At 59.7% G+C, this 57,671-nt stretch carries 48 protein-coding genes (2 of these 48 only partly in view); 20 read left to right on the top strand and 28 right to left on the bottom strand.

The genetic code is table 11. The features are described 5' to 3' along the window. Nucleotides 1-147: the 3' end of an adenosine kinase gene (locus tag Mal15_RS22460; RefSeq protein ID WP_147869815.1), read on the top strand. 849 nt of this gene lie to the left of the window's left edge; only the last 147 of its 996 coding nucleotides appear in the window; its start codon lies off the left edge, out of view; the stop codon is at nucleotides 145-147. Between the two features lie 45 nt (nucleotides 148-192). Next, complete coding sequence (gene proS / locus Mal15_RS22455) at nucleotides 193-1,704, top strand: proline--tRNA ligase (protein ID WP_147869814.1); 1,512 nt, start codon at nucleotides 193-195, stop codon at nucleotides 1,702-1,704. A 458-nt stretch (nucleotides 1,705-2,162) separates the two neighbouring features. On the opposite strand, the gene Mal15_RS22450 is transcribed toward proS, so the two are convergent. Next, the gene (locus Mal15_RS22450) at nucleotides 2,163-3,539 is read right to left on the bottom strand and encodes a carboxypeptidase-like regulatory domain-containing protein (protein WP_147869813.1); all 1,377 of its coding nucleotides are present in this window, start codon (nucleotides 3,537-3,539) and stop codon (nucleotides 2,163-2,165) included. Nucleotides 3,540-3,814: 275 nt separating this feature from the next. Here Mal15_RS22450 and Mal15_RS22445 point away from each other — a divergent pair, with 275 nt between their 5' ends. Next, the gene (locus Mal15_RS22445) at nucleotides 3,815-4,768 is read left to right on the top strand and encodes a DUF6655 family protein (RefSeq protein WP_147869812.1); all 954 of its coding nucleotides are present in this window, start codon (nucleotides 3,815-3,817) and stop codon (nucleotides 4,766-4,768) included. Between the two features lie 109 nt (nucleotides 4,769-4,877). On the opposite strand, the gene Mal15_RS22440 is transcribed toward Mal15_RS22445, so the two are convergent. Continuing rightward, nucleotides 4,878-5,915, bottom strand: a complete 1,038-nt coding sequence (locus tag Mal15_RS22440; RefSeq protein ID WP_147869811.1) for a S26 family signal peptidase — start codon at nucleotides 5,913-5,915, stop codon at nucleotides 4,878-4,880. 156 nt (nucleotides 5,916-6,071) lie between these two features. Between Mal15_RS22440 and Mal15_RS22435 the strand changes: the two genes are divergently transcribed. After that, nucleotides 6,072-7,160, top strand: a complete 1,089-nt coding sequence (locus tag Mal15_RS22435; RefSeq protein WP_233902964.1) for a beta-ketoacyl-ACP synthase III — start codon at nucleotides 6,072-6,074, stop codon at nucleotides 7,158-7,160. A 230-nt stretch (nucleotides 7,161-7,390) separates the two neighbouring features. On the opposite strand, the gene rnc is transcribed toward Mal15_RS22435, so the two are convergent. After that, on the bottom strand, nucleotides 7,391-8,182 hold the full coding sequence (gene rnc / locus Mal15_RS22430) for a ribonuclease III (protein WP_147872355.1): 792 nt from the start codon (nucleotides 8,180-8,182) through the stop codon (nucleotides 7,391-7,393). Nucleotides 8,183-8,856: 674 nt separating this feature from the next. Here rnc and Mal15_RS22425 point away from each other — a divergent pair. Further along, the gene (locus tag Mal15_RS22425; protein ID WP_167546993.1) at nucleotides 8,857-10,965 is read left to right on the top strand and encodes an RNA polymerase sigma factor; all 2,109 of its coding nucleotides are present in this window, start codon (nucleotides 8,857-8,859) and stop codon (nucleotides 10,963-10,965) included. A gap of 130 nt (nucleotides 10,966-11,095) precedes the next feature. Here Mal15_RS22425 and Mal15_RS22420 read toward each other — a convergent pair whose 3' ends face one another. Together Mal15_RS22420 and Mal15_RS22415 are read right to left on the bottom strand one after the other, a co-directional pair. Next, nucleotides 11,096-12,007, bottom strand: a complete 912-nt coding sequence (locus Mal15_RS22420; protein WP_147869809.1) for a cysteine peptidase family C39 domain-containing protein — start codon at nucleotides 12,005-12,007, stop codon at nucleotides 11,096-11,098. 215 nt (nucleotides 12,008-12,222) lie between these two features. Further along, nucleotides 12,223-12,630 (bottom strand): hypothetical protein, encoded by a 408-nt coding sequence (locus Mal15_RS22415; protein ID WP_147869808.1) that lies wholly within the window; start codon nucleotides 12,628-12,630, stop codon nucleotides 12,223-12,225. A 281-nt stretch (nucleotides 12,631-12,911) separates the two neighbouring features. Between Mal15_RS22415 and Mal15_RS22410 the strand changes: the two genes are divergently transcribed. From Mal15_RS22410 to Mal15_RS22395, 4 genes are all read left to right on the top strand, one after another. Then, nucleotides 12,912-14,537, top strand: a complete 1,626-nt coding sequence (locus tag Mal15_RS22410) for a DUF1549 domain-containing protein (RefSeq protein ID WP_147872353.1) — start codon at nucleotides 12,912-12,914, stop codon at nucleotides 14,535-14,537. Between the two features lie 82 nt (nucleotides 14,538-14,619). Beyond that, a complete protein-coding gene (locus Mal15_RS22405; RefSeq protein ID WP_233902963.1) occupies nucleotides 14,620-15,894 on the top strand; it encodes a DUF1501 domain-containing protein in 1,275 nt (424 codons plus the stop codon). A gap of 145 nt (nucleotides 15,895-16,039) precedes the next feature. Next, on the top strand, nucleotides 16,040-16,582 hold the full coding sequence (locus tag Mal15_RS22400) for an RNA polymerase sigma factor (RefSeq protein WP_390623539.1): 543 nt from the start codon (nucleotides 16,040-16,042) through the stop codon (nucleotides 16,580-16,582). Continuing rightward, nucleotides 16,579-18,849 (top strand): hypothetical protein, encoded by a 2,271-nt coding sequence (locus Mal15_RS22395; protein WP_147869807.1) that lies wholly within the window; start codon nucleotides 16,579-16,581, stop codon nucleotides 18,847-18,849. Before Mal15_RS22400 ends, Mal15_RS22395 begins: the two co-directional genes overlap by 4 nt. On the opposite strand, the gene Mal15_RS22390 is transcribed toward Mal15_RS22395, so the two are convergent. Beyond that, complete coding sequence (locus Mal15_RS22390; RefSeq protein ID WP_147872346.1) at nucleotides 18,846-19,415, bottom strand: GNAT family N-acetyltransferase; 570 nt, start codon at nucleotides 19,413-19,415, stop codon at nucleotides 18,846-18,848. The genes Mal15_RS22395 and Mal15_RS22390 overlap by 4 nt on opposite strands. Nucleotides 19,416-19,521: 106 nt before the next feature. Between Mal15_RS22390 and miaA the strand changes: the two genes are divergently transcribed. After that, nucleotides 19,522-20,484: a tRNA (adenosine(37)-N6)-dimethylallyltransferase MiaA gene (gene miaA, locus Mal15_RS22385; protein ID WP_147869806.1), complete on the top strand. Its 963-nt coding sequence runs from the start codon at nucleotides 19,522-19,524 to the stop codon at nucleotides 20,482-20,484. 196 nt (nucleotides 20,485-20,680) lie between these two features. Here miaA and Mal15_RS22380 read toward each other — a convergent pair whose 3' ends face one another. From Mal15_RS22380 to Mal15_RS22340, 9 genes are all read right to left on the bottom strand, one after another. After that, nucleotides 20,681-22,765 carry a hypothetical protein gene (locus Mal15_RS22380; RefSeq protein WP_147869805.1) on the bottom strand — a complete coding sequence of 695 codons (2,085 nt, stop codon included), beginning with the start codon at nucleotides 22,763-22,765 and terminating at the stop codon, nucleotides 20,681-20,683. 317 nt (nucleotides 22,766-23,082) lie between these two features. After that, on the bottom strand, nucleotides 23,083-25,530 hold the full coding sequence (locus Mal15_RS22375) for a hybrid sensor histidine kinase/response regulator (protein ID WP_147869804.1): 2,448 nt from the start codon (nucleotides 25,528-25,530) through the stop codon (nucleotides 23,083-23,085). Between the two features lie 5 nt (nucleotides 25,531-25,535). After that, nucleotides 25,536-25,988, bottom strand: a complete 453-nt coding sequence (locus Mal15_RS22370) for a response regulator (protein ID WP_147869803.1) — start codon at nucleotides 25,986-25,988, stop codon at nucleotides 25,536-25,538. Between the two features lie 54 nt (nucleotides 25,989-26,042). Beyond that, entirely contained in the window at nucleotides 26,043-27,569 is a 1,527-nt protein-coding gene (locus tag Mal15_RS22365) for a sensor histidine kinase (protein WP_147869802.1), read from the bottom strand. A gap of 22 nt (nucleotides 27,570-27,591) precedes the next feature. Beyond that, entirely contained in the window at nucleotides 27,592-28,242 is a 651-nt protein-coding gene (locus tag Mal15_RS22360; protein WP_167546992.1) for a YfiR family protein, read from the bottom strand. Nucleotides 28,243-28,410: 168 nt separating this feature from the next. After that, complete coding sequence (locus tag Mal15_RS22355) at nucleotides 28,411-30,834, bottom strand: TonB-dependent receptor plug domain-containing protein (RefSeq protein WP_147869800.1); 2,424 nt, start codon at nucleotides 30,832-30,834, stop codon at nucleotides 28,411-28,413. Between the two features lie 210 nt (nucleotides 30,835-31,044). Next, nucleotides 31,045-32,406, bottom strand: coding sequence for a DUF1552 domain-containing protein (locus tag Mal15_RS22350; RefSeq protein ID WP_147869799.1), 1,362 nt, complete (start codon nucleotides 32,404-32,406; stop codon nucleotides 31,045-31,047). 26 nt (nucleotides 32,407-32,432) lie between these two features. Then, on the bottom strand, nucleotides 32,433-34,955 hold the full coding sequence (locus tag Mal15_RS22345) for a DUF1592 domain-containing protein (RefSeq protein ID WP_147869798.1): 2,523 nt from the start codon (nucleotides 34,953-34,955) through the stop codon (nucleotides 32,433-32,435). 374 nt (nucleotides 34,956-35,329) lie between these two features. Beyond that, on the bottom strand, nucleotides 35,330-35,746 hold the full coding sequence (locus Mal15_RS22340; protein ID WP_147869797.1) for an acyl-CoA thioesterase: 417 nt from the start codon (nucleotides 35,744-35,746) through the stop codon (nucleotides 35,330-35,332). Nucleotides 35,747-35,984: 238 nt separating this feature from the next. On the opposite strand from Mal15_RS22340, the gene Mal15_RS22335 reads away from it, so the two are divergent. Both Mal15_RS22335 and Mal15_RS22330 read left to right on the top strand, forming a co-directional pair. Next, on the top strand, nucleotides 35,985-36,983 hold the full coding sequence (locus Mal15_RS22335; RefSeq protein WP_199773712.1) for a 6-bladed beta-propeller: 999 nt from the start codon (nucleotides 35,985-35,987) through the stop codon (nucleotides 36,981-36,983). 295 nt (nucleotides 36,984-37,278) lie between these two features. Continuing rightward, nucleotides 37,279-37,788, top strand: coding sequence for an acetolactate synthase (locus Mal15_RS22330; RefSeq protein WP_095739476.1), 510 nt, complete (start codon nucleotides 37,279-37,281; stop codon nucleotides 37,786-37,788). 118 nt (nucleotides 37,789-37,906) lie between these two features. Here Mal15_RS22330 and csrA read toward each other — a convergent pair whose 3' ends face one another. Beyond that, nucleotides 37,907-38,131 carry a carbon storage regulator CsrA gene (gene csrA / locus Mal15_RS22325; RefSeq protein WP_095739475.1) on the bottom strand — a complete coding sequence of 75 codons (225 nt, stop codon included), beginning with the start codon at nucleotides 38,129-38,131 and terminating at the stop codon, nucleotides 37,907-37,909. Between the two features lie 324 nt (nucleotides 38,132-38,455). Then, entirely contained in the window at nucleotides 38,456-38,968 is a 513-nt protein-coding gene (gene fliW / locus Mal15_RS22320) for a flagellar assembly protein FliW (protein WP_147869795.1), read from the bottom strand. A gap of 164 nt (nucleotides 38,969-39,132) precedes the next feature. Between fliW and Mal15_RS22315 the strand changes: the two genes are divergently transcribed. The 3 genes from Mal15_RS22315 (at nucleotide 39,133) to Mal15_RS22305 (ending at nucleotide 41,097) form a co-directional block, all read left to right on the top strand. Further along, on the top strand, nucleotides 39,133-39,744 hold the full coding sequence (locus Mal15_RS22315; RefSeq protein WP_233902961.1) for a TerB family tellurite resistance protein: 612 nt from the start codon (nucleotides 39,133-39,135) through the stop codon (nucleotides 39,742-39,744). Further along, nucleotides 39,744-40,595 carry a 50S ribosomal protein L11 methyltransferase gene (locus Mal15_RS22310; protein WP_147869793.1) on the top strand — a complete coding sequence of 284 codons (852 nt, stop codon included), beginning with the start codon at nucleotides 39,744-39,746 and terminating at the stop codon, nucleotides 40,593-40,595. Before Mal15_RS22315 ends, Mal15_RS22310 begins: the two co-directional genes overlap by 1 nt. A 151-nt stretch (nucleotides 40,596-40,746) precedes the next feature. Further along, nucleotides 40,747-41,097, top strand: a complete 351-nt coding sequence (locus tag Mal15_RS22305; protein WP_147869792.1) for a hypothetical protein — start codon at nucleotides 40,747-40,749, stop codon at nucleotides 41,095-41,097. Nucleotides 41,098-41,103: 6 nt separating this feature from the next. Here the strand turns inward: Mal15_RS22305 and Mal15_RS22300 are convergent, their stop codons facing one another. After that, complete coding sequence (locus tag Mal15_RS22300) at nucleotides 41,104-42,513, bottom strand: ArsB/NhaD family transporter (protein ID WP_233902960.1); 1,410 nt, start codon at nucleotides 42,511-42,513, stop codon at nucleotides 41,104-41,106. A gap of 367 nt (nucleotides 42,514-42,880) precedes the next feature. Between Mal15_RS22300 and Mal15_RS22295 the strand changes: the two genes are divergently transcribed. Next, nucleotides 42,881-43,414 (top strand): Uma2 family endonuclease, encoded by a 534-nt coding sequence (locus Mal15_RS22295; RefSeq protein ID WP_147869791.1) that lies wholly within the window; start codon nucleotides 42,881-42,883, stop codon nucleotides 43,412-43,414. 317 nt (nucleotides 43,415-43,731) lie between these two features. Here the strand turns inward: Mal15_RS22295 and Mal15_RS22290 are convergent, their stop codons facing one another. Next, complete coding sequence (locus Mal15_RS22290; protein ID WP_147869790.1) at nucleotides 43,732-44,709, bottom strand: nucleoside hydrolase; 978 nt, start codon at nucleotides 44,707-44,709, stop codon at nucleotides 43,732-43,734. 374 nt (nucleotides 44,710-45,083) lie between these two features. On the opposite strand from Mal15_RS22290, the gene Mal15_RS22285 reads away from it, so the two are divergent. Then, nucleotides 45,084-45,491 (top strand): FHA domain-containing protein, encoded by a 408-nt coding sequence (locus Mal15_RS22285; RefSeq protein WP_147869789.1) that lies wholly within the window; start codon nucleotides 45,084-45,086, stop codon nucleotides 45,489-45,491. Nucleotides 45,492-45,555: 64 nt separating this feature from the next. Here the strand turns inward: Mal15_RS22285 and Mal15_RS22280 are convergent, their stop codons facing one another. From Mal15_RS22280 to Mal15_RS22255, 6 genes are all read right to left on the bottom strand, one after another. Beyond that, nucleotides 45,556-45,945, bottom strand: coding sequence for a translation initiation factor (locus Mal15_RS22280; RefSeq protein WP_147869788.1), 390 nt, complete (start codon nucleotides 45,943-45,945; stop codon nucleotides 45,556-45,558). A gap of 200 nt (nucleotides 45,946-46,145) precedes the next feature. Then, nucleotides 46,146-46,799: a hypothetical protein gene (locus Mal15_RS22275; protein ID WP_147869787.1), complete on the bottom strand. Its 654-nt coding sequence runs from the start codon at nucleotides 46,797-46,799 to the stop codon at nucleotides 46,146-46,148. A gap of 101 nt (nucleotides 46,800-46,900) precedes the next feature. Next, the gene (locus tag Mal15_RS22270) at nucleotides 46,901-48,382 is read right to left on the bottom strand and encodes a sulfatase (protein ID WP_147869786.1); all 1,482 of its coding nucleotides are present in this window, start codon (nucleotides 48,380-48,382) and stop codon (nucleotides 46,901-46,903) included. A 253-nt stretch (nucleotides 48,383-48,635) separates the two neighbouring features. Beyond that, the gene (locus Mal15_RS22265) at nucleotides 48,636-48,872 is read right to left on the bottom strand and encodes a hypothetical protein (protein ID WP_147869785.1); all 237 of its coding nucleotides are present in this window, start codon (nucleotides 48,870-48,872) and stop codon (nucleotides 48,636-48,638) included. Between the two features lie 53 nt (nucleotides 48,873-48,925). Next, complete coding sequence (locus tag Mal15_RS22260) at nucleotides 48,926-50,149, bottom strand: DUF1559 domain-containing protein (protein WP_147869784.1); 1,224 nt, start codon at nucleotides 50,147-50,149, stop codon at nucleotides 48,926-48,928. 145 nt (nucleotides 50,150-50,294) lie between these two features. Beyond that, on the bottom strand, nucleotides 50,295-50,492 hold the full coding sequence (locus Mal15_RS22255) for a hypothetical protein (RefSeq protein WP_147869783.1): 198 nt from the start codon (nucleotides 50,490-50,492) through the stop codon (nucleotides 50,295-50,297). A gap of 255 nt (nucleotides 50,493-50,747) precedes the next feature. On the opposite strand from Mal15_RS22255, the gene Mal15_RS22250 reads away from it, so the two are divergent. The 3 genes from Mal15_RS22250 (at nucleotide 50,748) to Mal15_RS22240 (ending at nucleotide 55,113) form a co-directional block, all read left to right on the top strand. Beyond that, entirely contained in the window at nucleotides 50,748-52,088 is a 1,341-nt protein-coding gene (locus Mal15_RS22250) for a tripartite tricarboxylate transporter substrate binding protein (protein ID WP_147869782.1), read from the top strand. 27 nt (nucleotides 52,089-52,115) lie between these two features. Continuing rightward, nucleotides 52,116-53,615 carry a tripartite tricarboxylate transporter permease gene (locus Mal15_RS22245; protein WP_199773711.1) on the top strand — a complete coding sequence of 500 codons (1,500 nt, stop codon included), beginning with the start codon at nucleotides 52,116-52,118 and terminating at the stop codon, nucleotides 53,613-53,615. A 100-nt stretch (nucleotides 53,616-53,715) separates the two neighbouring features. Beyond that, the gene (locus Mal15_RS22240; protein ID WP_147869781.1) at nucleotides 53,716-55,113 is read left to right on the top strand and encodes a sulfatase family protein; all 1,398 of its coding nucleotides are present in this window, start codon (nucleotides 53,716-53,718) and stop codon (nucleotides 55,111-55,113) included. A 1-nt stretch (nucleotide 55,114) separates the two neighbouring features. On the opposite strand, the gene Mal15_RS22235 is transcribed toward Mal15_RS22240, so the two are convergent. The 3 genes from Mal15_RS22235 to purL all read right to left on the bottom strand — a co-directional run. Next, nucleotides 55,115-55,492: a PH domain-containing protein gene (locus tag Mal15_RS22235; protein WP_147869780.1), complete on the bottom strand. Its 378-nt coding sequence runs from the start codon at nucleotides 55,490-55,492 to the stop codon at nucleotides 55,115-55,117. 158 nt (nucleotides 55,493-55,650) lie between these two features. Beyond that, nucleotides 55,651-56,685 carry a 4Fe-4S dicluster domain-containing protein gene (locus Mal15_RS22230; RefSeq protein ID WP_147869779.1) on the bottom strand — a complete coding sequence of 345 codons (1,035 nt, stop codon included), beginning with the start codon at nucleotides 56,683-56,685 and terminating at the stop codon, nucleotides 55,651-55,653. Between the two features lie 4 nt (nucleotides 56,686-56,689). Continuing rightward, nucleotides 56,690-57,671, bottom strand: partial view of a phosphoribosylformylglycinamidine synthase subunit PurL gene (purL, locus tag Mal15_RS22225; RefSeq protein WP_147869778.1) — the 3' end only. The gene runs 1,979 nt beyond the window's last position; 982 of the gene's 2,961 nt are visible here — the last part of the coding sequence; its start codon lies off the right edge, out of view; it ends in the stop codon at nucleotides 56,690-56,692.

Here is a 57,671-nt window from a genome sequence, read left to right as displayed (position 1 = left end):
TACGGGATCACCAACGGACTGGATTGGCGAACGTCCGGCCACTTGGCATCACACGCCGCCGCCCGCGTCGTCGCACAACTGGGTGCCCGCTTGGACCGCAAATTCACCAAGGAAGAAATCGAGGACCTCAGTCGATTGACCGATTAACTGTGTGAAGGGATTTTTCACGTTCTCTGACAATTCTGATTCGACATGGCCAAAGCACCCAAGACCGCGATCTCTCCCACCCGTGCGGACGACTACCCGGAGTGGTATCAGCAAGTCATCAAGGCGGCCGACTTGGCGGAAAACTCGCCGGTCCGCGGCTGCATGGTGATCAAGCCCTGGGGCTACCAGCTCTGGGAGAACATGCAGCGCGCGTTGGACGACATGTTCAAAGCGACCGGGCACCAAAACGCCTACTTCCCGCTGTTCATTCCGATGAGTTTTCTGGAGAAGGAAGCCGAACACGTCGAAGGGTTTGCCAAAGAGTGCGCCGTCGTCACCCACCATCGCTTGGAACCCGACCCCGACGGCGGACTGCGACCGGCCGGCCAATTGGAGGAACCACTGATCGTCCGGCCGACCAGCGAAACGATCATCGGCGCGACCTACGCCAAGTGGGTGCAAAGCTATCGTGACTTGCCGATCCTGATCAACCAATGGGCCAACGTCGTCCGCTGGGAAATGCGGACACGGATGTTCCTGCGAACGGCCGAGTTCCTGTGGCAAGAAGGCCACACCGTTCACGCCACCGACACCGAAGCGATCGAAGAAACCGAGCGGATGATCAACGTCTACGCCGACTTCGCCCGCAATTGGATGGCGATGCCGGTGACGATCGGCGCCAAAACCGCCGGCGAGCGGTTTCCCGGCGCTATCGAAACGCTGTCGATCGAGGCGATGATGCAAGACCGCAAGGCGCTGCAGGCCGGCACCAGCCACTTCCTCGGCCAAAATTTCTCAAAGGCGCAGGACATCGTCTTTCAAAGCGAATCGGGGTCACGCGAGTACGCCTGGACCACCTCCTGGGGTGTTTCGACGCGTCTGGTCGGTGCCCTGATCATGACCCACAGCGATGACGACGGATTCGTGCTGCCGCCCAAACTGGCCCCCACCCACGTCGTGATCCTGCCGATCTACAAAGACGACTCGCGAGCCGCCGTGATGGAATACATCCATGCCTTGCGAGACGAACTGCGCGATCAATCCTACGACGGCGCCCCGATTCGCGTCGAAATCGACGACCGCGACATGCGGGGTGGCGAAAAGAAGTGGCACCACGTCAAACGCGGCGTCCCGATCCGCCTGGAAGTCGGCCCCAAGGACATGGAAAAGAACTCGGTCTTTCTGGGACGACGCGATCAACCCAAAAGCGTCGGCATGGATCGCAACGAACTCGTTTCGACCATCGGCGCGCTGCTCGGCCAGATCCAGCAATCGCTCTACGATCGCGCCGATCAGTTGCGAAAGGACCACACGGTCACGATCACCAACGAAGCCGATTTCCGCGCCTTCTTCACCGCCAAGAATCCCGACAACCCGGAAATCCATGGCGGTTTCGCGCTCTGTCACTTCGCCGACGAAGCGAGCATCGATGCCTTGTTGAAAGAGCTGAAGGTGACAATCCGTTGTGTCCCGAGCGAGAACAACGACACGCCGGGGACCTGCTTTGCAACCGGAAAGCCGGCAGCCAAGCAAGCAATCTTTGCCAAGGCGTACTAGCGTGCGATCTGAAGAGGGACCGTGCAATCGAAACCGACAGGGGCCCCTTCAACCGGTTCGTGCTTGTGGTCCCGTTTCTTAACCGCCTGCGGAATGGGGTAAGAAAATTTCGTGGGTAAGAAAATGATTAATTGCACCCTCCATCGAGTTTCACCAATTTTCCTACCTCCAAAATCTTCCTACCACTCCACCCGACACTTCGAAGGGGAGCCGTGGAGCGAGGCAGAGAGGGGGAAGAGTGTAGACGCATCATCGACCGGGGCCTGAACACCGCACGACCTCATCGGCCAACGTCGCAACGATTGACGTAGGCTTTGTCCCTAAACCCGGCAAGGGTCGTACGCGGTAGCGGAATTCGCCAAGAATTTCGGCTTTTCCCGTGTGAACTGCTGCGAGCCGAAAGCCTTGGCGGCTTCCGCTACGGGTTTAGGGACAAAGCCTCGGTCCCACACGATGGTTCACTTCGCGGTCAGATTGACGTCGTGATGGTCTTTTCCTTTGATCTGGACCTTGGTCGGATCCGTTCGGTCGCTTTCTCGCCCGGGATTCGGTTTGCCGGTGACGACGTAATCGCCTGGTGGAATGTTCTTGAACGTATAACTGCCGTCGGCGGCGATGTTGGCCGACCCTCCCCAGCTGCCCACCTTGGATCCATCGCCCCGGTCGGCATCGGCCTGATCGATTTCGACGATGTACTTCGAAGTGACCGCCTGACCGCCGGCGGTGGCAACCGACACCGTGACCGTTCCGGTGGGCAGCAACTTGAGCACGATCGGTGATTCGCCGGTGTCGTGTTCGTTCAGGACTGAGTTGTAAAAGTAGTCCTGCGTTCGGCTGATGAACTTGAGCTTGCCGTGGGGCACGTCGGTCACGACAAACTCGCCGGCGGAATCGGTCTTGTATTCGTGTTCGCCCGCGACGCGGTAAAAGTTTCCCGAGCGGTCGATGCAGTTGCGGACGCGGACCACGACGTCGGGGATCGGTTTCCCTTGGCCGTCAACAGCGCGCACACGCACCTCGGCGGCTTTGGCCAGAGCGACATCCAGCTTCTTAAACGTCGTCTCTGTGAACGAGTGATAGTATTTGTCTTTGGATGCGAATCCTGGGGCGGAGACCACGACCCGATGCGTGCCCGCGGGGATTCGGGTGGCCAGGAAGGTTCCTTCGGCGTCACTCGTTGCCGTGATCCGGTCCGCGTCTTTGCCGATCGTGATCGTCGCAGCGGCGATCGGGCGTCCGTCCGGATCACGGACACGGCCCTGGAGAGCCGCACCTTGATCGGCCGTCAGCCCATTGGATTCCAGACGTTCATCGACGACCGACAACGCCGGTGGAATCATCAACGACTGCCACTCGATCCGATCGCTGACGTAAACGACCAGCTCTGTCTTGGGCGCCTCACCTTCTTCTCCAGGCGGCAACAGGCCCATTTTGGAATCGCGCAGGTGCTGCCAGTTTCTCGGCACCCAAACCATGAACTGCCAGTCGATCGGATGCGACTTGTTCTTGTCAGTGGCGTTCAACCAGAAACTATTCTGGACGCCGCTGCGAACGATCAGCTGCTTGCGAGGCGAATCGATATGAGCGAACAGGTCGATGGCGGCTTGCAGGTCAGCCGTCTTGCCGGAATATTCGAAGTGGTATTGCCCGCCACCAAAGGGTGGCCCTTCCCACCACGCGATTCGTGTTTTCAAGTTGGCCAGCGGCAATGCCCCCTCGGGCAGCCCCTGAACCTTAATCGGTTCGTCCCTACCGCCGGTGATCAGCGCACTCGCCGGGGAAGCCATCGCGGTGAAGAGACCGATCGCGATCAACACACATCGAATCATGACCATCTTTTTGAATCCTCCTCAGGGGTGTTCCAAGCCAATCAGCGAGTGCCAACATCCACTGTATCGTCTGACGAACGAGCAACGTGCCTCTTAGGGAGAAACTCGGTTTTTCGAGCGATTTTGACCCTCGCGACGCGTTCAGACTGCGACCGTGCAGCTTGCGGCGTGCGAACCGGACTTGTCAGCGACGGCCGGGACCCGTTAACAGTGACCGTTGACGCCGCCCCGCCGACTCCTGCCCAAATTCCCCTCCGTCTTGCCGCTGCTGCCTTCGCCAGATGTTTCACGCCGCTGGAATCCGAAACCTGCTAGCATTGCGGGTCGCGCGGGCGCTGGTTTTGAAAGCGCTCGTCGCGACGGCACTGCTGCAATCAGGCTGCGGGACGACGCGCAACTATGGGGCGACGGAACAATTGGTCGTCAGCGATGCCGTCGATCGCAGCGTCCAGCACATTGATTTCCGGCCACTATCGGGACGCAAGGTTTACCTGGATTCGAGTTACCTGCGACAAGTCAAATCGACGGGATTCGTCAACGCAGAGTATGTGATCAGCGCGTTGCGGCAACAAATCCTGGCCGCCGGCTGTTTGTTGCAGGATTCGGCCAACGAGTCGGAAGTGATCATCGAAGCCCGGATCGGTGCGTTGGGCTCGGACGAGCATCAGGTGACCTACGGGATTCCGGAAAACAATGCCTTGAACAGCGCGGCCAGCGCGATCCCCAACGCGCCGACGATCCCGACGCTGCCCGAATTGTCGTTGGCGCGGCGGGAGGCCCGTGAAGCGGCGGCCAAGATCGCGGCCTTTGCCTACGACCGTGAAACTCGCAAACCGATCTGGCAGTCGGGCGTGCGGCACTCGATCGCGACGGCCAAGAACACTTGGGTGATGGGCATCGGACCGTTTCAGGGAGGAACGATTCGCGAAAAAACCAAATTGGCCGCCAGCGGATTCCAGTTCGGTCGACGAAGCCGAAACGCCTCGGTTGCCGAACACCATGACCGCCCGCCGGTGGATTACAACGCCGAAACACGCTTCAACCAAGGGTACCCCGCCTTCGGCGACTCCGTCGATGGACACGAGATGCTCGCCTCCGACAACGACGCTGAAGACTCCGACATCCCGACACCCCCGGAACTGGAATCGTCCGACGGTGCAACAGAGACAGCCGACACGCCGGAGGATCCGGTGAAGGTGGCCAAGGGGCCCAAGCCGTCAAACCCCAAAAAATGACCGGCGGTGAGACGGGTTTCAGGTTTCAGCTTTTTCCCATCACCCATTTTTCGTCCACTTCCCCTCGTCCTCGCCTCATTTTTCTGCCCTTCATTTTTCTGTCCATCGTCTACCGCCCCTGGGCGAGTTCGGCAGGGCGAACGACCTTTCCGACAACCGCGGATTGTTTCAGGGGGCCGACGGTTCGGCTGTCGACCGAAACCGGAACGTTGTCTCCGACGACAAACACGTCGTCCGCGGCCAGCGTGATCGGATAGCTCACGGTGCCGCTGGGTCGATCGTCACGGTATTCGATCTCACGGTACACATGCAGCGTGTACCGATCGGCCTGATGCTGATTCAACTGCACCGCGACGGGGTGGGCCGCATCGAGTGCTGCAACGAGTTGCTCTCGATCGGCTGATGCTCCGGCCACCTCCGGGCGCGCATCGCGGTAACGCGCCTGGCCCGAGCGTGCCTGGGTTGCGACGATGGCGTGCGAGGGATCGAAAAACGTCACCGCCACAATGGGATTTGATTTAGGAGCCGTGCCACCCGCCCGTGGCCGGATCTGGATGACCAATCGATCGACGGGATTGAGGATGCGACGCACCGAGTGGTTTGTCGGGTAGTCGTCCATGACCGCCGTGATGCGTCCGGCTTGATAGGGGTTGCGATAGCCGTAGACCAGCCAGTTGGCCGCTGCATCGCTGCGATTCCAATGATCGGGTTGCGATTCCACCGCCACGAGCGCCGGCGGCAGAAACGCATCTCGGCCCTGGCCCGAATCAGCTCGTGTTGCGATCACGTCTTCCAGTCGTCGCCCGTCGATGGTCAATCTGCCGTCGACCAGATCGACACGGTTTCCGCCCAGGGCGGCGATGCGTTTGACATGTCGTTTGCCGTCCCACTCGATCGCGACCACGTCACCGATCCACAGCTCCTCGCGGACGTCGGAAATCTGATAAACCTGACCGTCCGTCAGGGTGGGGGCCATCGAGTCGCCGACGATCTGAAACATCGGCACCTTCGGACCGGCAAATGCCGGCCCATCGGTGGCAGTCACGCCGCGGGCCGACCGTCTACCCCACTGGTAGGCGCAGACGGAAACCGCGATAGCGATGATTGCGACGACGATCGGAGCCGCGCGGCTAACCAGTGATTTCATTGGCTGGTGATTTCATTGGCGGGTGGATTCACCGTGGACGGGGTTCACCTGACGAAAGAAACGAGCCCCCGTTATACTCCGTCGCGGCTGCCCGACGCAGACGCAACGTGTTGTCGTTGATTGATTCCTGCCCGCTCCCGTGACGAATGCTTCCTGATGCCCGACCCGACCACGATTGATCGCACCGAATCATCTGCCCTTCCCACGACACGCGGCCGAATGGGATCGGCACCGGGGGTACGCATCCTGGGATGCGGGTCCTATGTCCCGGACAAAGTGGTCACCAACGAGGACCTTGCGGCACTGGGATGTGACAGCGATTGGATCGTGCGACGAACCGGGATTCTCGAGCGGCGTCACGCAGCGGCCGACCAGGCCACGAGCGACCTGTGCTATGAAGCCGCCCTGCGTTGCCTGGCCGACGCCTCGGTCTCGGTCGACGAGATCGACTTGATCCTGGTTGCCACGATCACTCCGGATCACTTCACGCCCTCGACGGCCTGCCATCTGCAACGCCGCCTGGGCGCGTTTGCCGCCGCGATGGACCTGAGTGCCGCCTGTGCGGGATTCATGTACGCGCTGACGACGGCTGCCCAGTTCGTTTCCGCCGGCAATGCGAAACGCGTCTTGGTGGTCGGGGCGGACTTGATGAGCCGAACGATCGATCCCAACGATAAAAAAACGTACCCGCTGTTCGGAGACGCTGCCGGCGCCGTCTTGATCGGCCCCGACGAAACGGGTTGGGGAGCGGGCGTTGACGAACCGGCCGATGCCGAAGGCCCCTCGGGGCTCCTCTCGTACCAACTCGGCAGCGAAGGTTGCGGCGGGGAAATGCTTTGCATTCCCGGCGGCGGCACCCGTCTGCCGTTGACCGCTGAAGGCTTGCGTGACGGATTACAGTACATGAAGATGGACGGACGGAACGTCTTCAAATGGGCCGTTCGCGTGTTCGACGACAGTGCCAAAGAGGTCCTGGCCGCGGCACAGGTCGACGCGGACGAACTGGCACTGGTCATCATGCATCAGGCCAATCAGCGGATCATCGACGCCGCCGTTTCCGATCTGGGTGTTTCCAAGGACCGGGTGTTCGTGAATCTCGATCGCTATGGGAACACCTCCGGGGCCAGTATCCCGCTGGCGATGGACGAGGCATTCCGGCAAGGCAGACTGGTTCGCGGCGATTATGTGCTGCTGTGTGGATTCGGCAGCGGCTTGGCCTGGGGCACGGCGCTGCTGCGGTACTAGGGGTCGACCGCAGCTTGGCATTGGATTGGGCGGGACAGTCGCCGTCCTCTCCGAGGTCGGCGCGGGGCAAAGCTTCGCTTTTTCGCGCTCGCCGAGTTCGGAGAACACGGCGACTCTTGCGGCTCGCCGAGTTCGGAGAACACGGCGACTCTTGCGGCTCGCCGAGTTCGGAGAACACGGCGAAAAATCGGAACGCATCGTCATGATGAAAACCGAGCGACGGTAGACGACTAGTTGGGATCGTCCGGCAGCGGATAGGGGAGCGGGTCGCCGTTCATTTCCGCCAACGCATTGGCCGCCGCTTTCTGCTCCGCTTCCTTCTTGTTGGTGCCCCACGCGGCGGTGTATTCACTGCCGTTGATGACCGCGCTGATCAAGAATGACTTTCGGTGATCGGGCCCCATCTCGCGTTTCAATCGATACATCGGTGTGCAAGCGATGTCGCGCTGGGCGCGCTGCTGAAGCGTCGACTTGTAATTCGTTGCACCTTGGCTGGTCACGGCCATTTCAACCTCGCCCTTCAACCAGGTCTTCAACCGGTCGCGAACGACATCGTGGCCGCCATCGAGATACAACGCCGCCACGATCGATTCGAAGACGTCACTGACCAACGATCGCGGGTAACTGCGATTGCGGGTCACACCGCGGCCGACGATCAAACATTCGTCCAGTCCGATTTGACAGGCCACTTTACCGCACGTCCGCCGACTGACGACGGCCGACTTGATCTTCGTCAAATCGCCCTCGTTGTATTCGGGGTACTCTTCGTACAGCCATGAACAGATGACGAAGCCCAGGATGGAATCGCCCAGGAATTCCAATCGCTCGTTGCTCGCCAGGCGGTGCGACGCCCCGGATGCATGCGTCAACGCGTACCGCAGCAACTCCTGGTCTTTGAATTGATAATCGATCAGCTGCTGGCAACGAGAGAGTTTTTCGGAGTGGTCCAGGTCGCCCGATTCATCCCGCGGGGAAGCGACCAGCCGAACATCGTCGCCGGTCCCGGGCGGATCGAAGTGCAGTGGCGGCCCCTCCGGATCGCCATCGAGATCCGCTTGGCTCGCGTGTTCGTCGCGGCGCGCGTGCTTCTCGCGACGCGGTTTTTTCTCGCAGCTCGCGTGTTTCTCGCAGCTCGAGGTCGACTTGGCATCAATGTCGATGGAACGGGCCTGGACCAGTTCGACATCTTCTGATTCTGGATCAAACGGTACGGACAAGGAGCATTGCGTGTGAAAGAGTCATGCGTCGGTAAGCACGTGCCGAACTGCATCACCCGCTTGAGGCCTCGACCGGGAATCCCGGCAGAGACACAAACGCAGAGAGAGACCGTTGTGACACGTGAGGCAAGCGGGGGCACCACGGGTGGTGCCGGCACTGCCATCCATGTCACACGCCGGCGAACGGGTCTCGTCCGTTTCCTGTCGGAATCATCTCAGAGCGACCCGCCCGCCGGTGTGCGACGCGAAGTTCCTACGGTAACAACTGTTGGCCTTCATGGGTAGTCGAATCGATCTGAAAAGGGGGCTGTGTCAAGACGGCGGTGTGGAGAATCCGGGGCGAATTGTGCCTTCCCCCGTCGAATCCGCCGGGGCAAATCCGCGACCCGAGAAAAAACGAAGACAAATCCGGGGTCATCATGGATTTTCCGCGCGCCCTTGGCAGGCGAGGTCGCACTAACATGCAGATCGCCATGAACATGACAGCACCAACAGAACACGACGACGAATCGAAATCCGGCGAGACCTGCACCGGGGCGATCGAGCGGTTCAGCGACGCCGAGTTGCTGGACGCGTGGACACACGATCGGCTCGCGACGGCATTTGCGGTCCTGGTCGGACGTTACAGCAGAATGGTGTTGACCGTCTGTCAACGCAAATGCCGCAGCGCCACCGATGCCGATGATGCATACCAAACCACGTTTTTGTTGCTGGCCAAGAACAGCGCGAAAATCTCGCGCCCCGAGTGCCTGCCCGGCTGGCTGCATCGCGTCGCCCATCGCGCGTCGATCGCCACCCTCACCGGAAACCATCGAAACTCCGAACCGATGATTGAACCAGTGCTGATCGACGACCCACTGGACCGCATCACCCGGCAACACGATGCGATCGCGCTGGACGAGGAACTCGCCGGGCTGCCCGAACATTATCGCGCCGCGGTCGTGATGCAGATCTACGACGACTGTCCGATCGAGCGGATGGCCGAACACTTCCAAACATCGCTGGGATCGATCCGCGGACGACTGCAGCGGGGCAAGAAACTGCTCGCCGATCGGTTGCGACGGCGTGGGGTCGTCCCGCTGCTGGCCGTCGCCGCCGCCGGATCCTACACCGCCTCGGCCGATGAAGTCTCCGCCGCCAGCACGTCGCTGCTGTTGTCTCTGGCCGACGGGCCGCCGCCGGCGCCACCGATCGCGGAAAACCTTCTCCATCCCCTCGTCGCTTCAGGAAAACGAATCATGACTCCGTGGAACATCGTCGGCGGACTGACCGCCGCCGGAACCGTCGCCGCCATGTTGCTGTCGTCTTCAATCGCCAGCGATAGCGGTTCCCCCGCTTCGCCAACTGCATCGGCGCCGATCTCCATCGCTGCCGAACCCGATGCGATCGTCGCCCAGTTCGCCGCGTCTGCTGCCCCAGCCGATGCGACAGCCCAAACCTCCAGCGACCGAACTCCCGAACCCGGGGCAACCGCTCAGGGTGGTGCAATGCCCAGTGAATCCCTGCCCGCGGTCTCGGCCGGGATGATCATGCCTCCGCCGAGCCCCGCGTCTGAAACGCAAACCGTCTTGAAACGACGCTTTCGCGCCGCGACCCCCACTGGAAAACTCGCCGACGCACTGGCCGAAATGATGGACCAGCCCGTCGACCTGCAGATCAACGGAAACCTGGATTCCATGGTCGATCAACTGCAGGACCAACTGCAACAACCCGTCATCTTGAACCCACGCGTGATCGAGTATGCAAAACTCCAACCCGACGCGCCGCTGAACTACGCCGGACGTTCCGAACCGCTGCGAACCGCACTCCGCAAACTGCTGCAACCGCTGGGACTGAAAGCGACCATCGAAAGCGAAGGGTTGGTGGTCACCGCCGACCACAGCGAACTGGTTCATCGCGGGATCGGAACCGACAGGTGGCTCAGCGTGGATGATGCGATGATGCGCCAAGCCGACGAAAAACTTGCCAAGCCGATCAGCGAGACCTTTGTGGAAACGCCGCTTGTCCAAGCCGTCTCGCAATTGAGCCAAGCACTGGATCTGCCGATCGTGATCGACAAGCGTTCCTTGGAAGACATCGGTATCGATCCCGATTTGCCCGTCAACGCGGATCTCCATCATCTTTCCGGATACGATCTGATCGCATACCTGCTGCGAGAGCATGACCTGGCGCTAACGGTCAAAGGCAACCTGCACACGGTGGGATCCGACGAGTTTGCCGAATACCACATGCTCTCCCGAGTCTACTGGCTCGAAGGCATCGGACTCGGTGGGGACTTCGATAGCCTGACCGGCTTGATCGAATCCACCATCGATCCGGACAACTGGGAAGCCCTGGGCGGTAATTCAACCCTGTCGCCCGCGCCGGGCAACCGTCCGGGAATCGTGATCAGCACCACGTATGAAACCCATCGGCAGATCGAGCAATTGCTTGATGCCCTCCGTGAAAACTCCTTCGCCCCCGATGCGATCGCCGAAGAGGTCGAAGTCGCGATCCCCCAGCCGCCGGCGGGACTACGTGGTTTCGGCGGCGGGTTTGGTTTCGGCGGGGGTAGCGGCGGTATGGGCGGCGCCGGCGGATTCATGTAACTCGCCAGTACGATTGTCCCTTGTACGATGGCCCTTCCGGGCCGTCGACGGTCGGACTCTTCGCGACGCCCCGGAAGGGACTCGTACACAAGCAAGCGGCGCACCTAAAAAGGACGTCCCACAACGTGGGTCAGTTGCCCGCCGTCAAATAAATCGCATCGCCGGTGAACAGCTGGCGGAACTGTTCGTTGTCCCAGTATCGCCATCCGACCGCCGGATCGGCGATCTTCCAGCGTCCATCGGCGGTTCGGCTGTGCACCACCACCGCGTGACCTTCGCCGTCGGTCCCCAACAACTGTCGAACCGGCTGGCGATTGCGGCGATCGTTGAAACGCACCACCGCCACATTGGGCAATTGACCGCGGGCCACCCACATCCCCGGATCCTGGTCGGCGACCTCCACCGTGTGCGAGCTGCCGGCGACGGCCAGCCTTAATCCCCGCACCAATCCCAGTGACGAGGTGCCCTGGTTGCTGGTCAAACACGCGTCGGCCATCAAGCGTTCGGCCGATGGCAGGGGAGCCGTCGCCCGTTGTCCGCTGCCGTACGTCAACCGTGCCGGGGTCAGCAGCGCCGACTGATGCAACAGTGTCGCCGCCGCCGCGGGACCGCAACTGGCCTCGTGGCTTTGCATACACACTCCGTCCTTCCACTGTGCGATGTCGTCCAAATGAATTGGAAACAGCTGCGGACGGATGACCGGTAACACCAGAAAACCGATCGCGAGCAACCCCATCAGGCCGGCGACGCCTTGTCGCCAAGTCGCCCGCAATGCCGCGACCTCACTGGCCAAGCCGGCAGTGAAGGACAACAGAACCGGCACCCAGTTCGACCAACACAATGCCGCCGGAGTGGGGAACGCGTGTGCCCAAGACAACCGATCGGACAGCCCGAACGCGAAGACCAGCGAGAAGATCAGACATTCGGCGAACAACAGAGGCTGATTCTGATAGACCGAGAGCGACAATCGCCGCCCCGCGACAAACGCGAGTGCGGAGACCGCGGCGATGAATCCGATCGCGATCCCGAGGTCCATTCCCATTGCCCGACTCTTTGGGGGGACACCACAACCTTCCAGAGCATGTCGAGGCAACGGAAGATTGATGGCACACCAATCTCATCAGTGAAGATATGGTTAATTATCGGTGTGCGAAAAGTGTAGACGGGCCGTTTTCGCATTCCAAACCATCGTTTTTATTAAAAAAACGAAGGGTCAAAGCCGAACACCCCCATTGCACGCGCGCCCCGACCACCAATTTAGCGGTCGCGTCTCAGAAAGATGATCTCAACCGAATCCCCGACCTTGAAACCCAATTCCACGGCATAGCGAATTGCCGGGCCGGGGGCGGGAAACCAAGTAGCCCATCGTGCGGAACACCACTGACCGGTCCCAAGTTGCAAACAGCGGGGCGACCGCTGCCACGGTGACGGGTCGTCGGTACCCCTCGCATCAATCTCGACGGCCGACTTTTCAGCGATCAGCCAGCCGGCCGCCATTCCGACCGGCGCCGGCTCCGGCGAAGCATCGCCACATGCGGGGACCGTCACCACGCGATGATCGCAATCGAAGGCTTGATGAACTTGCTGCATTTCGAATTCCTTTGAAATGGCTGACTTGGCGGTTGATTCCTCCAATATCACCACCGACGTGACACGTTTGGTCATTGCGACTTGCCGCAAAAACGACGATTCGTGTGTCACCCAAACAGCCCAGGGGATACCATTTGTGCACGGGATCGCGTCCGCGGGAAGGTTTCGTTCATTGTGTGACAAATCTGTCAATTGGTGAGGTACCCTCGACCAGCGGTTTCGTTTGATAGATAGCAGAAATCACGTTTTTCCAGCCGATTTGGGGCATCCCGTCCAGTAACCAAAGCACCCCGGGTTTCGTATTCATGACGCCAGCATCAATCTTCCGTTCGCGTCTTGCGAGCTTATTGGGTGGGATGATCGCCATCATTGCGGGTGGTGCATGGACCTGCCCGGCGCAAAGCGTTGCCCCGCCGCAGATCGCGATGATCAATGATGCGATCGAGCAGGGGTGGGCGGACTATGAAATCACGCCCGCCAAAGAAGCGGACGATGCGATTTGGTGCCGGCGCGTTTTCTTGGACATCATCGGCCGGATTCCGAATCTGGAGGAGCAGCAGGAGTTTGCGTCTGACCGTGGCGGCAGCCGTCGCGCAAAACTGGTCGATCGGTTGCTGCACGACGATCGCTACACCGAAGAATATGCCAACCATTGGGCCACGGTTTGGACCAATTTGCTGATCGGTCGCGGCGGCGGAATGGACCGGCGTGACCTGACCAACCGTGACGGGATGATGAAGTACCTGCGAGATTCGTTCGCGGCGAACAAGTCGTATGATCGGATGGTTTACGAACTGGTGACGGCCGAGGGGTCGACCAAACCCGGCGCACCGGGGTTCAACGGCGCCGTCAACTTTTTGGTCGGCAAGGTCAACGAGGAAAAAGCGGTGCTGGCGGCCAGCAGCGTTTCGCGGCTGTTCCTGGGTCAGCAAGTGCAATGCACGCAGTGCCACAATCACCCGTTCAACGATTGGAAACAACAAAAGTTCTGGGAGTTCAATTCGTTCTTTCGCCAGAGCCGCGCCCTGCGGCGGTTCGTCGACGGCACGCGTGATGTCGAGTACGCCGAGCTGGTCAGCGAAGACTATGCGGGCGAAGCGGGCGACCCCAACGATGCGCTGGTCTTTTACGAAATGCGAAACGGACTGACCCGCGTCGCATACCCGGTGTTCACCGATGGCACGGAGATCGCCAAAAGCGGATATGTCGATGACGTCAATCGCCGCAAGGAACTGGGACGCTTGATGCTCGACAGCCAATCGCTCGATCGGATGGCGATCAATCGTTACTGGTCGATGTTCCTGGGATACGGATTCACCAAGCCCATCGACGACATGGGCCCCCACAACAACCCGACACACCCCGAACTGTTGGACAACCTGTCCGAAGCCTTCCGAGGCTCCAGTTACAACCTCAAAGACCTGATCACTTGGATCACCCTTAGCCGTCCCTATTCGCTCGCATCGGTGCTGGGCAGCAACAATCAAATCGACGACCCGTCGATCGGTGAAACGCCCAAGTTCTCCCGCTTCTATCTGCGCCAGATGAGCGCCGAACAGCTCTACCAGTCGCTCGTTTCCGCATCGGGCGGCAACGCCGAAGGGACGTACGAACAACAGGAAAAGAAACGCCGTGATTGGATGCGTCAGTTCGTCGTGACCTTCGGAACCGATGAAGGCGACGAAGCGACCACCTTTGACGGCTCGATCCCCCAGGCGTTGATGCTGTTCAATGGTGAACTGACCCTGAATGCGACCAGCACCAAACCGGGCAGCTTCTTGGATCGGCTGTCACAATCGGGGCGGTCGACGCGTGATCGTTTGAACCGACTTTACATGGCCGGCTTGTCGCGGACACCGACCAAACGCGAAGTCGCCATGGCCGGCGAACTGTACCGGGCCCGTGGCGGGAAAGAAATCGAAATGCTGCAGGACGTCTGGTGGGCGATTCTGAACAGCAATGAATTCATCATGCAGCATTGACGTTGGGTTCATTGTTGAATCTCAAGCGTTACCAATCTGACAACACTTCCTTCGAAACCGTTCTCTTCGACAGGCAATCGCAATGATTTCAAACTGGAAAACACCTCGCGGAATGAGCCGCCGCCACTTCATGAACCACATGGCCGGTTCGACCGCGGCCGTGTCGGCGGCGATGACGATGGGTGGAGCGATTGCAGCCAACGCCGATCAAATGCGACGTGAACGCAAATCGGCGATCATGTTGTGGATGGGCGGTGGACCGCCGACGATCGACCTGTGGGATCTGAAGCCGGGCGCGCCGACCGGTGGCCCCTTTCAACCGATTTCAACCTCCGGTGACATGCAGATCTGCGAGCATTTGCCGATGGTCGCCAAACAGATGCACAACCTATCGGTCGTTCGCAGCATGTCGACGCGTGAGGCCGACCACAATCGCGGCCGTTATTACATGCACACCGGGTTCGTGCCCAACCCGAACATCGAACACCCCAGCTACGGAGCCGTCGTCGCGCATGAATTGATGTCGCAGCGTCCCGAACTGGAGATCCCGCCGTTTGTCACCGTCGGTGGCGCCAGCGCGGGCCCGGGATTTTTGGGCATGGCTTGGTCGCCGTTTGCCGTCACCAGCAGCGGCCGGATTCGTAATTTGGATATGAAACTGGACGGGTCCCGGCTTCGTCAGCGGATGGCGGCGCTGCAGGAAATCGAAAGCGGTTTCGCCAACCGAACCCGCGGCCTTCCCGCCGGCGAACACGGCAAGGTGCTCAAGAAGACCTTTGACCTGATGACCAGCAGCCAAATGGAAGCTTTCCGTGTCGAAAAGGAAGACGAAAAGACGAAGGAACGCTACGGGACCAACGGCTTCGGTCAAGGCTGTCTGCTGGCCCGGCGTCTGGTCGAAGGCGGCGTGCCCTTTGTCGAAGTCGACTTGGGCGGCTGGGATTTGCACAACAACGTTCACCAAACCCTATCGGACACCAAGCTGCCGCAATTGGACAAAGCGATGAGCGCCCTGGTGGAAGATCTGGAACAGCGGGGATTGCTGCAGGACACCGCGATCATTTGGATGGGCGAATTCGGACGGACACCGCGGATCAACCAGAACGCCGGACGTGACCACTGGGCGCGGTCCTGGTCTTGCGTCGTGGGCGGGGCAGGCATCAAGGGCGGTTTGGCGGTCGGAGAAACCAGCAGCGACGGAACGGCCGTTGAATCCGAACCGTTCAGCAGCGAAGACCTGATGGCGACGGTCTGTCAAGGACTCGGCATCTCGCTCGACACGACGTTCATGAGTAAAAACCGTCGCCCGATGAAGATTGCCAATGGTGGAAAAGTGATCAGCGAATTAGTGGCTTAGATGAGTGGTGGCTTGATGATTGGTGGATGATGCCAGCCTAGGCGGTCAGACGCCAAGCTCGACCGGGCCGAGCACCGGCTCGTTGGCCCAGTCAAACGATGTTTCCGATGAATCGTTGCCCGACGGCAACGTTCCCGGGGAAGCTGTGCATGATGAACCATCCGGGGCGTCGGAAACACTCGACGCGGAAACGCTGATCCATCGCCATCAACGGGGCGTCTGGCGCTACCTGCGAATGCTCGGTTGCGACGACGCGACGGCCGATGATTTGACGCAAGAAACCTTCTTGCGGGTGCTGCGACGCGACGACTTCGTCCAACACAACGACAGCGCCACCGCCGGCTACCTGCGGCGAACCGCCTACAACCTGCTGGTTTCCAGACACCGCAAACTGGGACGTGTCCAAACCACCGGAGAACCCGAACTGCTAGACGAAACCTGGGACCGCTGGGCCGGCAAAGACCTGACCGGCGACGCCGCCGTAGAAGCCCTCCAACAGTGTTTCCAAAAACTGACCGAACGGGCCCAAATCGCCTTGCGAATGAGATTTGATTCCAGTGCCAGCCGCGTCGAAATCGGCGAAGCACTGGGGATCACCGATCACGGAGCCCGAAACCTGATGCAACGAGCCAAGCAACAACTGCGAAATTGCGTTGAAGAAAAACTGCAGCTCAACAACGAACCATGAACCATCCCGCAAGCCACCATCCGCACGAAGCACGCAGCGATGCCGATCCGGTCATCGATGCGTTGTTGGCTGAATTTGTACCCAGCGATGCCAGCAAGCGAAAACGGCCGCCCGATCTTTCGGCGCGGATCATCGCTCAGCTCGCGTCGCCCAGCGACGACCAATCAATACGCCGGGTGGAAGAGGATCACGATCCTGTCATCGACACGCTGTTGGCCGAGTTTTTACCGGACGATCCGTCGCGACGATCATCGCCTCCCGATCTGTCGGCGGCCATCCTGCGACGTCTCGATGAATCGGCCGACGATCGACGCAGTGAGTTTGCCGAAGACGCCGATCCCGTCGTCGACACGCTATTGACCGAGTTTGTTCCGGTCAACCCGACCAAACGCAAGGTGCCCCCGAATCTGGTCGCACCGATCCTGGCCAAAAAACCTTCCGCGACCGGTCGAAGCAGCACCTCGATCCCAGCGATCCCCCCGTCAACCGGCGGTGTCTCGATCACTCGTTTGGTCTCCCTCTTGATCGCGGTCGCGGCATGCATCACCGCGGTCGTCTATCTGTCCGGACCGGACACCCCCGCCAATCGTCCGGACGATCCAAACTTGATCGTCGACTCCGACGTCCCCGGGACGCTCCATCCATCCGAATCGATCGGGTCACCGTCGACCGACGATCTCCGCATCGCCAGTTCCACCGCAGACACCACCGCCGATCCGTTGCACGATCCCAAGGATGGAAAACCGCCGCGCGGCATCACGCTCGAACCGCCCAGGATTGCATCGACCGCGGACCAAACTCAGCAGGACACGCCTCGTCCACAGCCTGAACCGGAATCGTCGGGTGAAACCGAAGCGGTCGCCTTAGTCGCTTCCCGTACCGCCGAAACGGTGCGGGCCTACTGGCAAACGCTCGGGATCATGCCGACGCCCGATGCAGCGCCCGCGGAGATGACGTCGCGGCTGAAATCCAAACTGGGAATCACGCTTTCCGACCAAGCCATCAACGACCCTCAGCGTTTGCGAGATCTGTTGGCCGAATCGTCAAACGCCGACGAAATCTCGAAACGTTGGCTGGCATTGACGACCGGCAACAGCATCGCGGCCATGGGGCGTCCCCAGTATTCCGGCTTGGTCGACGAACTCTCAAGAAGTGTCTCGGGCGGTGCTAAGTTTGACGTGGCCCTGGTCTCCATGATCGATGGGTCCAACGAACACGCCGGACAATGGTATCAAGCGATCGGACGTCGTGGCAGCGAAGGGATTGCCAGACAGCTTGCCAACATCTCGATCAATGCAGACATGCGTTGCGTTCGATGCCATGATTCGCACATCGGCCGCTCCGGCACTCAAGATGACTATTGGTCGTTTGTCGCGTTGGTCAAGAACGCGGTGAAGCGGCAAAACAAACGCTGGGTCGTTGCCGAGCAATCCGATGCGTCGACGCCGGCGTTTTACGAACTGATCGACGGCCGCATGAGCATGGCGACACCGAAGGTCAGCAAGTACTTGCTGCAGTCGAGCGAACAGATGGAAGACTTTCACACTTGGACCAAGACGTTGGTCGGCAGCGATGTGCTGGCCGGAAGCATGGTCGATTCGCTCTGGCAACTGGTCCACGGCCGACCCTTGAAACCCTCGCCGGTGGACGCGTTTGCGCCTCCGGTCGACGGGAACTTGGATCGCTTGCACCGGCAGCTTGCCGACGACCTGAAAGCCCATGACTTTGATGTCGCGCGGACATTGGCGTTGATCATTTCATCGCCGATGGCCCGTCGCAGCGTTCCGCAGGTCTTGCAGGGCGACGCGGTGCTGACGTCAACCGAACAGCAACGCAAACACGCCCTTGATTTGGTCCAAGCGTTCGCCGCGGCGATCGAAACGCCCCCCTCCTCGCTCAACCAACGCGTGGATGTCGCGATGCGGCGGATCGGTGGGCGATTGAGCTCGGAGGACCAGACCGCCATTTTAGCCCAGCCGATCAACGGCAAGCCGCGCACGCCGAAGTCGCTCGCCGCGCTCGATGGCGAAAACACCGCCTCCGGTTTCCTGCAACAATTGAGCGTGGACTTTCCGGGCGACGAAGCCTCGTTGCCGGTGTCGTGGTTGCGGTCGATCGACGATTTTGATCGCCAAGTCCAGCACCTGGTCTATCTGTCCGGCCGCAGCAGCGTTACCCCGGAAATCACCGCCGCGGCCAATCGGCTGAAAGAGTCCGGAAGCCGAGAATCGGCGCTCAGCCGGATCTGGTGGATCCTGCGAAACTAGGCGCCCGCGACCTCGGCCGCTTTGTAGACGACGCTGGATCGTTTGAACCCCAGCCGTTCGTACAATCGCACCGCGCCGGTGTTCTCCGTCGTGACTTCCAAGTGCATGCGGTCTAACCCGACCGCTCGAAATCCGGTGGCGGCCTTGGACAGCAAGATCGATCCCAAACCTTTCCCTCGATGGGCCGGGTCGATGCCGACGTTCTGAATCGATCCCCATCCCTCGGTCGACAGCCCTTGGATCGTGCCCACCGCATAGGGTTGGACCACCCCGGTCTTGGGATTCGTTTCGCGAAAACGGATCAGCCAAGTCGCGTCGGGCACAAAATCGCCGCGGCTGGTGATCTCGCGCATCAGACGCAAACAACCGTCGCGTCTGGACAAGCATGGAAACACGTTCGCATCCAGTTCTTCCTTGAAACTGTTGAATTTGGCGATCGCGTGTTCTCGTAACAGCCCCGGCAGGTAGGGCAGGATTTCGTATCCGTCGGGCAGACGTGGATCGCCCCCACGCCAATCGCGAAGGTCAAATTCCATTCGGTATCGTTTGAAATACGTCATGCCCATGATGTTGGATTCTACCATGCGTTTACCGATCGGACCTGATCGGCGTAAACTTTGGGTAACCCGATCAATCGGCAGACCCTCTCTTCTTGGCTTCTCCGGCGTGCTGATGTCCGAACCATCCCCCACCACTTTTCCCCCCTTGGTCGAAGAAACGATTGTCCTGACGGGCCCGACGGCCTCTGGAAAAACGTCGCTGGCGCTGCAGCTGGCCCAGCGGATCGGGGGAGAAATCCTGTCGCTTGATTCGATCGCGGTGTATCGACACATGGACATCGGGACGGCCAAACCGAGTGCCGCGGAGCGTGCCACGGTGCCCCATTACCTGCTCGATCTGGCCGACCCGGACCAGGATTTCAGTGTCGCGTGCTACTTGGACGAAGCCCATCGGCGGGTCCGCGAGATCACAAAACGTGGAAAACGCCCGATCTTTGTCGGCGGAACTCCGATGTTCCTCAAAGCGGTCTTGAGGGGTTTTGACGTGGGACCGCCGCCGGACTGGGAGTTCCGCGAATCGGTGCAACGCGACATCGACACCTTCGGGGTCGAAGCGCTGCGCCAGCGGCTGGCCCAAGTGGATCCGATTTCGGCGTCCCGGATCGCACCGGGTGACACGCGTCGGATGATCCGGGCGTTGGAGGTGTCCAAGCAGACCGGAATGCCGCTCAGCCATCGACAAGTGCAATTCGACCGCCACGTCGACGCGCGGTCCTGCAACGTGTTCGCGTTGCAGCACGAACGATCCGCCTTGCACCAGCGGATCAACCAGCGCGTCGATCGCATGTTCCAGCGGGGCTTGATTGAGGAAGTCGAACAACTGCTCGCGCGGTTTGGCGCATTGTCCCGAACCGCAGCTCAAGCCGTCGGCTATCGCGAGACCCTCGACTGGAAAGCGGCAGGCGGCGGCCCCATCGATGAATTGAAGGACCTGGTCGCGACCCACACCCGACAGCTGGCCAAACGCCAAGAGACCTGGTTTCGATCGTTCGATGAGATTACCTCCGTCCCGATGGATCGATTCGACGACCAATCCGCAGCACTGGAGTTTGTGCTCCAGCACATCGAAGGCTAGAAAAGCTCGAACGCTCCGTCAACGCTTGACGTTGGGGTAGCGGAAGCCGCCAAGGCTTTCGGCCCCTGTGGCGTTGCGGTGAAACGCTTGGCGACCTGCTGATTGCAACGATGTCCCCAAAACAATGTGATCAGGAGAAGCGTGAACGATGGGTGCCGCCCGGCCCTTGCTTACGCGTGCGGGCTGGATTCGACGTTCAAAATGACCGCCAGTCCACGCCCAATTTCTCAAAGTCGGCTGCGGCGGTCAGGAAGTGTGCGGTGATCCAGTAGATGTTCCACCGTTCGGCGTAATCACCGCGCATCCCTTCGACGACCTCGCGGGGGTCATGCTGTTCGTAATTGGTTTGCAGCAACTGTTCGCCCTGAACGCCCGTCGCCAAGTCTGTCATTTGCCCGCAGCTGACGAACATGATTTTGGCGATTTCACGGTAACGCGGGTCGCCGGTCCAATCGGCCAGCTCCCAAAACGTCGGCGTGAACACGACTCCGAACACGTCCAGGTGTTGATTCTGGACCGAGACGCTGGTCCAACCGCGTGTCTTGAGGTCATGATCGGCCAGTCGCCCCGGCGGCAACATCACGTCCCAAACATACAGGTAGCTCAGACAGACATCGCCGGCATGGACGGCCGCGCGCAGGTACCTCGGATCGTCGGTGGCCCGATACATCGCCGCAAACCCTTGCAGCGCCGCCCAAGCCCCTTCCTTGTCCTCGCAGCGGGCATCCAGCGTTCCGCCCCAGTAGGGTTCCTGCATGTCCAGATGCCGATCGATCGTGTGATCGGCCAACTTCGTCGCCGCCTCCATCCAACGGTCGTTTGAGGAATGGTCGCTTCCTTTGACCAACGGAGCGATCGCAAAGGCCTCGTTGGTTGAAACCGGCCGCCAATCCGCTTTCAAAATTCGGTCCGCGATCGCGTCCAACTGTGTCGCGACGAATTCCATCCAGCGATCACGATGCGGATGATTCGCTTCGGTGATGGCATCCATCATGCCGTTAAGTGCCTGTGCCTGTGACAGCGGGTTCTGACGTTCCAGCCAACGGTGCGTCTGGTAGTCGTAGACGATTGGGAATCCGACTCCATAGGATGCCTTGCGCGTGGGCGCGGAGGTCAGGAAGTCCAGCGAGTCCGCGGCACGCTGTTTCCACAGATCCGGTTGGTCGGTGTACGGCCGCAGATCCATCCCCAGCAGTGCCCGCGGGGGGACTTCGGCGCGATCGGCCCAGCCCATCATGATCCAGGGCTTGTTGCCCGGCGGACGCGTCCGAAACCCTTGGCACTGATCATCTTCATGCCAGCGATCGAAGGTGTCGTACAGTTTGGCAGCCATCACATCGGCCGGATGCGGCAGCGAGCGATCGGTGCGGGGATCAAACCAGTCGATCGAAGTCCACAGCGGCAAACGAAAGCCGTGTCCTTGCACCGGAGCGGGCGCCAATTGCAGCATGAACTGTTTCTCGATCACCGCGCCCGGCGGGATGCCGACCAGATGCGCGCGTTCGTACGGCAAGAACATCGTTTGACGTGCTTTGACGACGCCACGTTCGCCGTTGGAAGCGGTCGGACCACTGCGTAGCGTCAATTCCGTGGACTCCTCACCAGCGACCAACCCCAGCGACCACCAAAGATCCTCGCGCGCGGCAAACGGCAACCTGGACGGACGTGTGTGCAGCGCCGCGACAAACTCGCCGGCCTGTTCGACCGCGGCAAACGGCAGCGGATAGCGATGTTCCTCGTACAACGCTTCCTCGCCCGATTGGCCCGACCAAGTGGGGACGCGTGAGGCATCGATTCGTGTGCCCGACGGGTTGCCGTAGTAATTGATGCCCGGCAAGAAAGGCTGCGGGGCGTTCTCCGCTGGTGCATCAACGACGTAGCGCACCGACAACACGACCGGGCCACTGGGCTTGGCACCGGTGTAGTGCCAGCGCCGTTTGGCCTGCAAGGCCCCCTGCGGTGTCACTCGGTACTGGTCGCGGATCTCCCAAGTCCCGTCGGTCGTTGCAACGGTCCCTGTCGCGATCGTCCACGGTCCACGTTGTTCGATTTGATCCGGACCTCCGTGGTGCCAATCGGCCGGCGCGTCGTCACGCCACCCGGTGCCGATCGACCAAAGTCCCTCGGCGGGCGATCGGAGTTTGTTCGCCCCGAGAGCCGAATGAGTGAGTACCAGCCGCCCCTGGTCGATTGAAAGCGATGCGGGAGATTGCGCTGATACGAAAGGAGCTATCGAGCTAACGAAAGGCAGCAAACTGAACAAGATAAAACGTAGTGGCATCGATCAAGTGTCAGTGGTGATGGGCACGGGCTTTGGTAAACACGGTTGTGGCAATCGTTGGTGTCTAGCCTTGAGGCCAATGTCACTTACTTTTTGAGCCGACGGCGCTAGCCGCGGGCCTTGGATTGCACTTCGAGACTTGTAAGGCCCGAGGCTAGCGCCTACGGCTCAGTTTGTGATCGAAAGTAAGTGGCATTGGCCTCTAGGCGATTCCCGGTCAATGCGTCACCGCGACCTCAAGTGGCTAAAGACTAAACACCAACACGTCTCCCCGCACCATTCGGGTCAGAGGGGTTGGGGCCGTCGGATCGCTTATTCTAATCCTGTGACTCAACGGCGGGCACTGTCAGTTGCTTGACCGCGTTGATCAGCTGCGCCACTTCCTGCTCGAGTTCCGGCAGCGCCGCCGCTGCGGCATCCAGATCTTCGTCGCGGGCAAAGTATTCGATTCGCTTGGCCGCGGCAACGACCCGCTTTGCCGCAAACCAATCGGCGGAGCCTTTGAGAGTGTGGGCGCTGCGTCGGACTTGACTGGCGTCTTTGTTGGCCAAGCCTTCCGCAATGGCGTCGATCATCTTGGGGCATTCGTCCAGCAACAGCCGCGCGACTTCTTTCACACCGTCGGCGCCGCCGGGGATCCGGGTTTGTGCGAATTCCAAATCGATCACGTCGGCGGCGGATTCGGGTGCGGATTCGGGGGCTGCGGTCGTCTCCGTGTCGGTCACGTCGGGCGGTGGTGGGGAGAGGGTCGGCGCGAACTCGCTGAGCGTACGAGCGAGTTGTTCGGGGTCGATCGGCTTGGAGACATATCCGTCCATCCCCACCTCCAAACACTTCTCCCGGTCGCCCTTCATGGCCGCGGCGGTCATCGCAATGATCGGCGTGTGTCGGCCTTGTGGTTTCTCCATCTGGCGGATCGCAATCGTCGCCTCCAATCCGTCCATTTCCGGCATTTGCACATCCATCAACACGACGTCATAGCGATCGTTGCGGATTGCATCGACCGCCTCTTTGCCGTTATTGGCGATCGTCACGGCGTGCCCCCGCATTTCCAACAACCCGACGGCAACACGTTGATTGACCAAACCGTCTTCGGCCAACAGGATCTTCAGACGTGCCGACGCATCCCCCGGTGCGTCCGGACCGGATTGCGATTGACGGTTCTCTGCGGCCCGCTGGCCGAAGACCGCAAGCAGTGCATCCAACAACTCCGACTGCACGACCGGTTTGGTCATGTATCGGGCGACACCCAATTCGCGGCACCGATCGGCGTCGCCGGGCCGAGCGGCCGAGGAGATCATGATCACGTCACACGTCTCGATCCGCGGATCTTCAGTGATCCGGCCCGCCAATTCGAATCCGTCCATCTCCGGCATCATCGCATCGGTCAACACCAACGGGTACGGCCGGCCGGCTTCGGTGGCCCGAGACAATTCGCCCAAGGCCGCCGCTCCGCTCTCGACCGTCACCGGCTGCATGCTCCAATTCGTCAGGATCTCCTCCAGGATTCGACGATTGGTCAGGTTGTCGTCGACGACCAGCACCGGCAGCCCGGCCAGGGCGGAGCGGTCGACCGGCGCCACGGCCGGTTGCTCCTGGCCGATTCCGAACACGCAGGTGAAGTGAAACGTGGTCCCCGTCCCCAACTCGCTTTCCAGCCAGATCCGTCCGCCCATCATTTCGACCAGTTGCGACGAGATGGCCAGCCCCAGCCCGGTGCCGCCGAACTTCCGTGTGATCGAAGAATCCGCCTGTTCAAAGACACCGAACACATTCGCTTGGTGTTCCGGCGCGATTCCGATCCCGGTGTCCTGGACGGAGACATGCAGCGTCACGTGATCGTCGTCACGTGATTCCTCGACCACATTGATGACGACTTCACCCTCATCGGTAAACTTGATCGCATTTCCGGCAAGGTTGACAATGATCTGCCGCAGCCGTCCCGCATCGCCGATCAGGTATTCTGGCAACGCGGGATCGATCCGGCAGTGCAATTCCAACGACTTGGCGGCCGCGCGAATCCCCAGCGTTTGGCTCGTCTTACCGACGCAATCACGCAAGTTGAAGTGCGTCGCTTCGAGCGCCAATTTGCCGGCTTCGATCTTTGAAAAATCCAGGATATCGTTCAGCAGACGCAACAGCGCGTCGGCCGAATCCTTGACCATCGCCAGGTATTCATTTTGTTCGGCGGTGTGCTTGGTACTGAGCAACAATTCGGTCATGCCGATGATGCCGTTCATCGGCGTGCGGATTTCATGACTCATGTTGGCCAGAAAATCGCTCTTGGCCCGGTTGGCCGCTTCGGCGGCTTCTTTGGCCAGCTGCAGTTGCTCGTTTCGCTGCTTCAACTCTTCACGTTGCAGTTCGACCTCGCGTTGCAGGCTGACTCTTTCGACGGCGTTGGTGACGGCGCGTTGCAAGTTGTCCGACGTCAGCTCGCCCTTGACCAAGTAGTCCTGGGCGCCTTTCTTCATCGCGTCGACGGCGATCGATTCATTCCCCTGACCGGTCAGCATGACGATGGCAAAGGGATGCTCACCGGCGAAGTCGCGAAGTTCGGTCAGAAACTCCAAGCCGTCCAGGTCGGGCAGGTTGTAATCCAACAGCAAACAGTCCGGTGGACGAGAACGGCAAACCTCAAGCCCGTCCTCTCCACAATCGGCATCGGTCACGTCATATTCGTTCCAAGCCTGCTGGCTCAACAGCCGCCGATAGACCTCGCGGTCTTCGGGGCTGTCGTCGACGATCAAGATACGAAGCGCCATGATTGCTAGTCGTCGGTCTTGGGGAACACCACGATTTGGAACCAGTAATCCTTCAGCCGCTGAATCGCATTGACAAATCCCGCCAGATCGACCGGTTTTTGGATGTAGCTGTTCGCACCGAACTCATAACACGCTTCGATGTCGCGTTCATCGGTCGACGTGGTGAGAACGACGACGGGGATCCTCTTCAGTTCCGGGTCCTGCTTGATCTCCTCCAGCACTTCGCGTCCGTCGGTCCCGGGCAGATTCAAGTCCAGCAAGATGATGCCCGGTCGCGGAGCGTCCTCGGCCGACGTGTAGTCACCACGGCGGTGCAGATAGTCCAGCGCTTCGTCGCCGTCGCTGCAACGATAAAGAGAATTTCTCAGCCCCGAGGACTTCAACGCTCGAACCGTCGCTTCGAAGTCCTCCGGACTGTCCTCGACGATCAATATCGGTTGATTGCTCCAATCGACCATCTGCCTTATGACCCCTGTTCATTGAGTGCGATACAACAGCGACAGGCGTGGAGCTCATGCGACCACTCCCGGTTCGACCGTGAAGTAAAACGTGGTTCCTTCGCCATAGGTCGATTCCAGCCAGATTTTACCACCGTGCCGCTCCACAATCTTTTTGACAAACGTCAGCCCCGCGCCGGTTCCGCCTCCGTACTTGTCGCGCGCGTGCAGCCGCTTGAAGATACGGAAGACCGATTCTTGATGTTTTTCGCGAATGCCGATCCCGTTGTCGCGGACATAGAACACGAAGCCGTCTTCCTTCAAAAGATTCGTCTTCTCCTGACCATGCTGCAGGAAACCGATCTCGACCCACTTCTCCGGCTTGTCATTGTACTTTACCGCATTCGTCATCAGATTGCGATAAACTTCAGCGATTCGAACCGAATCGCACTTGACGGTTGGCAAGCGCCGGGGCACTCGCACTTCGACGCCCTGTTCTTCCAGCGTGACATGCATCATGTCGGTGACCTGGTGGACGATCTCGTTCAAATCCGTCGGCCCGATGGCAAATTCGGCACGGCCGACGCGGGAGTAATGCAACAGGGAATCGATCAGATTCTCCTGGCGTAAACACAACCGCTGAAGCGTCTCGATTTTCTCGTGCCCGGCGTCGTCCAACTTGTCGCCATAGTCTTCGGCCAGAAAGGAGGAGTATCTTGAGATGCCACGCAGCGGTTCCTTCAGATCGTGTGAAACGATGTACGCAAAATCGTCGAGCTCCTGATTGCTGCGTTCCAGCCGTTCGTTGGAATCGCTCAACTCCTGCGTCTGGGCTTCCAGCCGGCCGGTCCGTTCATGCACCAATTCTTCCAGGTGCGTGCGATGTTTTTCCAACTCCCGATCCCGCTGTTGGATCTGTTCCAGCATCGTGTTGAAACCGTTGCACAGCACGCCGAGTTCATCACCGGTGTTGCAGTGAACGCGAACAGAATAATCCCCTTCGCGAGAAACCTTCTTCGTCGCCTTGGCCAACTGCAGCACCGGACTGACGATCGCACGCTGCACGAAAAAACCGAGCAGCACCGCGATGCCGAGACAGATCAGCAGCGAAACGAATGCGAGTCGGATCCGGTGCATTGACGACGCATACAACTCTTCCATGCTGGCACGCAAATAAATTGCACCCAGTGGAGCATCCCGATCGCCGATCTTCGTGAATACGTGGAGAAACCCTCCGCGGAATACAGCTTGGTTTCTGTCTCTCGTGATGGGCATCTCATCCGACACACGCTTTGATGCCTTGTACGTTGCGAACGATTCGCCCTGGGCATCAAAAATCTGTGCATACACCACGTCGGGTTCGCGGCGGACAATCGACACGACCTCATCGCCGACTTCGTTGTCCCCGAATTTCAATGCCGTCATACTGGCATCGCCGAGAACGTCCGCGAGAACGGAAATCTGGGTTTTCATGGCTGCCTTGGCCGAACCATGCTGTTCCAACAGTCCCGCAAGGGTCGACAGCAACAACGCGATGCTGACAACGATCACCAAGGAGACTGTCCATTTAATTCGAATCGACAGGTCTCTCAGCCAGCGCATGGGTTGTGGACCTCAGGGTGTCCTAGAGCACGGTGACAAGTTTTAAACCCAGCAGTCGACTGCTAATGTTTAATCGTTCATTCTGCGCAACAGTCTTGTTGATAAACATCTTCAAACGAAACGCTTGAAGATCGTTCCAGTAGCAAATCATCACCCCAGAATTGGCGAGCGTCTCTGATTCTGATTTGCCATCCGCCTCGCCGACCAGCAGTACCGACTGACCTTTGGTTTTCTGGATGGCCGAGTTGGCTCGATCCTGGACCGTCTCCCTCGAGACGCCGGCTTCGGAGGATCGCGAGATGAAAAGTATATGGCATGGACTGTAGTTTTTTTCGAACTCGGCCACCGATTTGTAATGGACCACCTTGATCGGCTTGTTTTGAATTGTCGACACGGGCTTTCCGATCAGGCTCGAATGGACCGCGAATCCGTTCCCACTTGGCCGCAGCGAGGGTCCGAACGGATTGTCCCCGAGCACACCGATCACAAAGGCGTTCGCCGCTCCGGGGAACGGCCGATCCGGCCATTTGATCAACCCGCCAAAGTAAACGAAGTAGCCGGCTTTCATGTCGAATTCGAGATTCCGGACCGCTTGCTGGGCGTCAACGGTGGGTGAAGGTGTCAGCGCGGTGAAGCACAGAACCAAGCAAAGCGATGAAAGTATCCGGCGCATGGGCGGCCTCGCGGACCTTTTCTGTGGCATCCGCCGATCCATGAGAATCTCTGCCCCGCGGGTCAGAAGCCGAGTATCTGCGCGAAAGCCGATCCCCTGTTTATTCAACTTAGTCATTGCGAACCGGACGGGCAAGAATTCTCGGATCGTGGCGTGACAGATCACCCGCTAAAACTTCTTCTGATACGTCAACGCGATCGCCGCCGCTTCGCTGCGATAATACGCGCGACGGAGCACATTGCGTTTATTCAGATCTTTGTCGATCCAGCCGAGCACATTGTAGAAGTCCAATCGCAGCCGCCCCTGACCGCAACAGAGGTCGCGTTGGATGCCGAAGTCCAGGAAATAGCTGCCGCGAAACGCCTTCTTGTATCCCGGATCGATGTAGGGCAAAAACCCGTTGGGGTCGGCCAGACTGGCGTTGTAATTGGCCAGGTCTTCGTCACCGGGAAATCCCCAGTACGCACGCAACGATCCGCTGGTGCTCCACAGCGAATTCCACTGCCGGTTGGCATACAACTTGGTTTGTTGCGGCGACCAGCTCACCAAGTCGCTGCCGAATCCGTACGGCTCGGCCGTGATGCCCTGATTCCGCGTGATGTCGGGAAGAAACCCATCGACCAGTTGCGTGTAGGCATGTGAGACGGACCACTGGTAATGTTTGGTCCGATAGGCTGATTCCAATTCCAATCCGGCGATCTTGAACTTCCCCAAGACCGTCTGTCGCCGGACCGTGGGCGTCGGATCGAATCCGATCGCGGTGTAGTACTGATAAAACCCGCTGGCCGCAAAGAACAAGTGATCGCAAGGTTGTCGCTCGTAGCGGAATTCGACACTTTCGTTTTCTTCGGCCTCACTGAACGTCCCCGTTTCGACGAACTGTCGCCTCAGGTCGCCGTCGGTGGCGCGTCGATTGGCCACCGTCCAGATCGACTTGTACGTGTCCCGCTCGTTGGGCGCGAACACCAACGCGGTCCGCGGTGAAAGCAGCCAGTCGCTGTACGAGTGCTTGTCGCTACGCAGTCCGGCGAAGGCGGTCCAACGTTCGTTGAATCGCAACACGTATTCTCCCATCAAAGAAAACGTGTCGGTTTCCCAGGGCCCCTCGATGCTCGGCGGCACCCCTTCGACATTTGCCGGCAATCCCGGAAAACCGGGGCTGTTCAGCCCGAACCACTCGTAAGAAAACGCGGTACCGAAGGCCAACGTGTGGCGTTCATTTGGTGTCCATCGGGCCAGCAAACGCGTGTAGAACTCGTCTTCGCGGTTGGTGATGATGCCGTCGCGCGGCGTGAATCGCTCGAAATCAAACAGGTCCCAACTGGCCATCCATTCCACATCAAACGTTTCCGTGCACTCCAGCAGATACTTGCCCGCAAACGTCAGCTGCTGGTATCCGGCTTGAGACGTCAGCAAGTCGTCAAAGCTGTCACCGGGAAGGGCGTCGCCGGCCGGTTGCAAAGCGACGTCGCGCCGGTCGGGATCGATTTGTTGGCCGCCGCGCGTGTAGCGAACCCAAGCATTCAGATTGCCTTCGGTCAGTTGCGCGTGAAGTTTGTGCTTGGGCTTGGATCGATACCCGCGGCCGTCATCTTGGACGTCGAACGTGACCGGTTCGCCCGCCGTGACCGGGATGTTGTCCCTGGCGGTAAAGCTGCGGCCGAACACCAACGGCGCGTCGGATTGGTCGGCCCCGTCTTGGGTCGCGAAACCGTAGTACAGAAACACGCCGGAATCTTCATTGAATTTCCGACCGTAGCGGAATTCCGTCGCGGTGAACTCATCCATGAATCCCTGACGCACCGTCGCGTCAAAGCCCTGGAACGTTAACCCCGTGTGCGTTTGCAAGTTGATCACGCCGGCGATCGCTCCCGGACCATCGGTCGCCCCGCCAGGCCCGCGCAGAAAGTCCGCGATGTACAGATCGCCCATCAGCGGCAGGTCCCGCTCATGATACGCCCCCGACTCCCCGCGGTTGTTCATGATGCGGCCATTGACCTTCAACAGGATCTTGTCGTCGCGGTCACTGATGATCCCACGCATGCCCATCTTGGGACCGGTGGCGACCTGGTGCACGTGCTGGTAGTTCGGCACCAGGATATCGAACAGTTCGTCCAGGTTCCTTGCACCGGACGACCAGATCGTCGGGGCCGCGATCCGCGTGACCGCAGCCGGGGTGATTCGGGAAATCGCCGGGATCCCGCCTTCGATTGCAACGGGAGCCACTTCGTCGATCGTGTCCAACGTTGCCAGCGTCGCCGGCGCCTCGACCGGAACCAGCAGCGGTTGCTCAGAAAACTCCTCCAACGAAGGCAGATCAAACCCCAGCCCGCTTCCCAGCGGTTCCTCGGTTCCGGTCGGCTCGTCAGCGACTCCGGCAGCGTTTTCCGCTGGCTCCTCGAGACCGACGTCTGGTCCGTCGAGTGGTTCCGGCGTGACCGGGACCAGGCCGGCGGCTCCCCGCGGTTCCGACGCGCCCTGAAGCTCGAATGCACCGAACGTGGGCACCGCCGGCGCCGGCTCTTCTCCTCCAGCCCGCATCGGCAGACCACCAGCCAAACAGCACAGCACAAACAGCGTCGATCGAATCATGGCACGGCCGAACCAGTACGGATGGAAAAGAGAACATCCCCCTGGTTGTGTGGTCGACCCGATTCAAAGAATTATTCAAATTTGAGTTCACAGCCCTCAAATCTTACTGCGGCGGCCCCCCTGAGCTCAGCAGCGGTCCACACGGGAAACGCCGAAATTCTTGGCGAATTCCGCTACCACATACGACCCTTGTCGGGTTTTGGGACAAACCTAGATCGTCAAACGCCCGCTGCTGTCGCCGATCGATTCGGCGGGCGTCCCCATCAGATCCAGCATGGTCAGGAACAGGTTCGCCATCGGGCATTCTTTGCCGGCATCGAGGTAGCGACCGGTTTCGATCTGCCCCGAGGCGCCGCCGGCCAGTACGATCGGCAAATCTTCGTGACGGTGGCGATTGCCGTCGCTGATGCCGCTGCCGTAGAGCACCATCGACTGGTCCAACAACGACCCGCCGGCGTCCTCCGTCGCGTCGAGCTTCTCCAGGAAATAGGCGTACTGTTCGACCAGGTAGCGATCGATCTTGCGCAGATTCCCGACCAGTTCGGGCTTGTCGCGGTGGTGGCTCATTCCGTGGTGCCCATCACTGACGCCGATTTCGGTGTAGCGACGGTTGCCGCCGGCATTGTCCAGCATCATGGTCGCAACCCGCGTCGTATCGGTTTGGAACGCGAGGACCATCAGATCAAACATCAGCCGCGCGTGTTCGCGGAACGCTTCGACGCGGCCGAAGGGGACCTCGATGTCGGGCAGCGCCGCGGCATCTTCTTGTTCGCTCCGTTCGATCCGCTGCTCGATTTCCCGCACCCCGGAAAAATACTCGTCCATCTTTCGCTGGTCGGTTCGGCCGAGTTGCTTCATCAGCCGTTGTGCGTCCCCGCGAACGACATCCAGCACGCTCTTGCGAATTCGATTCGATTCCCGTCGTTCGGCCAAGTCGCCGCTTCCGAACATGCGTTCGAATGCCAACCGTGGCACCGTCTCCTTGGGCATCGGTTGCGTCTCGTTGCGCCAGGAGATGTTGCTGCTGTAGGCACAGCTGTAACCGGAATCACAACTGCCGGCGTTCCGACTGCCTTCGATACCGAGTTCGATCGATGACAAGCGTGTCTGCCCGGCCAGCTGAGACGCGGCGACCTGGTCAACGGAAATGCCCAAGCGAATGTTGCCGCTGGTTTTCAGCGGACGCGCCGCGGTCAAGAACGTCGCGCCACATCGGGCGTGGTCGCCAGCTCCATCTTTGTAGCCGCGTCCGTTGTCGTGCGTCAGATTGGAGATCACGTTCAACTTGTGCTTCAGCGGCGCCAGCGGCTGAAGCGTCTCGCTGCATTCCCAGTCGGTCGGCTGCCCGGATGGGCCGACGATCGGTTTCCACTGCGGCATGATCACGCCGTTGGGGACAAAGATGCATGCCATGCGTACCGGGCGCTGGATCGCTTCGGCTGACGCAAACGCGCTTTTCGCCATCGGCGTCATCGCCTCCAGCAACGGCAGCCCCAACATTGCTGCCGATCCCCGTAAGACAGTCCGGCGATCCAACATCTTGCGTTCAATCATTTCAGGTCTCTTGCTCATCGTTCGTTACTCTCCCTATTGATTCGCTACCGGTTGGTCGCGTCGGCGTCGTAAGTTTGGAATCGGAATTGGCGGCTGAGGACGACTTCGGTGACCAGGTCGGCCAATCGAAATTGATTGCCACGCGTGTGTTCGATGATTTCGTCGATCGTGCAACGGTCGTCTGGCGTGAGTTCACGACCGATGGCAAAGGTCAACAATCGTTCGGTCAACGTTCGCGCCAGCCCTTCGATCTCGGTCTCGGCCAACATGCCGCTCAGTTCGGCGCCCCCATTGAAGGACCGCCCGTCAGGCAACGCGCCGCTGGCGTCGATCGGTTTGCCGCCCTCTTCGGTGCGGAATTGGCCGATCGCGTCAAAGTCATCCAAGCCGAACCCCAATTGATCCATCACACGATGGCAGGACGCACAGGACGGACTTTGACGGTGCAATTCGAGCTGCTCGCGAAGTGTCGCGTTGTCGCCGGCCGTTTCCCCGTCCTCCAACTCGGGGACGCCCGCCGGCGGATCCGGCGCCTTGGTCCCCAAGATGTTTTCCAGGATCCACTTCCCACGCAGCACAGGGCTGGTGCGATTCGGCGTGCTGGTCAGCGTCAAGACGCTGGCATGAGAGAGCAATCCGCGACGGGGCGTGCCTGACAACGAGACTTTCTGATAGGGCTGATCACGCGCTTTCGATTCATCGACGGTCAACCCGTAGTGTCGCGCCAGCGACGGATCGACGAACGTGTAGTCGGCCGTCAGAAACTCGCCGACCGGCAGGTTGTGTCGCAAGATGTGCAAGAACAACGCTTCGGTCTCGCGCACCATCGCCGATTTCAGAGGATCATCAAACGTCGGAAACCGTTTGCCGTCGGCCTCGTGTTCGGTCAGGTTTCGCAGACCCAACCACTGGGCGGCAAAATCCGATGCCATCGCATCGGCCTTTTGGTCGGCAAGCATGCGTTCGACGTGGCCTTTCAATCGATCCACGTCCAATTGGTCGCGATCGGCCTGTTCCAACAAGGTTTGATCCGGCGTGCTGCTCCACAGAAAGTACGACAACCGGGTCGCGAGCTGGTGCTGGGAAAGCGGCACGTCGCCGAACGCATTCGGTTGACTGTCGGCCGGCGGCGTCTCGACACGAAACAGGAAACGCGGACTGACCAAGATTGCCGACAGTGCGATTTGAGTCGCCCGATGATACGATGCACCGTCCTTGACCGATTGCTCAACCAATTGCGCATAAGGCCGAACCTCGTCGTCGGTCACCGGACCACGAAAGACGGTATGCATCAGTGGCGTCAAATTCTTCAGCGCCACTTTCTCCACGTCGTAATAACGATTCCGTTTCTTCGGCGCGATGTGGCGAACCACTTCGAATTGTTTGGGCGGATAGGCCTCGCTCGGATGCTTTCCCGGGCCATTCACCTTGAAGGAACGGAACATGAACGGAAACTCGTCGGAGTCGATCCCGCGCTCTACCGAGACCGGCTTGCCGCGTTTTGCGAGAATCGATTTGACGCGTTCCGGATCCATGTTCGTGACGGATTCAAACTTCGTCTCCCCCACCTTCAACTCTCGATCATCCAAGACTGGAACAAAGATCAATCGATGCTTCCCTTTGGACAGCTCGATGGTTTCGTTCATCGAGTCGGCGCTGCCTCCCCCGCCGAAATAGTCCAATCCGTCGGTGGCCAGCAATGTTCCGCTGGCGTCACAGATCGCAACGTTCACGCGACCGCGTTCTTTCGAGGTCGCTCCGCCACGCACGTCGATGCGGTAATCGCCATCGAACGGGGCCTCCAGATCGATCCAGGCAAAACTATCGCCGTCGACAAAACGTCCGCTGAAACTGCCGATTTTGGGCTCGCCATAAATCGGAATCTGGTCGCCGGGAACTTCTAGACGCAGCACGGGAAGGTCGTCCGGATCGACGATCACGTTCTGCGAGACGTGTTCCGCCGCTTCGATGAACTTTTCGATCAGCATCGGACTGAGCGAAAGCACATCGCCGTTGTTGTCAAACCCCGCGCCGACTTCATCGGAAGGAAACCGATCGGCCGGTCGCAGATCCATCCCGAACAAATCGCGGATGGTGTTGTTGTACTCGCTGCGATTCAGCCGCCGAACAGTGACCTTTCCCGCCCGCGGTGTCAGATCGCAAGTCGAGGAGTACATCGTGGCCTCTAGCGACGAGACCAACAATTTGCGTTCTTCGATCTCCGGCGTGTCGTAATCTTCCGGCGGCATCGCCCCGAAGCGGACCATCTCAAGCACCCGTTTGACTTCCGCCGTGGTCAGGTCGCTGAGCGTCTCAAACGGGCTCAGATCCAAGCCGCCTTCTTGGACGTCTTCGTTGTGACAATCCACGCAGTAGGCTTGCATCAATGGCAAGCCGGTCGATTGCCACTCGGTCAGCGCCTCGGACGCCGCCGACTCCGGTGTCGTTGTCTTTTCATCGGCAGTCGCGTTTCCATCGACAGGTGGCTCCGCCTTCAGCGGAGGACTGGCGGCGACGATCCAGAGAAACCCGATCAGGCAAGCCGACAGCGACGCGGGGCGCATCATCGTCAACCAACAGGTCGTGCGACTGTGGCGGGGCAGGACGTCGTAGGGACGTATTGCGATCTTGTGATCGAACACGGAAAAACCAGCGGCTAGTTGTAGGCGGGACCGGAATCGGGATTCACCGGCAGGCGCTATTACGCACCCGACCGGCGGCACACCCGACCGCGGTGATGGGAAGGGACAGGTAATTGTAGGAATCCGGTCACCTTTTTCCAGACAAATCGACGGTTCTGCGCCAATTAAGACAGGACGGGCCAGTCCCCCCCGGACTTTACCCCCAGTTTTCCCAGCCCGACGCGTAAGCGAGGGGCATCGCCTGGCCCCTCGCTAACGCGCCGGCCTGTAGAAGTACACGATACCCCCTCGAAAATCGCTCACTGCCCCAATTGCGAGGCGAGTTCCAGAAACTTGGGCGGCAGCTTCTTGGGGCGGCCCTCGGCATCGACACAGGCGATCGTCGAATCGGCCGACGTGATCAGCGTTTGGTCGCGGAAGACCTGATAGTGATGGCGCAAACGCACCTTCCGAATCTCGGTCACCGCGACGTCCAGCCGCAGGTAGTCGTCAAACTCCGCCGCCGCATGGTACTGGACGTTCATTTCGGTGACGACCAACAGCCGCCCGGAGTCTTCGAGGTCCTTGTAACGCACCCCGCCGGCGCGGAGCATTTCGACCCGTGCTTCTTCGAAAAAGTTCAGGTAATTGGAGTGGTGGACGCGCCGCTGGCCATCGGTTTGATGGTAGGCGACGCGGAATTCATGCGAGTATCGAAGCAGAGAGTCGTGGGGCATCCTGGCGGCCTGGGGGCGGAAAGTCCATCGTCATCGGATCGCGGCTCGGCGCGGCGTGCATCTTATACCCGATCCGGTCAACCTCTGTATCGGGCAGACACTCTCTCTACCGGGCAGCCCCTCTCTGGATCAGGCAGACACTGCGTGCCGCCGCCGAGTTACAATCTCTAGCTCATCCCCCCTCTTTCAGTTCCCCCCTCCTCTTCGCCGCCCCCGACGGCAGGGACACCGAACCTTGATGAACCGCATCTTTTTCCTGGTGACGTTTTCGGTCGCGTTTGTCGCCGCGACATCTGCCTGGTCCGTCGATCCCGTTCGGATGGGGTGCGGCGACATGACGTTTGACACCGTTCCCGGCTGGGGACTTCGGGCGGACGGGAATTCACCGCTCGGGCCGACACATGGTGGCGTGGTCGTGGACAGCCAAGGGAACATCTACACCAGCGCCCAAGCGGGCGTGTTCGTGTTCTCGCCCGAGGGCGCGGTGATCCACACCTACCTCGGCCCGGAGTATGCGAACATCCACGACATGGAGATCCGCGAGGAAGACGGCGAGGAGTACATTTACGGAGCCCGGAACAAGGACGCTGAAGGTATCAAATTCCGCGTCCGCGGCGGCGACATCGTTTTGAAACTGCCTTTCCCGGAAGAGTCCGGACTCGATCTGAAGAAGTTCAGCCCGACCGCAATCACCGTGGCGGCCAGCGGCGACATTTATTTGTCAGACGGTTACGCCAGCAACAACATCTTTGTCTTTGACAAAACCGGAAAGTACTTGCGGCACTTCGGCACCAAGGGCAACGGGCTGAAGGAATTCAACACCGCGCATGGGATGACACTGGACACCCGCTACCAGCCCAACCGCTTACTGATCTGTGACCGCAATCACCAACCCAAGGGACGGTTGTTGCACTATGACCTGGAGGGCAACTTCATCGAAGAAGTGATCACCGGATTGGGGATGCCGACGTCCGTCGCAATCCAGGGCGACTACGTTTCCGTGCCGGACCTGCACGGACGGTTGGTGATTCTGAACAAGACCAACACCATCATCGCCGTGTTGGGCAATAACCCCGACCCGGCCAAGGGACGAAGCTTCAATGTCCCCCAGCGGGAATGGGTCGAAGGTGTCTTCAGCGGCACGCACGGTTCCTTCTGGGACCGGGAGGGGAATCTGTACGTTCAGGACTGGAATATTTCGGGCCGGCTGATGAAGCTGGTCCGTGTCCGGCGGTAGTGCTCTCACGTGGCATTCTTTTTCGATTGGGCTGGACAGTCGCCGTCCTCTCCGAGGTCGGCGCGGCGCAAAGCTTCGCTTTTTCGCCTGCGCCGAGTTCGGAGAACACGGCGACACTCCCAACGCGTCAACAAGCGGATCACGCGTTTCGATTCGGCGGCGGGAACGGTGCATTGCCTTTCCCACCGGAGCCCCCCATGACGGGCGGATCGTCGAATTGACCATCCCGAGGCGAACAGCGTACACTACGTCGATTGCAACACAAACGTAGCGCTGCATTCACGACGAGGCTGTGATGGAATCTGACGACGGAAGTGGTGCGGCAACCAAGTTCGACACGATGCGGGGCCGCAATTACCCGGCGCTCCGCCAATTCACGATCTTCTTGGAGAATCGTGTCGGTCAACTGCTGGAAGTGGTCCGCAGGTTCGAAGGGACCGGGATCCGTATTTGTGCCCTGTCGATCAACGATGCCGCCGAATGCGCGTTCGTCCGTTTCTTGGTCAACGATGCCGATCGCGGACGCGAAATCCTGGAACGAAGCGGTTTGGCACTGATCGAAACGGATTTGATCGGAGTGCAACTGCCCGAAGGCCCTCAACCGCTGCTCCGCGTCTGTACCGCGTTGCTGCAGGCCGAGCTGAATATTATTCAAACGTATCCGCTGATCGTTCGCCCGCTCGGCAAGCCGGCCGTGGCGATCATGGTGGAAAACATCGAAATGGCGATGGAAACGTTGATCGAGAAAGGGTTCACGATCATCACCGAAGGTGACCTGGACGACAATCCGACCATCGATCAGTAGCGTGCCGCCGCGTCATCGCGTCCCTGCCGGCCGCGTTACAGCCAACCTTGCCAGCGTGTATCAGCGGTGGAGCGTCGCCCGAATCGCGCAGCGGCCACGTCGGATCCGTTCGACACGGTTAATCGCGCGGCGGTTTAACGTCTTTGGTCGCGGCGGCACTTGTCTGTGACGACCGTCGGTTTTCACGTTGGATCGCGTCATAGACTTCTTGTCGGTGAACCGGGATCGACTGTGGGGCTTCGATACCCAAGCGGACTTTATCGCCGCGGATATCGACAATCGTGACAACGACATCGTCGCCAATCATGATGCTTTCGTCGCGGTGTCGGGATAGGACCAGCATATTGGCCTCGACATCATTGAATTCTAAAGGAAACAGAAGGAGGTTAGATCACGGTTAAATCACCCGAGTCGGCACCGCCCTCCGCTGCGTTGGATTCGCGGCGAGAGAATGATTTCCATGGACTGAGAAGGGTGATTCAAGATCAGCAGACAGCCTCGCCTCACGGTGGGCATGCCTCCTGACAACCTGTTCATCGGCGCAGCGGCGCCGGCATTTGATCTCCTTCTCAGGAAGTCGGCAGATACCGGTCATGCCGATTCATCGCGCACGCCGGTTTAGAACGAAATTCCCAATGCGACGGGCGTCACCCCGCCCCGACGGGAATCACGCGGCGCGGTTGATCTGGCCGACCAAGCTAGACGAGGTCGCCGCGGCGACCGAAGGCAGCGGGCCGGTCAACGGCATCATCACCTCATCCGATTTCAACGACGTGACGCTTTGTTGCAGCGGATGGTCGTTGTCGGTGATCACCTGGCATCCCAATCGGCGACTCAAGTTCAACAGAATCGGCGAGCGCAGATTCGTCGTCAACTTCCCGCTGTGTCCCGACACCGTCGTCAAGACATACAGTTGAGTCCCCGGGCGCATGTGCAAACCGGCCAGTTCCCGTCGCGAAACTTGCACGCGATAATCGGGAAAAAACGCCCGTGGGCTGATCAGCGGGAGCGCGCGGTCACCGCGAGACGCCGATTGCAACCACGCGACGGCAGGGTTCTCCGAGTCGGGCAGCAGCGCCCAATCACGCAGTGTCTCCATCCCGATCAGTCCGGCGGGAAAAAGAAGGAGCTGGTCTTGATCGACCGTAATGTTGCCAAAACGCTGAGTTTCGATCCGCATCGGAATGGCTCGGTGGCGCTGGAGAGATTGGATGTTCCTACACTATCGTTATCGGCGGAGCCCCTTTCGAAATCGACAAAATCGGACAAGAACTCGAAATCGGTGCCGCAACGGCTTTCCAACCAAGGTTTTCCCAAGAGCGTTTCATGATCCTCATCGGAACGATGAATCTAACTCGGACCCGTGAAACTGGGCAGTTCTATTGCCCCACGTGTCGCTGCGCTCAAGAGTACCGACTGCGATCGCGACGCCCCTTTCTCACGCTGTACTTTATCCCGGTCGTCCCGATCGGGGCGGCCGAATGGTTCGTCGATTGCCGCGGCTGCCGTGAAAAATGGGACCCCACCGTGTTGCAGATGGACCAACGCGAACACGAACAGGTTCAAATCGAACAGTTCCAAACCGAAGCGCTTCGCAGCGCCGTCCTGGTCGTCCTGGCAGACGACCAGATCAGCAGCACCGAAATCAAAGTGCTGCAACAGATCGCCTATCAGCTGCTCGGCCGGATGATCGATCGAGAAGAACTCGGCGAACTGTGCTCGATCGCACAGCAAAACAAGATCCGCGCGGCAAACTATGTCTTGACCGTTTCCCGACGCTGGAGCGAAGACCAAAAGGGCGAAGCGCTGCAAGCGATGTTCTTGGCCGCGACCGCAGAAGGTAAAATGGACCAGGCACAAATCAAGGTGATGGCCGAGATGCGTGACATTCTAGACTTGACCGAACAGGAATACCAAGCGGCGATCGAAGCCGCACTGGAGAGGGAACTGGTTTGATGAACGATGTCGTCTTTCCGCCGCCGCTTCGAACCGGCAACGCCCGATCCATCGCGGCGTGCGCCGCGTTGCTGTGCGTGCTGGTCGGCAGTGCCGGATGCCCGTCACCCGATCGCACTGACCTGGACTATTCCTATGACGTCGAACAATTCGTCGTGCTCCCGGAATTCGATGCGATCGACGGCCAACCGCTGGTCCAATTCGAAAGTGTTTTCTGGGAACCAGATGACACCACCTCGCTGCGAGAATTGATCGTCAAAGACCAGATCGCCGCCGGGCGCAGCGTGTTGGAAATCGGCACCGGAACGGGGCTGCTGTCGCTGCTAAGTCTGTCCAACGGAGCCCAAAAGGTGGTTGCCACGGACATCAATCCGGCCGCGGTCGCCAACGCGCGATACAACGTCGCGATGCATCACGACGACGCTCGGTTCGAAGTGCGACAGGTCGCCCCATCGGATCCCGGGGCGTTTGCCGTGATCAAGCCTGACGAAACGTTCGATTTAATACTGTCGAATCCGCCATGGGAGGACGGTAAGGTCGCTGCACCAGCCGATCACGCCTTCTACGACCCCGATTTCGCCCTGATGGATTCGCTGCTGGATGGCCTGCCACAACGTCTCAACCCCGGGGGACGCTGTCTTTTGGCATACGGACATGCCCCCGCGATCACGCGTCTGTTATCCGAAGCCAAAGCCCGTGGATACCAAACCAAGGTCTTGGACGACCGCGATGTCGAACAATTGCCGCGGGATTTCCTTCCCGGCATGTTGATCGAAGTTCGTTTGGGGCGAAATCAAATCCCCAAAGTAAACGCTAGCAGTGGTGATCCACCAGCTACGGATCTCCGCTAGCGGGTTGCCGCAAAAAGCTTGCGACCGACCATTCGCTGCCATTACCATAGAGTGCAGCGGCAGAACAAAAGTCGTGGCACTTTTGATTCGTGGACTACGCTTGTAAAAGAGTGACCGCTTTTTTCGAACATTACGTGAGTCAGAATCGCCCATGATCCACTACACCTGTGATCGCTGCAAACGCACGATCGATCCGGAAACGGAACCAAGGTTTGTCGTCGAGATCGATGTTCGTATGGCCAGCGCCGCTGAGCCGAGAAGTGACCACTCCGAAGATCTGGACCAACTCGCCGAACTGCATGACCAATTGCAGCGCGAGCTCAATGCCGAACTGGGTGTGTCGCTGCAGGACGACCTGGACGAAATCGATGACGTCGTGTGCGGACGAGACATCGACGACGGCCCCGACCAGTATGACCTTTGCGAACATTGCTTCGAAGCCTTCACCAGCAACCCGCTCGGCCGCGAAACCACCGTCGGCTACGGATTCAGCAACAACTGAAACCCATCACAGCGAAGGCGTCCAACCACTGTTGTGGTGAATCAAGACGTACACAATCGCGCCGGCGACTTGCACGAGCATGATCAAACCGCCGAGCTTTAAGAACGTCCCCCAGCCGACGTGGACGCCGGCTTCTTTCTTGAGTGCATAGATCGCGATCACGCACGAAATCGATCCGATCGGTGTCCCGTTGCCGCCCAGATTGCAGCAGATGATCAGCGTCCACCAAAGCGGTTCGATCGGGACCGTTCCGTCGGCCGCGATGTCTTTGACGATCGGGATCAACGTCGCGGCGACCGGAATGTTGTCGACGATGCTGCTGGCCACTGCCGAAAACACACCCAACAACGGAACCAACAACGTCAATTCGTTGCCCGACAATTCGATCACTTGCTCGGCCACCCAGGCCAGCGCGCCGGTTTGCTTGACACACCCGATGATGACAAACAAACCCATGAAAAACAGAATCACCGTCCAGTTCACTTTCCCGATCGCGTCCTCGACGCCCTTGCCGGCAAACAACAAAGCCGCCGTGGCACCCACCATCGCGATGAAGTCCATCCCCACGCCCAACTGTTGGGCAAACACAAACCCGATCACGGTCAGCGACAGAATCGTTCCGCTGCGAAGCAGCACACGCTTGTCCTCGACCATCGCCCAGGGATCAAACGTTTCGATCTGTGCCCGCAACGCTTCCTGTTGCTCGGGCGTCTGCTTCCATGGCAAGTCGTTTCGAAAAAAGAATCGCAGCGCGAGGACGGCGATCACCAGCGAAACGATCGCGTAAGGCAGACTGACCTGCAGGAACTGGACATAGGGGATCTCGGCCGCCGTCCCGATCATGATGTTCGGCAACCCGCTGGCGAACGTGGCGATCGCACCGCTGTTGGCGCAGATCGCGACACTCAGCAACAACGGCATCGGCTTGTAATTCAGCGACCGGCAAATCACCAACACCAGCGATGACAGGATCAACATCGCCGGAACGATCGTCAGCACCGCGACGAACAAAAACGTGACGATGCACAACGTCATGAACAGCTTGGATGCCGACCCGCCCGTGAAGCGGACGATCCACATCGACAGAAAATGAAACAGCCCGCTCTTGCCGACGACATCGACCAGGATGCCGGTGCCGATGATCACCCCAAAAATATTCAGGTCTTCCTTCAGGAACTCGTACAGCTTGGGGTACTCGAACAGGTGCAACGCCAACCCCAGCGTCACCAGCACCGCCGCCCCACACAGCGCCGCGACCGTTTTGTGAAAACGCTCAATCGCAACCCCCACGTACGTCGCGCACATGACGGCCGCAAACAGCAACATCACACCGGCCGATGCCGGTTCGATCGGTGCCTCGTCGACAGAACTGGCTAGCAGCACGGGCCCGGAAAGCAAAGTGTCAGTCAGATTCATTCGAAGACCTGCATCGCAAAAACGGATTCGATCCGCATACCGTACCACCGAACCGCCAAAACACGCTACCTGGGAACCCGCGGGGCTCGTCACCGGTGGAAGAGGCTTCCGGCCTGTCGCCCAAGGCCACCTACTTTCGATCACAAACTGAGCCGCAGGCGCTAGCCTCGGGCCTGACAAGTCTCGAAGGGCAATCCAAGGCCCGCGGCTAGCGCCGTCGGCTCATCGGGTAGGGGGCATTGGGCTGTCGCCCGTGGGAGAGGCTTCGAACCTGTCATCTCGGTTTCGATTTCTCGGCCCGCAAGCGACTGCGACACTGAAGTCGAGTCCCCCGTCGCTCGACAACCGACCCGCACCGCAAGTCCCGATGAGTCCCGCGCCACGCTACCTCCCCCACTACACGCTGGAAGACTACGCCCGATGGGAAGGCGACTGGGAATTGATCGACGGCGTCGCGATTTCGACGGGGCCGTCGCCCTTCGGCCCCCACGAGCGCGTCATCTCCCGGCTGTCATTTCAAATTCAAACTCAGATCCAACAGCACCGATGCCCGTGCGAGGTGTACACCAATTTGGACTGGATCATCGGGGATGACACCGTGATCCGCCCCGATCTGATGGTGGTTTGCCGCGGCCAGCCGGAAAACCATCTGCAGCGGTCCCCCGATCTGGTCGTCGAAGTGCTCTCGGATTCGACTCGCGGTCGCGACTTGACAGCAAAACGCACCCTGTGCCGTGAAAACAACATCCCGCACTATCTGATCATCGACCCAGCGGACAAGACCATCCAACGTGTCACCGCCGCCGGCAGTGATCGCCCAGGTCTCGACGCCCCACTAAACCTGCCGCTGGCGACCGCCCACTGCCAGATCGCGATTGATCCCAATCGCCTGTTCGAATGACATCGTTCTGCCTGCCAGCCCATCCATCAATCCGACTCAGCGGAATTCCGCGCACCGCAACGTAGTAAGCCCAACGATAGCAGCGTGAACCCACGGATCCCTGACCGCATTCCATCCGTGACTGTATGACATCCGTGGGTTCGCGCTGCCATCCGTGGGCCAATTGAAAACGGTCGATACCCAAGGGAATCTTCCGCCTAGGGCACCATTACTCAGGGTACAGCTTCCCTTTCGGGGCGTCGCCGTGAACGACTCGCCGCGACGACCTGGATAGGACGTCGTGCAGTGAACCGCGGGACCGCCAACCTTCTTGCATGCTACTTGCCGCCGCCCGATTCGCCTCGTGGCGGTTGACTCACCAGTGCGCGTTGGACTTCGACGACGCGTGCCGTTTGGATGGCGTTCATGGTCAAGTAGCGATCACGGCCTTGTGGGTCGGGCGTGAAGCGGGTGAACCCGTCGTCGTCGACCGAGACGGTGCCGCGCTTCGACAATCCGAAGTAGCCGTCATCGGGACGCACCGCATACAAAACGCTGGTCAGGTCCCAGGTCGGCCGATCATGATCGGGACCACTGTGCAACAGATACGCCTCGGGAACGATGTGGTGCTCTCGATAGCGAAAGTCCCGCGCGATACTTTCACGCGGGTACGGTGCAGCGATACCGATCAAGAAGTCACTCCAGACGACCGGCACGTCGGCGGGCCACTGGTCGGCAAACCGCTGCATCGAACCGATTCCGTTGCGGACGTTTGCTTCCAGGAAATGCGTGTTGCCCTTGACCGGTCGAAAGGCGCCGGCCATCACCGACACCAAACGCACCTTGCGACGCACCAGTTCGACGCCCGACAGGGGGCTGATCGCATCGGCCGGCGACTCGATCAAATCGGCAAGGTTCGCAGCCAATCCCACCTGCACCAACACGACGGAGTGGTCGGCTGACTGTGCCAGCGTTTGACGCAGCACCGTGACTGCATCCGGTGCATCGTCAGCGGTGATCAAATCATGGGGATAGCGGTACTGCCCCTGCTGCTTTTCCTCGACCAGTTTCAAATACTTGCTGTCGCGGCGCTGGGCATCCCGCGTCACACCGACCGGCAAGTCGCCGCGTCCATAAAACGTGTTGACCGCATCGACGAAGGGCGCGGTCAGCGGGTTGATTTTCGAAACCGTCACCGCGGCGACCGTGCATTCGCCTCGATCAGCCAGCGTGTGCAACATCGCAAGGGCCAGCACGTCGTCCACGTCTCCGCTGATGTCCGTATCAAAGATCACCGTGACCGGTCGATCTGCCATCAGCGGGGTGCTCGTCAGCAGCACTAGCGATAGCGCACACCAAACAGGTACCGAGAATGGAGTCCGTTTTGCAGATCGCAGGTAGAGCGTTTTGAAGTTCATCGCAGTGGGGAATCGCGGAGGGGAAGGGAGGTGCGTGATGGTGACCATGCACGCTGGGCAGGAAGAACGACCAATCTACTTCGAAACCGGTGTCGATCTAGGGGCAAGCTGGTTCGCAACGATCGGCGAATTCGCTTGCCGGAGAGCAGGGTGTTTCCGGCAGAGTGTTTCTGAGGCCGCTCGATTCGACGCCGGGCCTGCCATGGTGTAAATTTGCTATTAAGAACATTCAGGCGGGTCCTTCTTATCTTCTCTTTCTTGGGACGCTGACGATGAATTACAAGTTCGTTTGGGTCGACACCTCCAGCGGGATCGACCGACAACAATGGGTCCTCATTCCTCCGGTGACCGTCGGCCGCTGCCCGACGGCGGAAATCACCATTAGCGACGGTTCGATCAGCCGCAAGCACTGTCAGTTCCTACTGGATCCCTACGGATCGCTTGTGGTCCGCGATCTGGGATCCAAAAACGGCGTGTACGTCGACGAACGGCGGGTCGACAAGGCCGTCTTGCTGCCGGGCAGCGAGGTCAAAATCGGCGTGGTCACGCTGCGTGTTGAAATGACGGACGAAGCGGTCGACCAGATCGACGAACCCGATTCCGCGTTTGATTTAGAAGTCTACGATCTCGGCGAAACCCAACCCGTGAAAATACTCCCGCCCGCCGAAGGAGCCGGCTGAGTCATCCACCTGGACGCCCCCACTTGTACGATGGCCCTTCCGGGCCGTCGACCGGGCGCGGATCTTACCGCGTCGGTTTCACTTTGAATCCCAGTCCCGTGAGCGTGCTGCCGACGGTGGCGGCGTGGTCACCCTGGATCTCGATCAAATCCTGTTTCGGCTTGACCGTTCCGCCGCTGCCGCACGCGGCTTGCAGTTTGGTCAGCAGCTCGGGCAGATCATTCGCTTTGGCCGTCAGCCCTTCCACAACCGTTGCCTTGCGGCCGCCCTTGCGTTTCTGAACGCTGATCCGCGCGGTCTGTTTCTCCGGCGGCAATCGATCGGCTTCGCGTTGGCGTTTCGCTTCGGCTTGTGCCTTTTCTTCCGGCGTGCAAACACATTCGGTTTCTGGCTTTCCACAGTCCTCGCACTGCGGAGGGATATCAAACGGTGTACCTGCAAAAAGTCGAGTCATCGGGATCCAAGCATCGGTTATCAAAGATTGACGAAAGCCGCCACGGGCTTGTTGATTTAATCAGCCGTTTGGCGCGAGCCTACGGGCGCCAGTGCGTTTTGGTGGTGTTGGAGGCCTGTACGCTCGCGCGAAACAGCTGATCCAACGTGTGATCGGAATAAACTAACAGGCCGCCAGGGCTTTCGGCTCCCCACGCGGCACTAGCGACGTTGACTCCAGACCTTGACGTCATCGATTTCGACGCCTTCACCAGCGCATCGAAAGACGAGCGTCGGCTTCTTGACGCCGAAGGTCGGGTGCGAGGCTTTGAGCTCGGTTTGATCGATCGTCGCGGTGACGTAGTTCTGCCACGTGGTCACGCGCAACTCGTGCCACTTTCCGGTCTGCACAGCCACGTCCGAGGACGCCAGGACTTCGTTGGGGTCTTCCTGGCGACGGTTCTTGTCGACGTGTTTCATGATCCGCCAACCCGTCGGCGTGACGATGACCGAAAACAGATGTCCCTTTTTATCCAGTTCGCCTTTGGCCGGATCGAATCCGAAATGAAAGGCCTTGGTGCCGTCGGAGATTTTGAAACGCAACTGGTACACCGCATTGTCGGTCTGGACCGTGCGCCGTGCCGCCGCAGCGTGATTGTCCGCCGCCACTTCGCTTGCCTGCAGCACCCCATCGACCACCTTCCAAGTTCCGGTGTTGACATGCCACTTCTTGTCCAACGGTTCGTCAAACGTCTCGTCGACGACCAGTTGGCTGTTTTGCGGCGCGATGCCGAATTGTGATTCGACGGCATGGATCGATTGAATCGAAACGAGAGTTGCGATCAAGAAAGCGGCGAGCAGGGTTCGGATCGGCATGACGGTTTTCCGTTGGAATGGGGAAGGCGGCAGGATACAAGGGGACGGACCGAAACTCTTGGCGAGTTCCGCTACCCGATGCAGCCGACATTGACTGCACGTTAGGGATGCCAAGGCATCGGTCCGTTCTCTTTGGGACGCAGGAATTTGGCGTCCACGTCTTGATACCAGGAATGGAGCATCGCACGCATCTTCGCGACTCGTTCGGCATGCTGGTCGGCCAAATCGTCTCGTTCGCCGATGTCATCGGCCAAATTGTACAGATGAACGGCGCCGTCCTCGTAGCGTTCCACCAATTTCCAGTCACCGATTCGGATCGCCCCACCCGGAAACCCGCCTTGATTGCTGTAGTGCGGGTAGTGCCAGTAAATCGCATCGCGATCCAGTTCGGTCTTCCCCTTCAGCAGCGGCACCAAAGAAAACCCGTCAAGGTGTTGATCGGGCAACAAGGGCAGACCGGCCAGCTCCAGCAAGGTCGGATAGAAATCGGTGCTGACGACGGGAACGTCGCACGAATCGGGGGCATCCTGGATCATCGGCGCGTGGATCATGAATGCTTCGCGAATGCCGCCTTCGTACACCCAGCCCTTGCCACCTCGCAGCGGCAAATTGCTGGTCGGCGAACCTTCGGAGGTGGACAATCCACCGTTGTCGCTGGTCAAGCAAATGATCGTGTCGTCCATCAGGTCCAGGGCTTCCAACCGATCGATGACGATTCCGACGGCGCGGTCCATCGATTCGACCATCGCGGCGTACGTGGCGTGGGCTTGCAGTGTTCGAACGCGACGCGGTTGTTTTGCGTTGGGCCAGACCTGCTCTTCATCGGCAAAAGCCTCTTGGGTATCCAGCCCCAATTCCTTGGCCTTCTGTTCGTACTTCTCGATCAGCGGTTTGGGGGCCAGCAACGGCGTGTGAACGCTGTAGAACGCGAGGTAGGCGAAAAACGGATCGGACGGGTTGTCGGCGATGAAGTCGGCGGTTTCATTTGCCAAACGGATCGGCAAGTGCTCGCCATCGGGTCCGTTGGTCAGTCGCGGATTACCGTAGGGGGAGAAATAGCGTTTGCCGCCATACGGTCCGCCCCGGCTGAATCCGCCGAAATTCAAATCAAACCCTTGCTTGGTCGGCCAAAACTCTTCGCTCGGCCCCAGATGCCATTTTCCGGCAAACATGGTGCGGTAGCCATGCTGCTTGAACGCTTCGGCCATCGTCACCTCGCTCAGCGGCATGTGATCAATGAGCTCGGCGGGCAAAAATCGGCCGGGGCGTTTCCCGGAAAAAAAATTGGTGGCGTCGACGCGCGTCGGGTACCGCCCGGTCAGGATGCTGTAGCGTGTCGGTGAACACACCGGGTTGGCCGCGTAGCCGTTGGTGAAATTCGTGCTCCGTTCAGCCAGCCGGTCGATGTTGGGGGTTTCGTAGAACGTGTCCGGATTGTTGACGCCGACATCCATGAACCCCAAATCATCCACCAAAAAGAAAACGACGTTGGGAGATTTGGCCTGTCCCCTGTCGTCGGGCAGGGCAATCGTTGCAAAAAGGAAAACGATCAGGGAGGCAAAAACGTTGCGGGTCGAGGGCATCGGCGGAGGGAATCCGTGGCAGGTGGGTGATTTCGGATCGGTTTGCCGTGTTAGTGTAACCGACAATCGGCAGATTGTTATTCAATCACCCTCGTTCCCACGCTCCGCCTTGAAACGCTGCTGTCTCTGTGGCTCCGCCACGCGCCGGTGTGCATCGCGAGGCGGAGCCTGTGTTTCGCAAAAATCGTTCGATTCGTTCGCGTTTTCGTTCGTAGGATTTTGGCGTTTTCGATTCCGCGAAACCCTCTTGGGATCAGCCGTTTGGCGCCAGCCTACGGGCTTCATGGACGCTGGACTTCCATCGACGCTGGACTTCCATCGACGCTGGACTTCCATCGACGCTGGACTTCCATCGACGCTGGACTTCCATCGACGCGGGGCTTCCATCGACGCGGGCCTCCATCGACGCTGGAGGCCCGAACGCTTGCGTGAATCGGCTGATGTCACGCGTGTGGCGTCGCCCGATGTCGGCTGTGAGTCGGTCCTCCATCGCGGAAGATTTCGCTTGAATTCTGAACCACCGCAACATCAACCGACTTGCAGCTACTGGTTCAGCTGCTCCTCGATCGTTTCGCCGCCGGCCCGGGTCCCGAGTGCCCCCCATAACCCGTAGGGACTGGGCATGCCGGGCGTTTGAACGCCGGTGCCGTTCCACTTCACATTCCCCGCCGTCGTGTCTCCCGATTCAATCGAATCGGTGATGAAGATCACGGCGCCGTCGCCCATCAGGATGTGGGCCCCTCCCTGGTGACGGCTACTCGGTCCATAGATCCCGATCGTGAACGTGTTATTCCCGTTGCTGCAAATCTCGCGGTTCGGCGGCAGAATCGACGTGATGCCGACGTTGACCGCCATCCCGTTCATCCATTTGAAGCCTCGCTGCACTTCGACATTGTTGCTGGCAAAGTCTGTGCCGGGCGCCCAAAACTTCGGTCGATCCGGGTCGATTTGATCGGCACACAAACTGGGGTTGTTCAAGATTCCGGAACGTTCGGCGACACGGGTGGTGATGTTGTTGTCACCCAGGTCCGTATTGAGTTCTCCCCCCATGATCGTGTTGGACAGCCCGTCCAACACGTCTCGAAACCGAGTCTCTTCGCGAGGCACAAACATCCCGCGCGTTGTCGACCGCATCCGAGTCATTCGCGTTCGTGCGATCACGCCGGTCTGGTTGCGACCGCCATTGTTTTGAAACTGAATCGAATCTCCCAGGGCGACCCCGTAGTTGGTCCGGCCCTGTGCCGGCAAACCGATCCCGGGATCACTGGGACAGCGATAGGACGGGATGTTCGTCAGCCAGGGGTCGTATTGAAATTGACCGTGTTGGGCCAAATTCATCGCGACCTGTGGCCCCATCGCGCTGAAGTAAAGCCCCTGGGCAGAAGCGGGTTCTTTGACGGCAAACGGATTGCTGATTTGATCCCACAAGGCCTGCTGCTCGACGAACGGCAAGATGCCGACGAGGGCGCTCAAGTTGAAAAAATTATTGCCACCGTAAGGTGCCCCCAGGGGCACCGGCGTCCTGGCTTGAATGTTGTTGCCGCGGCGATAGGTGCCCCCACGGTTTCGCGGCAGGTTTTTGTACGTCGAATGGTAGTTGTGAAACGCCAATCCGATCTGTTTGAAATTGTTGCTGCAACTCATCCGGCGAGCCGCTTCTCGCGCCGCCTGGACCGCCGGCAACAGCAACCCGACTAAGATGCCGATGATCGCGATCACCACCAACAGTTCGACGAGCGTAAATGCCCGCCTAGACTCTCTTCGCATCTGACCTCTCCCGTAATGAAAACGAATGAGAACCGAAGTGCGAAAGAACCCACGCATCGACGAACCGGTCGACGCGTTTACCGCCGCACCCCGAATAAAATAAGACGCCTCTGCGTCATCAACCACTGAAGCATTACCAACTCGTTCACTCTCCCGTTCCGTCGTCCTCTTCCGATTCGTCATCTTCGTCGATTCGAGCCGCCGCCTCGGGATTCGCATCCAAGTACGCCTGAATCGACCCTTCCTCGGGACCAGTGGGTTCCTTGGACGGGCCGCAGCCGCATAACACCAACGCTGCGATCATCAGGAGAGCAACGGCAGATTTGGTCCATGCTTGCTTCATCGTGAACACCTGAATTAAACGGTTGGCAAGGAAACGAGACTCCCCAAGGCAAGGCCTTGTGCATCCACCCTAAAGCTTTTTTCAACCGATTGCACGCGATCTTGCGAACAAAACTTCCATATATTGAGGGCGGTCTCCCGCAGCTTGCCGCGTACTCCCCGCCCCCCAACGTTCCGTATCGCTTTGTACCTACCGGCCCTTTCCCGACAAAACAGCCCCCGGCATCGGCTCCAAATTCGACCGCTGCGTCGCCTGATGTGCTGGATCGGCTGCTGTTTGCTGATCATGTCGCTGTGCGGTTGCGATGATTCCCCGCAGGACTCGCGTGTGTACCCGCGGCGGCCGATCAAGCTGGTCGTCCCTTTCGGCGCCGGCGGCGGCAGCGACACGTTTGCACGTGTGCTGCAAAACGCGATCGAAACGCATCGTCTGCTGCCGCAGCGGTTGGTGATCATCAACGTGCCGGGAGCGGGGGGGACGATCGGCAGCCGTCGTGTCAAGAACGCGCGCCCCGACGGTTACACGCTGTTGCTGCTGCACGACGGCATCCTGACCGCACGCCATTCGGGCAGTGCAAGTTACGGCGCCGATGCGTTTATCCCGATCGCGGGCACGGGAAACGCATCCCAGGTGATCGCGGTCAACGACAACTCACCGTATGCGGATCTACCGGCGTTGATGCGCGACGCAACCGAGCACCCGGATTCGATCGTCTTTGCGGCCAACATGGGTGCACCCAGCCACTTCGCCGGGTTGATGTTGCAATCGAAAAAAGTCGGGGCCAAGTTTCGTTTCACCCAGACCGGCGGCGGAGCGAAACGTTTCGCCGCGATGCAAGGTGGCCACGTCGATGTGTCTTCATTCTCGATCGCGGAATACATTCAATTTAAACCCAGCGGGATCCGGGCCTTGGCGCTGCTCGGTCCCCAGCGACACCCCGACCTGCCCGAACTGGCGACCGCAACCGAACAGGGTTTGGACGTCATCAACGAGAACATGCAGTTCTGGTGGGCGCCACTCGGCACACCGGCCGATCGTATCGAGACGATTGCCGATGCATTGCAGGCGGCCATGCAAACCGACCAGGTCCGCCAAACACTGGCCGAAATGAAGATCACACCGACGATGCTGCGAGGCCCGGCGCTCGACGTGGAAATCGACCAGCGTGACCGCATGATCGCCGCGGCCGCCCCGACGTCCGAACTGCACCTGCCACCGTTTGCCGATTATGCATTGGTCGGTTTCATCATGACCGCCGCGGCTGCGTCCATTCAATCGTTCCGGCGCCGCACCGCCATGCGACGCGAGACGGTCGACCTCGCGCGAAACGGGCGTCCGGCCAACCGCGCCCAACTGGCGGGGATCGGATGCTTGACGATCGGTTATGTGATCAGCCTGCAGTTCGGCCTGGCCGGATTCGTGCCGGCGACGGCCGTCTACGCGCTGCTCAGCGGAGGGATCCTGCTGTGGCCCTTGCTTGCGTCACGACAGACCAACCCCATCAAGGCAACGCTGACTCTGTTGATCGTCAGTGTGATGATGAGCGTCGTGATGCATCACCTGTTTACCGAAGTGTTGGTCGTGGATCTGCCGTAGACTCATGCCTTCCAGGAGAATCATCGTTTGTTTACCCAGCCCGACGTCGCGATCGAATTTTTGTTGTCCCCGACCGCCTTATTGATGGCGGCGATCGGATCGTTGTTGGGCATCTTCGTCGGGGCGATCCCGGGATTGACCGGCGCAATGTTGATCGCATTGACGTTGCCGCTGACGTACTCCATGCCCAGCGAGCTGGCTCTCGTCTTGCTCGTGGCGATGTATGTCGGATCGGTCAGCGGCGGGCTGGTGACGGCGACCTTGCTGCGGATCCCGGGGACGCCGGCCTCGATGATGACAACGCTGGACGGATACCCGATGGCCCGACGCGGTCAATCCGGACGCGCGCTGGCGTTGGGGATCGGCGGGTCCTTTCTGGGCGGAATGATCTCTTGGGGATTCCTGGTCTGCCTGGCCCAGCCGATGGCGGTCTGGTCGTTGACGTTCGGCCCCTTTGAATTCTTCGCGTTGGTGGTCGTTGCGATGATCCTGATCGCATCGGTCGGCGGCAAATCGCTCAGCCTGGGGCTGTTCTCGGGCGCGCTCGGTGTGATGATCGCCATGCCGGGAGCGTCGCCGGCGACCGGCATGACGCGATGGACTTTCGGGATCCATGAACTGGACGATGGGTTCAAACTTTTACCCGTCTTGATCGGCCTGTTCGCCGTCAACCAAGTGATCCGCCAAATCCTGGACGGCGGCGACGCGGGCCAAGTGGCCGAAACGACCGAGGGCGACAAGCTGGATTTCCGCATCCGGGATCTTGCGACCCACGGTGTCAATCTGCTCCGCTCGGCTCTGATCGGAACCTGGATCGGAATCTTACCCGGCATCGGTGCCAACGTCGGTTCGGTCATCGCCTACTCGGCAGCCCGCCGAGCTTCCAAGACTCCGGAACGGTTCGGCAGCGGCAGCGAAGAGGGGATCGTCGCATCCGAAACCGCCAACAACGCGACCGTCGGCGGGGCGCTGATCCCGCTGGTCGCGATGGGCATCCCGGGAAGCGTGATCGATGCCATTTTGTTGGGCGCATTGGTGATTCACGGGCTGCAACCCGGGCCGATGCTGGTTCAAAGCGATCCCCTGGCCGTGCAAACCATTGTCGGAACCATGTTGATCGCCAACGTGCTGACGCTACTGTTCCTGTTGGCCTCGGTACGTGTGATGGTGCGGGCGGCACGCGTCCCCAGTTATGTCCTGGTCCCCGTCGTGATGGTCTTTTGTGTGATCGGTTCGTACGCGTTGGCCAATCGAATGTTCGACGTTTGGGTGATGCTTGCGTTCGGCGTCGTCGGCTACCTGATGGAACGGTTCAGAATCCCGATCGCGCCGCTGGTGATCGGATTGGTGTTGGCGCCGATCGGCGAAGAACACCTGGCGGCGGGGCTGATGAAGAGCGGCGGCAGTTTGATGCCGATGTTCACCCAACCGATCTCGCTGGGCTTGTGTCTGCTTGCACTGGCGATGGTGGCGTGGACACTATGGCGGCGATTTGCGACGCGCCCCGACAGCGCCGATTTGACGTAGCCACGCTCGATGCGAGCGTGGAAAACGCCGGGGATCCACTTTCTGGCGAAGGCAGCTACTCACCCCACTTCATTTCCTCTCACCATCCACCGTCGATTCTATGCGTCCCAACATCCTCTGGTATTGCACCGACCAACAACGTTTCGACACCATCGGTGCGTTGGGAAACCCGCATGTGGTCACCCCGACCATTGACCAACTGGTCGCTGACGGCGTCGCGATGACTCATGCGTATTGCCAAAGCCCGATCTGTACGCCCAGTCGTTCCAGTTTCATGACGGGCATGTATCCGTCCCGCGTGCACAACACCCGCAACGGCAACGAATCGTTTCCGTCCTATCCCCCGGTGATCACCAAATTGATCGCCGACTCGGGCTACGACTGCGGTCTGGTCGGCAAGTTCCACTTGCAGAGTGCGGGGCATCGCACCGAACCGCGGATCGATGACGGGTTTTCCTATTGGAAGTTCAGCCACGCGCCGCGAGACGATTGGTCCGAAGGCCACGACTACGCACAGTGGGTCTCCGATCGCGGCGGCGATCTGGACGCGATGAGACAGTCAGAGGAACATGTCCCGACGGAATTTCACCAGACAACCTGGGCCAGCGAGTGCGCGATCGAATTCATCAACGACCACGCACGATCGACCAAGCCTTGGCTGTTGAATCTGAACATCTACGATCCGCATCCACCGTTCATTCCGCCCAAATCCTACGCGGATCGGTTCGATGCGGCCGACATGCCGGGACCGCACTTCCGAGACTCGGATCTGGTTCAACAAAAAAAACTCGCCTCGCTGGACTTTCAGGACGAAATCCGCACCCCCGAGCAACATAACGCCAATCGCGTCCAAGCCGACTACTACGCCATGATCGCCCAGATCGATGACCAGTTCGCGCGGATCCTCGAAACGCTCGACCGCACCGGCGCGCGGGACAACACCGTGATCATCTTCACCAGCGACCACGGCGAAGCGCTCGGTGACCACGGGCTGATGTTCAAGGGGTGCCGATTCTACGAAGGGCTGGTGCGGGTCCCGTTGATCTTTTCCTGGCCGGGGCAATTCCGATCCGGGTTGATCTGTGACGGCCTGGTGGAATTGCTGGATCTGACGTCGACGCTGATGGAATTGTGTGGACTGGAGTGCCCCGACTACATGCAGGGCAAGAGTCTGTTGCCGATTCTGCATGGGCAATCCGATCCGTCGCACCACCACGACTTCGTTCGCAGCGAGTATTTCGACGCTCTCGATCCACACTTCACCGGCGGCGTCGGGACGTTCGGCACGATGTACCGGACCCCGCGTTACAAGTTGTGCCTGTACCACGACAAAGGGCTCGGCGAACTGTATGACCTGCGGAACGATCCGTGGGAGTTCAACGACCTGTGGGATGATCCCGATCACCAGTCGATCAAACACGGACTGATCCAAGACGCGTTCGACGCCCACGTCGTGCTGACCACCGACATGGGATCGCGGCGAATCGCCCCGATGTGAACTAACGACAGGTATGCCGCGTGATCACTTGAATGATGTCGGCGACGTTTTCGGCCTTGCGAAAATCAAACGTCAACGGCTCCGCCGTACCGGAGAGCCAGAGTTTCAAATCCGAATCCAAATCAAAGTGCCCGGCACTTTCGATCGAGTAGCGGACGATGCTGCGATAGGGGATCGACAGATATTCGGTCTTTCGTCCCGTCATCCCCTGCTTGTCGATCACGATGATGCGCTTGTTGGTCAGCACGATCATGTCGCGGACCAATTGGTAGGCTTTTTCCACCGATTCGTCCTCGATGACGATCGACGCGATCTGCTTTTCCACCTTGTCCAGGTTCGCCTCGGACGCCGAACCCAGCATGCCTGATAATAGTCCCATCGAAATTGAGCCTTTGCAAAAACTTGTCGTCGGACTCGCCGCTAACGCTGTCGCAAACGTGCGGCGAATGGAGTGAGAAGTCGAAACTTTAGTCTACACGTTTCGATGACCGTCGTTGCAAACGGTTCCGCACGCTGAAGGCGATCTCCCCCGATGGGCTACAGATCCAGCTCGTCCAGCGAATCGATCAAACGATCCAGGTCGTCTTTGGGTTGAGCCGTCAAGTCCTGCTGACGGCGCTGCAGTTGCTCATCGATCCCGACGGCGGTTCGACCGGCCAACAGCAATTGTTCGTCGCGTTCTCGGGCGGCCGTTGCGATCGCATCGTCACCCCCATCGGGAGCGCCGAACAACTTCGACAGGTCGATCTTGAACCCTTCGCTGCCACCCGTTTCGGCGCCCGCGATCGCGGGCGCTTTATGTTGAGGGAAAATGATCGCGTTTTCCGGGCACACTCGACTGCACGCCGGGCACCCTTTGCGACAGTTGTCGGGTTGTTCGACAAGAATCGTTTCGGCCGCATCGACCCCATAGACGCCGAACAGACAAAAGTCGACGCACTCCATGCAGTTGGTACAGCGGCTGAAATCGATCACCGGGTACCAGCGGCGGGACGTCGTTTCGTCGACCTGGACGATCTGGCCGCCGACGATCGGCAACGAAGTCTCGCCGGCCGACGATGCGTCGTCGGCGCCCCTGTCCGAGGCGTCTTCCCCGAGTACCAGACCACGAATCGCGTCGGTGAACCGTTCCAGACTCTGCTCGGCCTTTAAATCGATGCAGTGGATTTGACGCTTCGGGCGGGGATACAAATCGGCAACGCGATCGACATCCGACGCGGCCGGCTCAGTCGATTCGTCGTCTTCGTCTTCGGCGTCACCGATTGCCACCGGAACGAATTGCCCGCGGACGCCATTTCGATCGAGCACCCAATGTGCCGCCCGGGGAAAGATCCATGAAACGACGATCAGATTCCCTTCCAGCTCGGACAGCTTCTGAAGCGACTCGCCGCCCTTGGGTAAATCGTACAGGTGCGGCACCACCAACACCTCGGTGCCCTCGAGCACCGACGCCGCATCGGCGATGGACTGTTCCAGCGAGCGTTTGGCGGGATTGCGGGATTGTCCGCGAGAAACCACCACCGTCCAGGTCGGCGTTGTTGTCGAATCGGATTGCGAGCTGGGAGAGATCATCCGGTTACCAGTCGAGTGGTTTTTGCCAAGCGTCTTTGGCCGCCGCGATTTCGATGTCCAGCACGGTGGCACCGGATCGCGTGACGGTCAGTTTTCCGTTCTCGGTTATTGTACCTACTCGAGCCGCCTGGACGCCGTGGGCGTAAAAGATCGGGGTGAACTGATCCACCAAATCCACCGGCAATTCGACCAGGAACCGCGAATTGGATTCGCTGAACAGTAGCGACGTGTCGGACAGCCCCTCGGCGGAGATTTCTGCGACCGCGTCCAAATCCAGCTCCATGCCCAAGCCGCCGGCCATCGCCATTTCCGTCGCCGCGACGGCCAAGCCGCCCTCGCTGAGGTCGTGACAGGCTCGCAGCATCCGCGCCGAAATCGCTTCGTGAACCGCAGCAAACGTCGCCTTGGCCACCGGGACGTCGACCGTCGGGACGCTGCCACCGGAACGGTTTTCGCTCAAACAATAATGTGACCCGCCCAGTTCGTCTTTGGTCGTTCCGATCAGGAAGACCGCATTGCCCGACTCCTTGGCGTCCATCGTCACGGCCAGCGAGACGTCGGCGATCTGGCCCATCGCGCTGATCAGCAAACTTGGCGGGATCGAAATGGTTTGCTTTTCGCCACCATCGTCGAAGTAGCTGAATTCGTTGTTCAAGCTGTCCTTGCCGCTGACGAACGGGGTGCCCAGCGCGACGGCGACGTCCTGGCAGGCGATCGCGGCGCGAACCAGCGAGCCGAGCGTTTCGGGGCGATCGGTGTACCCCCAACAGAAGTTGTCCAGGATCGCGATCTTGCTTGGGTCCGCACCGACCGCCACGGCATTCCGCATCGCTTCGTCGATCGCCGACGCGGCCATGTGATAGGTGTCGAAGTCGCCGTAGTGCGGGTTCATGCCACAGGAAATCACCAGCCCGCGAGTGCTGGAAAGCAGCGGACGAATCACGGCGGCATCGCCGGGGCCGTCACATTGCGGTCCGACCAGCGGC

It is taken from the genome of Stieleria maiorica, from assembly GCF_008035925.1.
GTDB classification, from domain to species: Bacteria; Planctomycetota; Planctomycetia; order Pirellulales; family Pirellulaceae; genus Stieleria; species Stieleria maiorica.
This window is presented reverse-complemented; position numbering and strand designations above follow the sequence as displayed.

What these genes read in the sequence shown, in the direction of transcription:
- proS (WP_147869814.1), top strand. Translation starts at nt 193, where the DNA reads ATGGCCAAAGCACCCAAGACCGCGATCTCTCCCACCCGTGCGGACGAC.
- Mal15_RS22450 (WP_147869813.1), bottom strand. Translation starts at nt 3,539, where the DNA reads ATGGTCATGATTCGATGTGTGTTGATCGCGATCGGTCTCTTCACCGCG.
- Mal15_RS22445 (WP_147869812.1), top strand. Translation starts at nt 3,815, where the DNA reads ATGTTTCACGCCGCTGGAATCCGAAACCTGCTAGCATTGCGGGTCGCG.
- Mal15_RS22440 (WP_147869811.1), bottom strand. Translation starts at nt 5,915, where the DNA reads ATGAAATCACTGGTTAGCCGCGCGGCTCCGATCGTCGTCGCAATCATC.
- Mal15_RS22435 (WP_233902964.1), top strand. Translation starts at nt 6,072, where the DNA reads ATGCCCGACCCGACCACGATTGATCGCACCGAATCATCTGCCCTTCCC.
- Mal15_RS22425 (WP_167546993.1), top strand. Translation starts at nt 8,857, where the DNA reads ATGACAGCACCAACAGAACACGACGACGAATCGAAATCCGGCGAGACC.
- Mal15_RS22420 (WP_147869809.1), bottom strand. Translation starts at nt 12,007, where the DNA reads ATGGGAATGGACCTCGGGATCGCGATCGGATTCATCGCCGCGGTCTCC.
- Mal15_RS22415 (WP_147869808.1), bottom strand. Translation starts at nt 12,630, where the DNA reads ATGACCAAACGTGTCACGTCGGTGGTGATATTGGAGGAATCAACCGCC.
- Mal15_RS22410 (WP_147872353.1), top strand. Translation starts at nt 12,912, where the DNA reads ATGATCGCCATCATTGCGGGTGGTGCATGGACCTGCCCGGCGCAAAGC.
- Mal15_RS22405 (WP_233902963.1), top strand. Translation starts at nt 14,620, where the DNA reads ATGATTTCAAACTGGAAAACACCTCGCGGAATGAGCCGCCGCCACTTC.
- Mal15_RS22395 (WP_147869807.1), top strand. Translation starts at nt 16,579, where the DNA reads ATGAACCATCCCGCAAGCCACCATCCGCACGAAGCACGCAGCGATGCC.
- Mal15_RS22390 (WP_147872346.1), bottom strand. Translation starts at nt 19,415, where the DNA reads ATGGGCATGACGTATTTCAAACGATACCGAATGGAATTTGACCTTCGC.
- miaA (WP_147869806.1), top strand. Translation starts at nt 19,522, where the DNA reads ATGTCCGAACCATCCCCCACCACTTTTCCCCCCTTGGTCGAAGAAACG.
- Mal15_RS22380 (WP_147869805.1), bottom strand. Translation starts at nt 22,765, where the DNA reads ATGCCACTACGTTTTATCTTGTTCAGTTTGCTGCCTTTCGTTAGCTCG.
- Mal15_RS22375 (WP_147869804.1), bottom strand. Translation starts at nt 25,530, where the DNA reads ATGGCGCTTCGTATCTTGATCGTCGACGACAGCCCCGAAGACCGCGAG.
- Mal15_RS22370 (WP_147869803.1), bottom strand. Translation starts at nt 25,988, where the DNA reads ATGGTCGATTGGAGCAATCAACCGATATTGATCGTCGAGGACAGTCCG.
- Mal15_RS22365 (WP_147869802.1), bottom strand. Translation starts at nt 27,569, where the DNA reads ATGCGCTGGCTGAGAGACCTGTCGATTCGAATTAAATGGACAGTCTCC.
- Mal15_RS22360 (WP_167546992.1), bottom strand. Translation starts at nt 28,242, where the DNA reads ATGCGCCGGATACTTTCATCGCTTTGCTTGGTTCTGTGCTTCACCGCG.
- Mal15_RS22355 (WP_147869800.1), bottom strand. Translation starts at nt 30,834, where the DNA reads ATGATTCGATCGACGCTGTTTGTGCTGTGCTGTTTGGCTGGTGGTCTG.
- Mal15_RS22350 (WP_147869799.1), bottom strand. Translation starts at nt 32,406, where the DNA reads ATGAGCAAGAGACCTGAAATGATTGAACGCAAGATGTTGGATCGCCGG.
- Mal15_RS22345 (WP_147869798.1), bottom strand. Translation starts at nt 34,955, where the DNA reads ATGATGCGCCCCGCGTCGCTGTCGGCTTGCCTGATCGGGTTTCTCTGG.
- Mal15_RS22340 (WP_147869797.1), bottom strand. Translation starts at nt 35,746, where the DNA reads ATGCCCCACGACTCTCTGCTTCGATACTCGCATGAATTCCGCGTCGCC.
- Mal15_RS22335 (WP_199773712.1), top strand. Translation starts at nt 35,985, where the DNA reads ATGAACCGCATCTTTTTCCTGGTGACGTTTTCGGTCGCGTTTGTCGCC.
- Mal15_RS22330 (WP_095739476.1), top strand. Translation starts at nt 37,279, where the DNA reads ATGGAATCTGACGACGGAAGTGGTGCGGCAACCAAGTTCGACACGATG.
- csrA (WP_095739475.1), bottom strand. Translation starts at nt 38,131, where the DNA reads ATGCTGGTCCTATCCCGACACCGCGACGAAAGCATCATGATTGGCGAC.
- fliW (WP_147869795.1), bottom strand. Translation starts at nt 38,968, where the DNA reads ATGCGGATCGAAACTCAGCGTTTTGGCAACATTACGGTCGATCAAGAC.
- Mal15_RS22315 (WP_233902961.1), top strand. Translation starts at nt 39,133, where the DNA reads ATGAATCTAACTCGGACCCGTGAAACTGGGCAGTTCTATTGCCCCACG.
- Mal15_RS22310 (WP_147869793.1), top strand. Translation starts at nt 39,744, where the DNA reads ATGAACGATGTCGTCTTTCCGCCGCCGCTTCGAACCGGCAACGCCCGA.
- Mal15_RS22305 (WP_147869792.1), top strand. Translation starts at nt 40,747, where the DNA reads ATGATCCACTACACCTGTGATCGCTGCAAACGCACGATCGATCCGGAA.
- Mal15_RS22300 (WP_233902960.1), bottom strand. Translation starts at nt 42,513, where the DNA reads ATGAATCTGACTGACACTTTGCTTTCCGGGCCCGTGCTGCTAGCCAGT.
- Mal15_RS22295 (WP_147869791.1), top strand. Translation starts at nt 42,881, where the DNA reads ATGAGTCCCGCGCCACGCTACCTCCCCCACTACACGCTGGAAGACTAC.
- Mal15_RS22290 (WP_147869790.1), bottom strand. Translation starts at nt 44,709, where the DNA reads ATGGCAGATCGACCGGTCACGGTGATCTTTGATACGGACATCAGCGGA.
- Mal15_RS22285 (WP_147869789.1), top strand. Translation starts at nt 45,084, where the DNA reads ATGAATTACAAGTTCGTTTGGGTCGACACCTCCAGCGGGATCGACCGA.
- Mal15_RS22280 (WP_147869788.1), bottom strand. Translation starts at nt 45,945, where the DNA reads ATGACTCGACTTTTTGCAGGTACACCGTTTGATATCCCTCCGCAGTGC.
- Mal15_RS22275 (WP_147869787.1), bottom strand. Translation starts at nt 46,799, where the DNA reads ATGCCGATCCGAACCCTGCTCGCCGCTTTCTTGATCGCAACTCTCGTT.
- Mal15_RS22270 (WP_147869786.1), bottom strand. Translation starts at nt 48,382, where the DNA reads ATGCCCTCGACCCGCAACGTTTTTGCCTCCCTGATCGTTTTCCTTTTT.
- Mal15_RS22265 (WP_147869785.1), bottom strand. Translation starts at nt 48,872, where the DNA reads ATGGAGGACCGACTCACAGCCGACATCGGGCGACGCCACACGCGTGAC.
- Mal15_RS22260 (WP_147869784.1), bottom strand. Translation starts at nt 50,149, where the DNA reads ATGCGAAGAGAGTCTAGGCGGGCATTTACGCTCGTCGAACTGTTGGTG.
- Mal15_RS22255 (WP_147869783.1), bottom strand. Translation starts at nt 50,492, where the DNA reads ATGAAGCAAGCATGGACCAAATCTGCCGTTGCTCTCCTGATGATCGCA.
- Mal15_RS22250 (WP_147869782.1), top strand. Translation starts at nt 50,748, where the DNA reads ATGTGCTGGATCGGCTGCTGTTTGCTGATCATGTCGCTGTGCGGTTGC.
- Mal15_RS22240 (WP_147869781.1), top strand. Translation starts at nt 53,716, where the DNA reads ATGCGTCCCAACATCCTCTGGTATTGCACCGACCAACAACGTTTCGAC.
- Mal15_RS22235 (WP_147869780.1), bottom strand. Translation starts at nt 55,492, where the DNA reads ATGGGACTATTATCAGGCATGCTGGGTTCGGCGTCCGAGGCGAACCTG.
- Mal15_RS22230 (WP_147869779.1), bottom strand. Translation starts at nt 56,685, where the DNA reads ATGATCTCTCCCAGCTCGCAATCCGATTCGACAACAACGCCGACCTGG.